Here is a 57,671-nt window from a genome sequence, read left to right as displayed (position 1 = left end):
CGACTTCATGTTTGGGTTTTCCACCCAGTCCGCCAACCGTGCCACCATTCAGCAGGTCAATAGCGGGAAGTCCTGCCCTTAGTCTGACGGTATCATTCAGACGCCAAACCTGTGTCAGGACGATATAGTACCGTCCTTTAGTGCCGCCATCATTATGTCTTTTATGGCCGGATGTTTCATGATCGTCTCCAAAAGGACGTGACAAGGAGAAGGTGGCATTCCATTCGGTACGCTTCTCACTTTCGACATTCACAGGACGCAGATCGACTGTTTCCAGAACATCGTTAGCGTTGCGCTGGTAGTTATCGGGAAAGGCATCCTGAATGGCTGCTGTCGGGCTTGGGAGCGAAAGAACGGGATGGTGTGTGTTGTCATGCACATAATTGAGATGCAGACGTGATCCTTCCAGAAACGGCGGAGAAATAATGGCGCCCAGACTGAGTTCATGGCGGTCTGCAGAGCGTAGGTTTCTGTTGCCGCCGGAAATGGTTGTGACCTGTACGGACTCACCGCGGACATAGTCATAGGTTGTGACGTTGGGGGTCTCGATCGTTGGTGCAACGAGAGAAGAGGCGGCTGGGGCTTCTGTCTGTTGCAGGACCGAGAAAGGAAGCTGGATCCATCCTGTGGGAGACCATGTGACACCACCGCCAAGTGTACCGAGTGTTCCGAAATGGGACACCTGACTGACCGCTCCGTTCACATTGGCATCAAGCTTGCCAAGAAATGACAGAACATGCTGCTTTTTATTGGCGATTGGCAGATCACCGTTAAGTCTCAGAGTACCGACATCCCGGCTGATTGATGAACGAGACGTTATTCCATTTGCAGAGGATGTTGCGTTCTGTTGGCTGACGGTTCCGGTCGCAGCAATGCTTGTTGAAGCATCCCCTGCGGGGAGAGAAAAGACCGGTCCTGATAGCAGGCCGCTGATCTGCCCCTGATTGCTGGTTGTCTGGCCATGATTGACAACCCGACTGTTCAGCCATGAGGGAGCAATGGTGGACCACGGGTCGAAAGACAGATCACCACTGTTCAACGCCGTCTGCGCTGCCATGAGGGAGAGGCCGGTCTGGCTTTCTGTGACTGTGCGTGCGTAGTCGTAGCTTCCTTTCCCATTCCATTTCCAGCCCCCGAGATCACCGTTGAAATTCAGGCCTGCATGGCCTGTCTCAGTGTGCCCGGTTTGCTGAAGAGGCCGGACGCTGCTGAAACTTCGATACAGCAGAATATCTTGCGAAAAGGGCGAATAGGCATTCCCCGACGGTATCGTGACGATCCCCCGCGCCGGGCCTTGAAGACTGATCTGATCCTGATGGTCGAAGCTCAGATTGAGGGAGGTGGTGATGTCTTTCGTTAGGTGACCAGCATAAACACCATTCAGGGAAAGCTCATGCTTGCGCGGTTGCAGGGTATAGGCAGACGCATTCGTGCTGCTGGTCAGTGAATTTGCGGACTGTAGAATGTCATTCAGTGTCGCGGTCTGTCCGTAAGGTAGGGAAGGACTGCCTGCTGTCGTAACGCTTTCCCCGGCAAGGTTGTCGAGTGCCGGGTCAAGGCTTTGACCATCGGGTGAAGTCAGGTTTCCCTGTGTGGAGTACAGGGAATTGGCTGCGGGCGGCACTACGCCACGCTGGCTGTCCCGCAGCCATGCACTGGCAGTGTAACGGGCGCTGAGGTTGATGCGTCGATCATCATGCAGTCTGGTGAAACTAAGTGAGAGCGCTCCGTTCTCGCCCCCACCATCAGTTGAGGTCTCTCCGTAGGCGCGGGCTCTCACGGCACGGAACTGCTTGACGGTGATGATATTCACGACGCGCTGATCTGCGGCATAGCCGTAACGCAGGGCTTCTTCTTCCGTAAAGATTTCGACGCGCGATATGGCCTCGAACGGGAGATCGTTGACTTCCTGAAGGCCCGAGATCCGTTTACCATTCAACAGGATAACGGGCGCATTTCCGGTAGCACCACGGCCAGACCGTGTTTCTGGAGAAATAGTCGTGAGCAGATCAGTAACAGTGTCGACGCCATAGGAGCGGATCTCATCCGCGCTGATCTGCATAAGTGGTTTGGGAGCGCCAATGACTGCCCCCTCAGGCTTGTGCCCTGTGACGATAATTCGCTCTGTGGTGGAGGGATTCTCTGTTTGCGTGGATCTTGTAGGCGCACTCTGTGAAAGAGACGTGTCTGTCTGTGCCAGGGTGGTTCCGCAGGACAGAGCGGCTCCAAGGCTATAACAGGAAAGCTTCCGTAAAGGGAAACGAGATGCAGCGGCGGCAGGTCGGCCATGAAAGCGGCTAGTCATTGTCGCTCTGCTGATCTCCGTGGGCTAGGACCTTAAATCTTTTGGTACGGTTATCGGGCGGAAGCCTTTGCCGTACCAACGGGAGGAGAGCTTTGTTGTGACGGATACAGTCCGTTTTGTCGAGCAACAGAACGATAGTGACGGGGTATCAGAGGAATGCTTTTTCTGACTTCCGCCGCGTTTCCCGATCAAGAACGTCTCTTATCGCCCGGGTCAGAGAGGAATGATCTGTGTAACGTCGACCATAGGTCAGATTGAAGCCATGATCGAAATCTGGGGGATTAACACCGTTATTGTGCTGCCAGATGGTCTCGATCTTGTCGAACGCTTTGGCCATGCGAGCTTCAGGGCTGGACGCGTTTTCATACTCATCCCAGAGTTGAAGAAACTCGGCCTGGAGTGTGTCAGGTAGCGGCGCCATGATGGTCAGGAGATCTTCGCGCTCCTGTTTGGATTTGTTAAGAGAGGCTTCGATGGAGATTGCCGGAACGTCTCCATGAATGGCCTCCCCAAGATCGTGCAAAATACAGATTTTCAACAGCTTCAGCAGATCGAGGCCTTCAAGATAATCTGCGAAGGTCATGACCAGAAGACACAGGCCCCATGTATGCTCTGCTGTGCTCTCTGGCTGGCCATCCTGTGTAAAGGAACGACGGAGGACGTCTTTCAGTTTTGAAGCTTCACGCAGGAACTCGAGACGTCTTTCGATCTCGGTTGTGGTCATTCATCAGTTCCGGTCAGTGGGTATCGTGCGCCCCTGAAGAGCAGGCGATCAATAAAATTCAGACTGTCGTTGCGAGCTCATGTGAGCAGCAGAGACAGCACGAGGTATCCGATGAGTACCAGGGCCGCCAGAATACCCAAAAGAACCGGAAAACCTACTCCGTCCTGAAGGGACTTAAAGGCTTTGACGAGGAATTGGGCCATGGCGCACTCCGGGCTGGGCGGTGCACGAAAGAGATCTCCCGGCACGTATTGGGACTATAAGCCAAATCATTGGAAAAGATAACGCTCCTTTCAGAAAAGACTTTCTGTCCCGGTTATTCATCCTCCAGATTTCGCCTGAATCAGGCCATATTGCCGAAATAGTTTTCCGTCAGTTCTGAAGGAGGACATGATTGATGAAGCGTCTTGCGACATTGTTTCTGGGCTTTGGTTTGATGCTCCCTTTGATGGCCTGTCATGGACCCCGCGATCATGACTGGCATCACCACCACCATCATCATGGTGGTCCATACATGGGTGGCGGAGGTGGGTACGGGTACCGCTAAAAAACACTTTCTGCCCATGTGAGCGATGTTGCTTTTGTAACCATCCGTACTCTGACCGGCTTTGCCTCTCAGGAGCGGGCGTGTAGTGAAGAGACAGGTGTTCCTTTCCGGAACCGTTTTCTGAAAGCGTATGGATACAGAGATGCCCGCATCCGGGGTTGAGACAGGCTGGTTTCCCATTTCCCTTCGCCTTGAGGGCGCACGTGTTCTGCTTGTTGGGGGAGGCGAAGTCGCTGTCAACAAAGGGAGGCTCCTGCTCGATCATGGAGCAGGGATCGAGATCGTTGCGGAGACACTGAACCCGATTGTTCAGAACTGGGTAGATGAAGGCTTGGCTCGGCATGTTGGTGGCCGGGTTGACGATGAGATGCTCAGGCAGGTTATGGCAGGATGCCGTCTTGTTTATGCCGCAACGGATGACAGAGCGGTTAATCGGAATGTGGCAGCGCTCGCTGAGAGCCTGAATATTCCTGTCTGCGCAGTGGATGATCCGGAGCCTTCGACGTTCATTACGCCCGCACAGGTCCGCCGGGGGGCGGTGCGGGTTGCTATTTCTACGGCAGGCGGCGCACCGGTTCTGGCTCGCCGGTTGCGGGAGCAGATTGAAAGCTGGATGCCGGAAGGAATAGGTCAGCTTGCAGCTTATATGCAGTCTCGCAGGGGGCATGTTTCTGCTCATTATCCTGCCGTTCAGGATCGCAAACGGATCTGGGAAGATTTTCTGGATGGCCCGGGCGCTGAAGCTGCACTTTCCGGTGAGGATGCTCGTGCTGATCGTGTGCTGGATCAGCTTCTGACAGAGCAGAAAAAGGCCGGAGAGGTCTGGCTCGTCGGTGGTGGCCCGGGCGACCCGGATCTTCTTACGCTTAAAGCGCTGCATCTTATGCAGAATGCTGATGTCGTCCTTTATGATAACCTTCTTCCAAAAGTTCTTCTGGAGCGTGTGCGTCGGGATGCTGAACTGATTTTTGTGGGCAAACAGCGTGACCGTCATGCCATGCCCCAATCGGCGATCAATGCAGAGATGGTTCGTTATGCGAGGGCAGGGCAACGCGTGCTGCGTCTCAAAGGGGGGGACCCGTTTATTTTCGGGCGAGGGGGAGAGGAAATTGAGTCTCTTATAGAGGCTGGTGTTTCATTCCGGGTCGTGCCGGGTATTACTGCCGCCAGCGGCTGTGCCTCCTATGCCGGTATTCCATTAACCCACCGGGATTGCGCGCAGGCCTGTCTTTTTGTCACGGGACATGCGCGTGCTGATGGCGTTCTGGATCTACCATGGGATGACATGGCAGATCGGCGTCAGACTGTGGTGATCTATATGGGAATATCTACGTTGCCAGCCCTGATGACGGGTCTGATCCAAAATGGTCTTCCCTCAGACTGGCCAGTCGCCATTGTTGAACGTGGCACTCAGCCTTCCCAGCGTGTTCTGACAGGAACGCTTTCGACAATTGCCGATCAGGCAGCGACTGCATCGGTATCTTCCCCAGCATTGGTCATTGTTGGTGAGGTCGTCCGGCATCGTGTGATTTCACCGTAAGCAATAAACGTTCCTGAGGCGTGACGACAGCGCCCAATCTGCTCTGGAGAAATATTCCATGACGTCACTGACCGATACGATTGCGGAAATCGCAGATGAAATGCGTGCTGAGACAGATCGGGGGCAGGTGGCGAACTATATTCCCCCTTTGGCGTCGGTCGATCTGGGGCGGTTTGGTATGGCCATTGTTGATGCAGAAGGTGCCAGTCATACTGTGGGCGATGCCGAAGAGGCTTTTTCCATTCAGAGTGTGTCCAAGGTTTTCGGTCTGACGCTGGCTTTGAATGCGGTAGACGCAGGCTTGTGGAGCCGCGTGCGTCAGGAACCCTCCGGTAGTGCATTTAACTCGATTGTTCAGTTGGAGAACGAAAACGGCATTCCAAGAAATCCATTCATCAATGCCGGAGCGATCGTTGTTTCTGATATCCTGGTTTCACATTATGGGCTGGAAGGTGCCCAGAGTGAGCTTCTGAACCTTCTTCGTCCGTTGAGTGTAGATCCTGATACCATTTTTATCGACCGTGATGTGGCCAGTCAGGAAGAAGAAACCGGGTTTCGTAACAAAGCTCTCGCCAATTACATGCGAACATTTGGAAATATTCACAATTCAGTTGATGAAACTCTGGCATTTTACTTTCATCAGTGTGCCCTCACCATGAGTTGCCGGCAGCTTGCTGAAATAGGAACTTACCTAATGACCGGCGGGCTTAATCCCCGTACGGGAGAGCGCGTCATTTCAACCCGTAATGCCCAGACTGTTTTGGCCCTCATGATGATGTGCGGCCATTATGATGGATCTGGTTCTTTCGCCATTCGTGTCGGTCTTCCTGGAAAATCGGGTGTGGGCGGCGGTATTCTTGCGGTTACACCAGGCGTTGCCTCTGTTGCCGTCTGGTCTCCAGGCCTGAACACGCAAGGAAATTCTCTGCTTGGAACGCGTGCGCTGGAACGTCTTGTTCAGCATACGGGGTGGAATGTTTTCCGTACTAGTCCCTGAGTTTGTTTTGATTTATTAACCATAAAGTATTGATTTTTATGGGTATCTTATTGGGTAAAGATGCCTGAGAAAATGTAGAAGCGATTTGACGCAATTCAAAACTCATCCTGCAATTGACACTTATTATCAATTGCAAATATGAGGCGGCATTTCCGATCGCACTTCGGTGGGCTGCACATGTCTTTTCCTTTCGCTAAACGTACTTTGATTCCTGCTCTTGTTTTTGCAGGGCTGACCTCAGTTGCCATAGCTGCGGAGAGGCCAGTCGTTGCAAGGGATGTGGATGGCGAAAAGCAGAAAACGCCTCAGAAGACTCAACAGAAAACGGCATCACACCCGGCATCGAAATCCAAAGAAGAGATCATCGTTGTGACTGCGACAGGCATGTCACACGCATCCTCTGCAACAAAGACACGAACGCCCATTATTGAGTCTCCCCAGTCAATTTCGATCGTCAGTCGCGAAGAAATCGAACTGCGAGCCTCGCCGACGATTGCCGATGCACTGGCTTACACAGCAGGCGTTCAGTCTGAGCCGTCAGGAATCGATAGCCGTGTGGATGAAGTGTCAGTCCGTGGGTTTGGTGCGGGTGGGTTCTCATCAAACAATAACTTCGTGGATGGTCTCCGTCTGCCCTCTGGTGGCCAGTGGACACGAACATCATTTGATCCCTTCGCTCTTCAGCAGATTGAAGTCTTGAAGGGGCCGTCCGGCGCTCTTTATGGGCAGACAGCACCAGGAGGCATGGTCAATCTTGTAACCAAACGCCCGACTGACAAAAGTGAAGGGGAGTTTTTCCTTCAAAGCAGTGGTTTTACCAACCTGTCGAACTGGCAAGGACAGGCTTCTGGTGACGTTTCTGGCCGCCTAAACAAGAGTGGTACCGTTACAGGACGTATTGTTGGACTGGCTCGCTATGGAAATACGCAGGTCAATGAGGTCCGGACAGGTCGTTATTATATTTCTCCCAGTTTGACCTGGAAAATTACACCGCGTACAACTTGGACCCTGCTCGCCCAGTATCAGAGAGATCAGGGAGGGTCGACGTTCCAGTTTCTTCCTGCGACGGGTACACTTTACTCATCCAAAGGCCGATATATTGCGAATGACGCCAATATCGGAGAGCCAAGCTGGGATACGTTTGATCGTAATCAGGCGCTGGCAGGGTCGTTCTTTGAACACAAGTTCAACCGTTATCTGACGGTACGAAACAATACGCGTTATACCTATCTCAATACACTTTATCGCGCCACTGTTCTATCGGGCGATACGATATCGAAATGTACGGCGGCGATTGCCGGATGTGTTGCGGGTGAAACGGTTAGCCGGCGTGCTGTAGAAGGACGTGGTCAGTCTCAGGGCGTAACGACCGATACACAGCTTGAGGGGCACCTTCAGACAGGTCCTGTGCGTCATCTTCTGTTGGTTGGGACAGATTATTTTTATACGAATTGGCGGCATAGTCGCGATCTTGTAAATTCGTCGCTTGTTTTCCCGGTTCTGAATATTTTTAATCCCCAGGCCAGAGGCAGCGCGGGGTATTCTTCTGGGCTGAATCCTCAGGTTTATTCAGCAACAGTGAGTGAACAGAACGGCATTTATTTTCAGGACCAGCTCAAGTTCGATCGTCTGCGCGTAACGATCGGTGGCCGTCAGGATTGGGCGCGTGATGACACACTGAATGTCCTGACGAAGTCTCGCTACATCACCAATTCAAACGCGTTCACATGGCGTGCAGGGGCCGTGTATCTGTTTGATAATGGGCTTGCTCCTTATTTCAGCTATGCGCAGTCTTTCCAGCCCCAGGTCTCTGATCCGTCAACATCTGTGGATGGCAAACCATTCAAGCCAACGACTGGCGATCAGTACGAAGGCGGTATTCGCTATCAGTACGGGAAAAGCATCTACGTCACGTTTGGGGGCTACCAGATTACCCAGAATAACATGACCACTTCCGATCCCGCTGGTCGTCTGTGTGGCACAGCCACATGCCTTGTACAGACAGGACAGGGGCGCGTCCGTGGACTGGAACTGGAGGGGAAGGCCAATCTGCCCTGGGATATGTCGGTCATCTTTACCGGCACTCGAAGTGACGCCAAAATTACCCGATCCAATACGGCTTCCCAGGTTGGTAATTATCTTGGTCAGGCACCAAAATGGATGGCATCCCTGTTTCTGGATCAGCGTATCCAGCATGGAACTCTGGCAGGTCTCGGATTGGGTGGCGGCGTTCGTTATACAGGTACGAGCTTCGGTGATACGGCCAATAAGCTTCGTATCCCGGATTACACGTTGTTCGATCTGTTTCTGCGGTATGATTTTGCTCTTGCTCACCCTCGATACAAAGGGCTGTCATTTTCGTTTAACGCACGAAACATTGCCAATAAGAGGTTCGTAGCGACCTGTACGGCTGTTTCCGCCTGCTATTATGGGCAGGGTCGCAATCTGACGGCACGTTTAGAGTATCGCTGGTAATATGATCGGCACCAGCATGATGATGACGCTGCTTGCAGTACTAATCGGTTTGGCTGGGGCAGTTTTTCTGTATCTTGCAGCGCCAGCGCAACAGCTATGGAAATGCCCGGTCCCGAAGCGGATATGTACCTTTGTGGGGAGTGGGCTACTTTGTCTGTCCTTCCTTTTTCACCTCATGATTTACGGAAGTGGAACAGCATTTTTCGTTCTGCTGACACTCTTAATGAGTGTCTGGAGCCTGTTGCCAATTGGGGTGGCTCTTTTGAAGCAGAGGCCTAAAACGCAATGACGTCCACACCGCTTTCCAGCAAGAACTGGTTTCCTAAAGCCAGTGCCGGTTTGGTACTTGGACTGGGGCTGTCGCTCGCACTCGTGGGTATCGTCGGATTGCTCTGCCACACGAATGGGGACCCACGTTCCCCGGCATCCCAGTATCTGATGTGGCTTGTTGCTCCAGTCTGGACGGCTGTTTTGGGGGGATGTTTCATGTTCCGAACAGGATGGAGGGCCTGGGGGGTGTTGGGGGCCATCAACATTCTGCTCTGGGGCGTTTATATGGGCCTTCGGAGTGTAATATCATGAAAATCCGTGCTGACGTCGTCCGGATGTATCGTGAAATCCATAGCTGGGTCGGGATTGTCTGTGGTCTGTTCCTGTTTGTGGCATTTTATGCAGGTGCCATAACGATGTTTGAACGCCCCTTGCAGGATTGGGCCTCTCCACCAGTCTCTTTGCCGCCTCCTGTTGCATTGGAGCGTGTGCCAGAACTGTTGGGAAAAATCTTTGCAGAGCATCCTGAAGCCAGAAATTCCTATACAGTTGTTCTTCATCCAACGCCTTCTCAGCCGGCTACTCTTGTATGGGGCGTGCCACAGAGAATGCACGGGCCTTCAGTAGCAAATTATTCCGCCCTGGCAGAAGACGGATCTCTGGTAACCGTAAAGCAATCTCCTTCCGAAGCCGCGCACTTCATCAATATGCTGCATCAGCAGGTGGGCTTGTGGATGCCTCATGAAGCTGGGCGGTTATTCATGGGGATAGTGGCGCTCTTATATGCAGTAGCACTGATTTCAGGCACGCTTGTTGTTTTGCCGGGCCTGATTAAGAATCTGTTTGCAATTCGACTTGGGCAGAATGCCAAACGCATGTGGCTTGATTTGCATAGCATGTTAGGGCTGTTCTCGTTGCCATTTCATATCATCATGGCCCTGACGTCCGTTGTATTTGCATTTCATGATGAAATTTATGTAGCTGAACACGCTCTTCTGGGCCGATCGGCCATGCATCAGCAAATGCATGGGCATTCCCTGATTGATCAAACTGAAGGGCATCAACAACAACGAATTTCCGGTGATCTTCGTGTTCCGCTGGAGCCTGCTCAAATTGTAGTCGCTATTGCCAAGCAGGCTCCCGGTTTTTCGCCGGAAACCTTGATCTACGATCGTTCTCATGGCGGGCATCTTGCGTTGCGTGTGACGGGCTCTGATCCGCGATATGGTGCCCGAGGAGCGAGTGGAGGTTTTGCCGGGGTCGATCCCTACAGCGGTAAATTGCTGTCAACGGATTATCTGCCAGGGCATCAAACCTTTCCGATGGCTGTTCTGACGTCTTTCTTCGTTCTGCATTTTGGCAGTTTTGGAGGGGAAGGCGTGCGTTGGGGATATGCTGTTCTGGGACTGGCTGGGGCATTCATGTTTTATGCCGGAAACCAGCTCTGGATTGTCTCTCGTAGACGAAGGGAACGAGGGAGTGGACGGGTGGAAGATACGCGTGCAACCCGTATTCTTTGTTCGCTGACAATCGGTTGCTCTCTCGGGTGTGTCGCGGGTGTTTCTGCTGTTCTGGCTGTGGCGCCATTACATCCTGTTGTAGGAAAAATGTTACCAATTCAAATTGTTTACTTTGCAACGTTTCTTTCCTGTGTGGTTGTCTGTTTCTGCTTTCGAGAACGGCTGGCAATTCGACTGCTGCTGGTCGCGTCGGCAGTCCTGACATTTCTGATGCCGGTCTCCGCCGCTTTTGTAACGCCTCTCTCTCATGCGACGGCATCAAGTCTCATTGTTGACGGGATTGCCCTGCTTTATGGCGCTTTTCTGATGATCTGGGCTGTCCGACCTCAAGTGGGACAGCCGCTCTTTCGAAAGGAGAGTGTTTCAGGCTTGAATCGAGCCTGAAGGTTTCAGAAATCCGAGACGAGTGAAAAATATGTGCCCCGGCGTTGGCCGTACTGCGCCTGGTAAATCCCGACGCCGCTGCCATCACGAAGCTGATAACGTTTGTCGAAAAGGTTCACGACGTCAGCACGGATTTTTAGATCCCGTCCAAGCGGAACGTGGGTGAGGGTGTACTGGTAACCAATATTGAAAATTGCGTACTGGGGTTGCTTGTCCAGATTGGCAAAACCACTACGAAGACCGTAACCGTATAGGAAATCGACATAAGCAAGATGATGCTTGCTGCTGTAGGATGTTCCGGCGCTGGCCGTATATTCCCCTTGATGATCCAACTGGATGGCATGTGAGCGGATATAGGCCAGTTCTTCGGGGGCAAACTGGTATTCGGCGGAATTGATGTCCCGCGCTGCGGTTTTTACATATGAGAAATTTCCGAAAACAGACCATGGCCCATGACGCCATGCACTGCCGAACTCTGCACCATAAACATGGCCTCGTCTGTAGCTGAAAGGAGCCAGAATAACGGCGCGTCCGAACTGCCCCAGATCCGTCAGATTATGAGCCCATTTGCTGTAGGCATCGATTGTGATCTGGAGGTCAGGGGTAATGTGTTGCAGAATACCTGCATCCACATAATTCGAAGTTTCGACTTTTGTTGCCGTATCGGTCAGGTTGGCTGCGGCATTTGTGGTTCCCGCAAAATGAGCGAGCGTGGACGGATAGACATATTGCGGGGAAGGCGGTGCGAAGTATCGTGAATATCCGATATGCAGAGTGGTGCTTCGGAACGGCTTCCACACCATGTTTGCGCGCGGACTCAGTTGTCCTTCATTGCCAAACGAGGATGCAAAGCGATCATAACGCAGACCGTAATTGAACGTTAGTTTTCGGTTGATGCGGTACTCGTCCTGAATATAGGCGCCTGCTTCCGCAGACCAGTTTCCTGTGTTGTCAATCAGGCGTAGCGGAGTAGTGGCAGTTTGATTTCCTTCTGAATCTATTGGAAATACGAGGGAATTCGTATCCAGACGTTCCGATGTGTATTGTCCGAGCAGGCCAGCACGGATCGTGTGATCCGGAGCTACATCGTAGGATAGGTCAAACTGTGCCCCGCCTGTCGTGAAGTCGTTGACTTCGTGTTCTGCCACACCCTGAAACACAAGATCGCGTACAGGATCAGGCGTGTAGTCAATCCGACCGTAACGGAAATAAGGAGAAAGCTGGAGGTTCAGTTTTTCGGCGCTGTGCTGGTAGGACACGACGGCGTAATAATTCTGTTCTGTTTGACTATCGTTCAAAAAGCGGGATTGAACGGATGGATCGTTCCAGCTTGTGCCTTCCAGTTGATAAGTCGGCTGTAAACCCGTGGTGTTTGGCAGTTCAAAATCAGCATAGGAAGCGCTGGTCAGAAGCGAAATTCGATTGTTGTCGTCCAGTCGCCATGAAAAATAACCAAAGCCTTTACCTTGTTGTGTCAGGTCATGTGTGGCTCGGAAGGATGCTGTTGGGTTCTCAATTCCAATGGTGTTTCTATTGAAGGAGAACGTGGTGAAATATTCAAATCGTCCTTTTGATCCACCAAGTTGCAGAGAGGGAGCGAATGTATTGTAACTCCCTCCATAAAGGGACAATTGATTGCTCTTGAGCGTTGACCCGGTTTTTGTGTGGACATCCACAATACCGGCGGTTCGAAAACCGAACTGTGCAGGGAGGGTGCCGGTAAGAAGGTCAACGGATTGGATAATCCGCGTATCGAGTTCCTGACCGAAGCCATTCAAGCCTTCTGGGAGAAGGACACCATTGACGCGGTAGGTCAGGCCACCATGTTCGCCTCGCACATGCACTTCGCCATAACTGTCCTGCACCACACCAGGCATTCGCAGCATAATCTGACTGAAGGACGCATTTTGGCCCTGAGGTGTGGCTTGGATCTGGCGCTGATCAATGCCGTAGGATACCGCCCCCAGTCGTGGAAAAATGCGACCACGCGCCTGATCCAGATGGCCTGTAACGGTAATCTGCTCTTGCTTGGCGGCTTTCTCTGCGTGTGCTTGTTTTTTCTTTGAGGCTCCGTCATCGCGATCCGTAGCGGGTATCGTTTCTGACGCCTGTGCAGTGGACAAGAAACCTGCAAGGAGGGCTGTGCAGAGTGCAAACTTCTTGAATGATCTGAGGGGAGAATTTTCAGAATGTATATGCTGATAAATATAGCAATTGCTATATAAAAAAGCGCGTCTTGAGGGCAGAGATCTATTGGTCATGAATGTAAGAAATCCGTGCGATGCGGCGGGATTTATCCAGCCAGTGTGTCGTAGAGAAGCTTGAAATTGAGAATGAGGATCAGCCCGGCGACGCTCCAGGACAAGACAGTCATAAAGGGAGAAATCGTGAACTCTCCCATTTTGCGTCGATTGGAGACAAACATCACCAGAGGAATGACGGCAAAGGGCAGTTGCAGCGAAAGGATGACCTGGCTGGCCAGCAAAAGTGTACCCACACCGTGTCCGCCATAAAGAACCGTCACCACGGCAACGGGAATAATGGCCAGGCCGCGCGTCAGGAGGCGTCGGGCCCAGTGTGGAATACGCAGGCGCAGGAAGCCTTCCATGATGATCTGTCCGGCAAGGGTGCCTGTGACAGTTGAATTTGTTCCTGCAGCAAGTAAGGCAAGGGCGAAGAGTGTGGAGGCAATTCCCAAGCCAAGGATGGGGGAAAGAAGCCGGTAGGCGTCTTCGATTTCGGCAACGCTTTGATGGCCAGTGTCATGAAATGCCGCGGCCGCCACGATCAGGATGGCAGCGTTGATGAACAGTGCCAGCATCAGGGCGATTGTACTGTCCCAGGTTGACCAGCGGATGGCCTCACGTCGTCCGGCAGGTGTGCGTTCATAGGCGCGGGTCTGGACAATGGATGAATGCAGATAAAGGTTGTGGGGCATTACGGTTGCGCCGATGATGCCAATAGCAATGTAGAGCATTCCGGGTGTGGTAATAACCTGCGACGTAGGAAGCAGACCTTTTAGGATGCTCGCAACGGGAGGGGCAGCAGCTACAAGCTGAACGGCAAAGCAGAGGGCGATAATAGTAAGAAGCCCAATGACAAAGGCTTCCAGATATCGAAATCCTCGCCCCATCAGCAGCAGCACGATGAACGCATCAAAGATGGAGAGGAGCGCTCCTCCGAGAAGGGGGAGGCCAAATAGCAACTGCAATGCAACAGCAGTGCCAATCACTTCAGCAAGATCGCAGGCAATGATGGCCAGTTCGCAGGCAAGCCAAAGGATAATATTGATAGCTGGGTGGTATTGGTCACGACATGCCTGACCCAGATCCCTGCCTGTTGCAATTCCTAATCGGGCTGAGAGAGCCTGAAGCAGAATAGCCATCAGATTGGAGAGCATGATGACGCACAACAGGGTGTATCCGTACTGAGCACCTCCCTGAAGGTCTGTGGCCCAGTTTCCGGGGTCCATATACCCTACGGAGACCATGTAGCCTGGTCCCACGAATGCCAGAAAGCGCTTGAGCCACGAAGTCTGCCCACCGGGAACATGAACGGTAGAAAACACTTCCGGAAGAGAGGGCCGCGTTCTGTCCTCATCGCGCGCAAAGCGCCAGGCTGAAGCCTTGCGAGGAAGATCAGTGAGGGCAATTTCAGGCGTGGAAGGATTTTCTGACATCAGAATACCATTCAAACGTGAATCTCAAAATTATGCAATATGCTATATTCATAAGATGAATCTCTATTCTCAAAACTGGAAATAATTTGTGGAATATTTTATTCCCTTTCGAATAATTGAGGATGGAGCAGGTTCGAGGCGTGGAACGGAAAAAGAGCAGGCAGAAAGCCCTTCTGGATATGGCGACGCATTCGGAAGGGTTTCGTGCCAATCGCGCTGCGCGGCAGAAGGTGCTGGTTGAGGATTACGTCGAATTGATCTCTGATCTCCTGTCTGAAGGTCAGGAAGCGCGTCAGGTCGATATTGCCGGAAGATTGGGTGTGTCTCAGCCCACGGTTGCGAAGATGCTGGCCAGACTTTCAGCCGAAGGGCTTGTCACGCAGAAGCCTTATAGAGGCGTGTTTCTGACGGATGCCGGGCAGGCGATGGCGAACAAAGCACGCCATCGGCATGGGATCGTCGAAGCGTTTCTTCTTGCGTTGGGAATTAGCGAGGAAAACGCTCGTATTGATGCTGAAGGCATCGAACATTACGTGGGAGAGGAAACGCTTACAGTGTTTGAAAAAGCTCTAAACAAAGGGCTCGCAAATTTTATGAAGACTTTGCCAGAAACATGAAGCCAGACGCTGCTAATTTTTGAGTTTTCGGGATGCTCTGCATGTCGCGGCAAAGCGGCAGACAGAACATACAACGGTGATGGACGGATCATCATTGAAAATGCAGTCCTCTGAACGCTCCATGGCATAACCTTTCGGGGCTGGATTGTTTCGAAAGGCGTCGACAATGTGACTCATCCACGCGGTCAGGCGTTCAGGGACATGTTCCTGATGGCGTAGCCACCATTCGATATCCTCCTGATGGCGTAGCCACCATTCGATATCCTCCTGATGGCGGTCAATCTGGGCCGCGAGCTCAGCTGGTGTCCAGCGTGTGACACTTAGGAAATCGTTTAACGTTATGCCAGACATTTCAGCATCTCCAGTGTCTCAGGGAAGCGGAAATACAGGGTTACGCTTTTTGCTGAACAATCGTCAATATATCGTTAATTTCATTGTGGACGTAAATGATACTAATTGAAACTTAAGTGCAAAATTTGGCCATATTTCAACGAAAATCAGTAAGTTTGTGTAGATACCCGCTACCCGTATCAGTATGTGAGTTTTCCAAGGAAAACTGATGGATAGTGCAAAAGGGAAGAAAGAAATAGTTCAATAAAACTATATATAATAGTTATATAAATAAATTTTTTGTGTAGTGGGCTGGGTGCGACACAAAAGCTCTTTCCTATGAAAGAATGGAAGAAAGAGTTCGTCTAAGTGACAATTTTTGGTTGTCAGGTGTATTGCTCGATACGAGGCAGAGTCGTGGATTTTTAGAAGTATGTTTCCGGAAAAATATTTTGGGAAATTCCGTGTAGGGAATTTCCCTGAGCGGGATTTATCCGCAAACTTCTATATTAATTCCATCTTGGATAAGGCTTTTCCGCAGTGATGGTTTGATTTGAGAGTCTGTCAGAACAAGATCGAACTCGTTCAATGACGCCAATCGATGTAGGCCGCCCTTACGGAATTTTGTACTGTCTACGAGCAGAACGGTTTGATCCGAGATCTGCATCAATGCCTGCTTGACCTTTACGACGTCCTGGTCATTTTGAAACGCGGTTTCATTATGAATAATTGACGTTGAAAGAAACATCGTATTGGCGCGGAGTGACTTTGCGGCCTGTTCACAAACAAGGCCAAAAAATGCATTGCGTGGCTGATTGTAATCTCCTCCCAGACAAATGATCTTGAGGTTCGGATAAGGGGCCAGCGCCTGAATCACACCGACGGCATTGGTAATGATTGTCAGAGGGGCGAGAGCGGGAAGAAGGGGCAGCATTGCTGCGACCGTTGTTGAGTCGTCCAGGACCAGAATCTGTTCTGGTGTGATCATCGAGATCGCACGATGGATGATGGATTCTTTAAGGTCTGGTGCGCGGGATTTTCGAAAATTGACTGTTTTCTGAGTCACAACCCGGTTTTTGAGAACAATACTGCCATGAAGCTTGTCGATCAGACCCTGGGCCGCGAGAGCGTGTGCGTCCCGGTGAATGGTCATGCGACTCACGCCGAAACGCTCTGAAAGGGTCTCGATCGTAGCGCTACCGGTTTCCAGAAGCACGTCAAGGATCTGCTGTTGTCTGGCACTGTTGTCCCGACGCTTGCTGAGAAGGACACCAGGAGAGGCAGTTGTCACGCCCGAACCGTCAGTCATCTGTCAAAAAGATCCTTGTCTCTCGGTAAGGCCGTTTTGCGGCAAAGAGGCTTCTACATACCAGTGCTGACGAAATTTGTAATGTTCGGATGTGCAGTTTGATGAGGTTTTGAGCGGAAATATCACACAGGCAGCTCCCCGAGTTCAAAAGTGATATTTATCACATTGACGCCGGTATATTAACACGTATATCACATGATAATAACATTTTCTGTGTTATCGGTCGCATTTTTCGTAGAGGCCGATAACAAGAAGGCGTCTGGAGGGCCAGTGATGCGCCAGGATTTCACAATCGGGATCGACTGCGGTTCCACGACGACAAAGGCTGTTGTCTTTTCGAGGGCGGGTGAAATCGTAGGATTAGGACGCCGACGTGTTCCGCAGCATATGGATGAGCCGAGGCACGTTGAGCGCGACATGCATGAAGCATGGCGTGCCGTGGTCGAAGCTGTCAGAGATGCGCTTGAAAGTTCCGGTGTTCCGCCGCAAGCGATAGCGGGTGTGGGTGTAACAGCTCACGGGGATGGGCTTTTTGTTCTTGATCGCTCAAGAAGCCCTCTGGGCCGTGGAATTATGTCGCTCGACAGCCGTGCGACGGAGCTACACGAAGAGTGGAAACGGGAGGGGCGCCTTGAGAAGGTTGTTCCGATTGCCGGGCAACGACCTTATTCTTATTCTGCCACCACACTTCTTGCTTGGATGAAGCGTCATCAGCCGGATCGATATGCTGAAATTGGCACTGTTTTCTTTGCCAAAGACTGGATACGACTCTGTCTGACGGGTGAGATTGCCACGGATCTGACTGAAGCCAGTACGTCGTTTACGGATCTGTATACGCAGGATTATAGCGACAGCATTCTTGATGTGCTGGAGATTTCGGAGATCCGGGGTGCGCTCCCGCGGATGCTGTTGTCCTGTGATCGAGGTGGAGTGATTACCCGTGATGCAGCCATGGCGACGGGGCTTCTGGAAGGAACGCCTGTTTCTGCGGGTCTGCATGATGTAACAGCTGCCGCCGTCGGGCTGGGCTATACGCAGCCGGGTGATCTCTCCATCACGGCAGGCACGTTTTCTATCAACGAAATCTTCCGGAGCCGTCCGGTCATCGGAGAGGGTTGGTCCTGTCGTGCGGGTTACCGTAAGGGGTTGTGGAACTGCATGGCGATTTCGCCAGCATCATCGAGCAATCTCGAATGGCTGGCACGCATGCTGCTGCCTGAAGAAAAGGAAGCAGCCCAGATTTTGACAGGTGAAGTCGAAGCCAGGCTTGGTCGCTCCCGGGCAGAGCGGCCAGTTCCTCTCTATCACCCCTTCCTGTTCGGCTCCCCTTATGAAGCTCCGGCGAGCGCGTCTCTGTTTGGCGTGCAATCCTGGCATGATCGGGCAGATCTGTTTCAGGCGATGATTGAAGGAACGATTTTCAATCATCGCGAGCATGTTGAAACTCTTCGACTGACGGGTGCTGTCCGTCGTCTTGGCGTGTCGGGAGGGGGCAGCGGTCAGGCTTCCATCGCTCAGATGTTCGCAGATATTCTGAACGTCCCAGTGGAAATTTCCAGTGTTCGGGAAGCTGGTGCGCTTGGGGCCGCTCTGACGGCCAGTGTGGCCGTTGGGTTGTATGACAGTCTCGAAGACGCGGTCGTGGCTCAGGATATTCCGATGACGGTTTATCAGCCTGAGCCGGGCCGGGTCCGAATTTATGAAGGCATTTATCAGCGCTACGTGGCGCTGACACAAGCCATGAAGCCATTCTGGTCAGGTCTGTACGAAGGAACAGCAGAGTCCTTCTCCCAGGATGAGGCAGAACAGGCCCCTGTATCGACTTTTCTTGTTGCGACTGAAATGACGCAGGAGATCAGGTTATGAAATCCGTTTCCGTTGTGTCGGATAATACTGAATTTGATGTCGTCATCATTGGCGCGGGAATTAACGGAGCAGGTCTGTTTCGTGAGTTGGCGTTGCAGGGCGTAAAGACGCTCATTCTTGATCGGAGCGATATCTGTACGGGTGCATCATGTGCGCCATCTCGCCTCATCCATGGTGGCATCAAGTATCTGGAAACAGGAGAGTTCAAGCTGGTGGCGCAATCCACTCTTGAGCGGAACCTTCTGCTTAGAAATGCCCCGCATGTGGTGCGCCCATTGCCGACTGTTCTGCCAATTCGCACATGGTTTGGGGGAATCGTTCCGTCTTTCCGTCGCTTTCTGAATCTGGGCGGTAAGATGACGGATCGAGGAGCACTGGTTCTGGAAGCCGGACTTCAGATCTATGATTTTCTGGGGCGGCGTGCTCGCGTCATGCCGAGACACTCCCTGTTTCTGGGAGGGCGGACGCGTCGCGAATGGCCACATATGGCCAAGGATGTTGTCGCGACGGCTCAATACTATGACGCTGCCATCACCCAGCCTGAACGGCTTGGTTATGAATGTGTGCAAGACGGGCTCGAAACCGCACCGAGTTGTGAAGCCCTGACATATACGGTGCCTGTTTCCTTTCAGGACGGACAACTTGTTCTGCGCGATGTGCAGACCGATGAAGTACGGACCGTGAAGGCGCGCGTTATCGTCAATGCGGGTGGAGCGTGGATTGATCAGATCAATGCAATTCTTGGCCTGCCCACAAAGTATATCGGCGGCACCAAGGGGTCTCATCTGCTTCTGAAGCATGATGACCTGCTTCGGGAGTTGAAAGGACGGATGGTCTATTTCGGGACACCGGATGGACGGATCTGTTTGGCTTATCCGTTTTTCGGCCATGTGCTTGTCGGGTCTACGGATCTGCGGATTGACGATCCGGACAAGGCCGTCTGCACCGATGAAGAGCAGGACTACATGCTTCGCATGTTGGCGGATCTGTTCCCCGGCTTTCATATCGCCAAGGAGCAGGTCATCTACCGTTATAGCGGCGTGCGGCCATTACCTGCCACAAATGCGGCGGATCCAGGCGCCATCAGTCGAGACCATATTACCCATGAGGACAATGTTGCAGGGATACCTCTTCTGTCTCTCGTGGGGGGGAAGTGGACGACGTTCCGAGGTTTGAGCGAAGAAGTGGCCGATCACATTCTGGCGTTACTCGGCCATCCCAGAAGCACGTCCACGAAGGAGCTGGCGATTGGTGGTGGTCGCAGTTTCCCTTCCGTTGAGCAGCATACGGCTTATCTCGACAGACTGGCGATTTCCTGCGGGATTCCTCGTCCGAGGGCAGCAGACCTTCTGGACCGATACGGAACGCTTGCTCGCAAAATTGCGGTCTTTTGCCAGGAAGACGCAGATGCGCCGTTGCGGACACTCCCGTCATACACGCGTCGTGAGTTGGCGTTTATTTCCAGAAATGAACTTGTGCGGCGGGTGTCAGATGTTTTGTACCGTCGCACACCTATCGCCTTGAGTGGCCGAATGACACCCGACGTGGTGCAGGAGGTGGCTCGCGTTGTTGGAGAAGAGCTGGGCTGGAGCGAGCGAGATATTGCTCGGGAAGCCCAGGCTGCCTGGAAGGAAGGGTGTGAGCGCCACAACCTTCAGGGTGACTTCCCTGTTTCGTCTGAACCCCAGAAAATTCTGAAGGCTTGAGCCATGAACCGTTACGAAGAAAAAATTGCACGCATGGTGGCCGGTAAGGACACGCGCTACGATTTCATCCTGGCAGACGCCAAGGACTCAGATATGGCGGCGGGTATCAGTGCCATGGGGCGTCGTCGCAATCCGCGTTCGGGGCAGTCTGTTTTTCGGAGCCGGCCAGAATATCTGTCTGAAATCCAGTCCATTATCCGTCAGGATATTGTAGATATCATGCTGACGTCTGCCTCCATTCTGGAAGACCTTCTGGAAAAGGACGCGTTCAATGGCACGAAAGTGCAGACGGCCATTCGTGCAAACGATACGACTGATCTGTGGCGGGGACGAGGAAGCGATTATCGCTCCCAGAAATCCGTCCCTTTTCGTTCCGCATCTCTTGAGCGCGCCCAGACGGGGCTTGGACTGTATTCCATGACGTTCAACGGAGACGTCGAACAGGATACGCTGGCTCTGGAAGAGTTTGCGCGCTTTCGTGAGGAAGCCCAGGTTCACCGGTTCTCGTATTTCCTGGAGGTGTTCAATCCCAACGAAAGCCGGATTGCATCCAAGGATTACGGGATTTTCCTGAACGACATGATTACTCGCTCCCTTGCGGGACTACGAAAAGAAGAAAAACCTGTTTTTCTTAAGGTTCCCTTTAATGGCGGAGAGGCATTGAGCGAGCTGTGCCATTATGATCCGGCTGTCATTGTCGGCATCATGGGAGGCGGCAGTGGTACAACGCGTGATTGCCTGGAGTTGGTGCATCAGGCGCAAAACAGTGGTGCACGCGCTGCGCTCTTTGGGCGCAAGATCGTGGATGCTGATGATCCGCTGCTTCTTATCGAAGCGATGCGTCGTGTGACTGACGGGGATCTTTCTCCGAATGAAGCGACACATTTTTATCACGACGGGCTGAGCAGAAAGGGCATCCCGACACTTCGCCCGGTTGAAACTGACAGTTTGGTGACGGAAAGCGTGTTGCTGGAACAGGCTGCCTGACTCTAACGGGCCCTTTATTTCATGCTCTCCGTGTCTGTCCGTGAGTGTCAGGCGCGGAGAGTTGAATGGAAAATATCATTCGTTTTGCACATTCCTTTGTTTGGAGTGTTAGAGTTTATCGCTAAAGCTATCTTATGTTGAGCGATAAAGAATCGGTGATCGCTCTTTTTCTGTGGAGATGAATGGTGGCACGCAAGACGGTCTGGATCGGCACGAACTGGAAAATGAACAAAGGGCCCTCAGAGGCGCTTGCGGCCGCAGAAGCTCTGAAAAGCTATCAACCTCCAGAGAGTGTAAAGCCTTTCATCATTGCACCTTTCACGTCCCTTCAGGTGGTTGCAGAGAAACTGAAGGATTCAGATGTTCTGGTAGGTGCACAGAACATGCACTGGGAAGAAAGCGGTTCATGGACCGGAGAAATCTCACCTGGCATGATCGAGGAATGTGGAGCCGATATCGTGCTCATTGGTCATTCCGAGCGCCGCCAGCATTTTGCTGAAACGGATTGGACGGTGAGTCGCAAAATGGCTGCTGCTTTGCGTCACGGTCTGAAGCCGCTTCTTTGTATTGGCGAAAGCCTTGATGAATATGATTATGGCGTCACGGATGAGACGCTGGCGCGGCAACTCAAGATCGCTTTGCATAATGTTGCGGTTGAGGATCTTCCGAATATCCTCATTGCTTATGAACCTGTCTGGGCCATCGGGGCAGGGGGGCGTGCCGCCGATACGGACTGTGTAGCGCGTGTCCATACCAGTCTGCGGCAGGTTCTGATTGAGATTGCGGGCGTGGAGATCGGGGGTCGTGTACCGCTGCTCTATGGTGGCAGCGTTACTCAGGATAACGCACGCAGTTATGTCGAACAGCCAAATGTCGATGGTGTGTTTGTCGGACGTGCAGGATGGAATGTTCCTGATTTTGAAAAACTGATCGATCGTGTCATCGAAGAAAGGGCACCGGCATGATCCCTGATTGTCTTCCCGGAAGTCGTGGAATTTCCGCACGCAGGCAGGCTGTGCTGGACTATGTGACGGAGCAGGGCTGTGTCCTCATTCAGGACATGCTCTCCCATTTCACCATGACGCGAGCAGCCATGAACCGCGACCTGCATGCACTGGCTGCGCAGGGCCTGATCCGTAAGGTTGGTGAGAGTGTGACGACTCTGTCCAATGCCGTTGCTGCCAGCAGTATCATGCACAGGACGCGACAGGCCGTTCAGGAAAAGCTTGGTATAACGGCCATCGCTGCGGATTTGATTGAAGAAGGCGATACGATCGCGCTTGATGATTCCGCCACGTCCCGTTTTCTGTCTGAACGGCTGAGTGCGATCGGGCAACTGACCGTTGTGACGAATAGCCTTGGGATCAGTACCAGAATAGGCCGGGCGAAAGATATCAACCTCATAGCCTTGGGCGGCCATTATAATCCGACTTTCGATGCATTTCTCGGTGTGCTGTGTGAGAGAAGTGTAACGTCCTTGCGGATTAACACGCTCTTTATGTCGACTTCCGCCATTCATGGACTTTCAGCGTATCATCAGGATGAAGACTTGATTAAGGCCAAGAGTGCATTGATGAATATGGCTGATCGGCGTGTCTTGATGGTCGACAGTCGTAAATTTGGCATCAGCGCACTGAACCATCTCGCCAATCTGTCAGATTTTGATACCGTCATAACGGACTCCGGGCTGTCTGAAGATGTGGCAGATCGTATGATCAGGGCTGGAATCAATCTTCGTGTGGCGGATATGCGCGGTACCGCATTACCAGAATTGGCAATGGCGTAATTCTCTTGGCTTTTTCGTGATTTCTCGCCTGCGTAAAGCTGAAAACTGCTGCTTCCATGGCTCGTTTTTCAAGAAGAAGGTTTTTGAAAAACGAGCTTGAGGATAGCGACCATGACAAGTATCCGCCGCAGTGACGGGCTTATTGCTGTCGATAAGAAAGCTGCTCAGGTTCTTTTCCTTGATCCCGATACGCTGGAAACGCTTTCTTATATTGGCGATATGCCAGTTCTTCCTCATGAACTGGCAATTGATCATAAGCGTGGACTGGCATTTATCCCTGCTTTCGGGGACGGTGTGCACGGTCATAATCCTAATCCCAATCATTTTGTTTCGGTCATTGATCTTGAGAGCAAAACGCGCATTTCTGATATCGATCTGACGCCGTTACAGGCTCCTCACACTCTGCGTTTTGGGCCAGACGGGTTATTATATGTCTGCTGCGAGAACAGTTCTGCGGTGGCTGTTATTGATCCGGAAACCAGAAGTGTAACGGGTGTTCTTTCCACGCACTCTAACAAGTGCCATCGATTGACTATTCTTCCTCGGCGTCAGTTGATCCTGACCGAGAATGAAGAAGATGCGACGCTTTCTGTAATTCGCATCGGAGAGGATGAGGCCTACCGAATGATCAGTCTTCCTGCGCCGGTTGCAGGAATTGAACATTTGCCGAATGAGAAATTTGTTGTCGTGACAAATGCTCTTCGACCTTCCTTGTTCCTGATGGATGTGGAGGCAGGGGAGTTGCGACAGGAGATACCGCTCAAGCATCATCGCAAGCCAGCTCAGATCGTGCGCCTTAGCCCTGACGGGCAATGGCTCCTTGTTGTGGGTGATTTCGAACCTGTCGTCACGTTGATCAGCCTGCCTCAATGGGACCAGTATCCTGTTGCTGTGGGTCAAAAACCGATGGATGCAGCCTTTCGACCAGACGGAACGACAGTGATTGTCGCGAACGAGGAAGATGGCACACTGACCGAGATCGATCTTGTGGGTCGAAAACCTCTCAGGACGGTTCAAGCCGGATCAGGTTGTGAGACACTCGGGTTTTTCTGAAGACGTTCACAATTTCATTTCTCCCCTTTGAAGCAGACCACCATCACAGGAAGAGATCATGTATATCGCAATGAACCGTTTCAAAGTCCGCCCTGATAGCGAAGAGGCTTTTCGTGCTCGCTGGCTGGAACGTGAGGTTCTGCTCAGGACGGTGCCAGGGTTCATCAGCTTCCAGTTTCTGCAGGGGCCAGAGCGGGAGGATCATATCCTTTATGCGTCTCACACTGTGTGGGAGTCTTACGAAGCCTTTATCGGCTGGACGCAGTCAGAACAGTTTCGTGCAGCGCACGCTGGTGCAGGGCAGGGCAAGGTTTTGACTGTCGGGCCGCCGGTGTTCGAGGGGTTTCTGGTGCTTCAGAACATTGAAGGGTGAGGGGGTAGGGCAGAAAGGAAAGTTCGTGATTGCGCGTTTTTGTTCGGGTTGTCACACTGACCTGAAAATCATGTCAGGTCAATTCCTATGAACACTCTTCCCGTTCGGATCAATCCTCGCCAGGATCAGATCATTCGCCTCGTCCGGAGCCAGGGATATGTCTCCAATGAGGATCTGGCGCAGCAGTTTGATGTCGCTGTTCAGACCATTCGGCGCGATATTGGCTTTTTGGCCGAACAGGGGCTTCTGACCCGACATCACGGGGGTGCCACGCCGAACTCCACAATTGAGAATATTGCCTATAACGAGCGGCAGATCCTGAATCTCAAAGCCAAGGACGCCATTGGGCGATGTGCGGCTGCCCTTATCCCGGATCGCTCGTCTCTCTTCATCAATATTGGCACAACAACGGAGGCTTTTGCCCGTTCTCTTGGGGGGCATCGTGACCTCAGGGTTGTGACCAATAACTTGCATGTTGCCTCTCTGATCTCCGGGCGACCCGATTTCCGGACTGTGATCTGTGCAGGGGAGCTGCGCCCGAAGGACGGAGCAATTCTTGGAGCTGCGGCCATTGAAACGCTGGATTCCTTTCGAACCGAATACGGCGTGATTGGAATCAGCGGCATTGCGGAAGACGGAACACTCCTGGATTTCGACCTGTCTGAAATCCAGTGCGCCCGCACGATTCTTCGAAATTCTCAGCGCGTTCTGCTGCTGGCTGACCATACGAAGTTCAGTCGCCTGCCTATGGGGCGTGTGGGCGGCCTTGCGGATATTGATGATCTGATTACTGACCGGCCTGTTTCAGAAGAGTTCAAAGTCCTTCTGGATGCGGCGAACGTCACACTTCATATCGCCAAAATATCACAGTAGAGCGCGAAAAAAAGAACACTAATCTGTTATAAAACGAATAAGGGTCTTTACTTTATCGTTCAATATGCGCGAAAACGAACATCAGATGCTCGTTTTGGAGCGTGGTGACAGGAGAGTGTTATGTCATCGATTCGTGAAGTTTCGCCTTTGAACCGTGAGAGCGCGCCTTATGACGTGCTTGTCGTCGGTGGAGGCATCAATGGCTGCGGCATCGCGCGTGATGCCGCAGGCCGTGGCGCTAGTGTTCTGCTCGTGGAGCAGGACGATCTGGCGAGTCATACCTCTTCTGCCAGCACGAAGCTGATCCATGGTGGGCTTCGGTATCTGGAATATTATGAGTTCCGGCTTGTTCGTGAGGCTCTGATCGAGCGTGAGCGATTGCTGAAGATCGCACCGCACATCATCTGGCCCATGCGCTTTGTTCTGCCGCACTCCAAAATATTGCGGCCAGCATGGCTGCTGCGTACGGGCCTGTTCCTTTACGATCATCTCTGCACGACCATGACGCTTCCCAAGACACGCGCAGTCGATCTGCGGACTGATGTGACGGGTCGTCCGCTCAAGAGCGACTATGTCCGTGGCTTCGAGTATTCCGATGGCTGGGTGCAGGATAGCCGTCTGGTTGTACTGAATGCGATGGACGCAGCGCGTCTTGGTGCTTCGATCAATACACGCACACAGTTGATCAACGCAGAACGTGGATCGCAACTCTGGGCGGCTACTCTTCTTGATCGTGTAAGCGGCGAGACGCGGACAGTTCAGGCGAAGGCAATCATCAACGCTGCTGGCCCATGGGTTGCGGAGCTGCTTCAGGCTCGCGTTGGCGTTGCCAGCAAGAACAAGGTGCGCCTGGTCAAAGGCAGCCACATCGTTGTGCCGCGCCTGTTCGAAAGTAAGCAGGCTTACATCCTTCAGAATCCAGACAAGCGCATCGTGTTTGCAATCCCGTATGAGCAGGACTTTACGCTGATCGGCACGACGGATGTTCCTTGGGAGCAGGATCCGGGCAAGGTCGAGATTTCGAAGGCCGAGATCCAGTATCTCTGCGAGAGCGTGAACCGCTATTTTCAGAAATCCGTTAGCCCGGATGATGTGGTCTGGACCTATGCTGGCGTTCGTCCTTTGTATGACGACAATTCCGGCAATGCGTCTGCCGTGACGCGCGACTATGTGCTGGATGTCGACGCATCTGGTGCGCCCATCCTGTCCGTCTTTGGTGGCAAGATCACAACGTTCCGTAAGCTGGCAGAGCATGCGCTTGAAAAGCTGGTAACGTATCTTCCCGTACTGGGTGGTCCGTCCTGGACGGCAGACACTCCGCTTCCGGGTGGTGATTTCGCTTCTGCGGAGTTTGATCGTCAGGTCGCGAAGCTTCAGGCTTACGCACCTCACCTGACACCGAAAACGGCATGGCGTCTGGTGCGGAACTACGGTCTGAGGGCTTTCGATATCGCAACGGCTGCCGAAACCGAGATGGGGCAGTGGTTCGGTGCGACGCTGAGTGCTCGTGAAGTCGATTATCTGATCGACAACGAATGGGCGCGCTCTGCTGAGGACATTCTGTGGCGTCGGTCCAAGCTTGGTCTGTTCATGACCGATGCTGAGAAAGCGGCCCTTCAGACTTATATGGAAGAACGTGTCGGGACGGATCGTCCGACAGGTTCCGAAGCATCCCAGACATGGCGGCAGGACGTCGCCTGATCTTCTTCTCTTCACTTTTCATGTCGGATATCCGGTCATGTCAGAGAATAAACGCTACCTTGGTGAACTCCTCGCTGAGTTCTTTGCCGTCGCCATCATCATCCTCTTCGGAGATGGCGTTGCTGCCATGTATTCGCTCTACGATCCCAGCCCGTACAAGACGGCATACTGGGGCGTCTGTATCGTCTGGGGGCTGGCTGTCACGGTTGCGATCTACGCGACCGGTGCGGTCAGCGGGACGCACGCCAATCCGGCCGTGACGTTGTCACTCGCGCTCTTCCGAGGGTTCTCCTGGAAGAAGGTCGTGCCCTATATCGGCGCGCAGGTGCTGGGTGGACTGGCTGGCGCAGCGCTGGTGTATTCAATGTATGTACCCGTCATTGATCACTACAATGCTGCTCATGGCCTGACGCGTGCGCTTGATGGTGGCTCTGCTGGTGTGTTCTTCACCCATCCAGGTGACTTCATCAGTGTATCGCATGCATTCTGGGATGAAGCCGTTCTGACAGGTATTCTTGTATTCGGTATCTTTGCCGTAACATGTCAGTATAATACGCAGGCTCCACAGGCGAATTCCGGTGCGCTGATTATTGGTCTTCTGGTCGCTATTATCGGTGCTTCTGCCGGTTATCTGGAGGCATGGGCCATCAACCCGGCTCGTGACTTTGGCCCGCGTCTGTTCTGCTTCTTCGCAGGTTGGGGGCAGGCCGCTATTCCGGCTCCGTCCAATTACTGGTGGGTTCCGATTGCTGCGCCTATGGTGGGTGGTCCGATCGGTGCTGCGATTTATCAGTACGGTCTGCGTCCCTTCATGCCACGGGTGTCTCTCGTAACAACTGCGTCCGTATCTGAAGCGCTAAACACGTCCGAACCTGTTCTTGTTGTCTCGAACCCTTCCGCGCCTGCTTCCACAGGCCCCGTCATCGACAAGGTCTCCTGATCTGTCCGTTTCCGGAGTAAGTACCATGACACAGAAAGACTGCATCCTGGCAATCGATCAGGGCACAACCTCAACCCGCAGCATTGTTTTTGATCGCAATGCCAAAGCTCTGTCGATATCCCGCAGCGAGTTTCCTCAGCACTACCCTGAACTGGGCTGGGTGGAACACGATGTGGAAGACATCTGGGAAGATGTTCTTGAAACGGCGCGTGAAGCCATTTCCACAGCAGGCGGCGTTGGCCGGATTGCAGCGATTGGGATTACGAACCAACGCGAGACGGTGGTGATCTGGGACCGCAAGACGGGCAAGCCCATTCATAACGCGCTTGTCTGGCAGGATCGCCGCACGGCCAGTGAATGTAACCGCCTGCGGGACCAGGGGGCCGAAGAGCTGGTGCGGGAGAAGACCGGTCTTCTGCTGGACCCGTATTTTTCTGCCAGCAAGATTGCCTGGACGCTGGATCATGTTCAGGGAGCGCGTCAGCGTGCCGAAGCTGGTGAGCTTGCTGCTGGCACAATAGACAGCTTCCTTCTGTGGCGCCTGACGGGTGGCAAGAAGCATGCAACTGACATCACAAATGCCTGCCGCACGTCCCTGTTCAATATTCATACCCTCCAGTGGGATGATGAACTGCTGAGCCTGTTTAACGTGCCGCGTGCGCTTCTCCCGGACGTGCAGGATAACAGTTGTGAATTCGGTCGGACCGATCCGGAACTGTTCGGTGAGTCCGTTGTCATCGGCGGTATGGCTGGCGACCAGCATGCAGCACTGATCGGACAGGCCTGTTTTGAGGAGGGTATGGCCAAGGCAACCTACGGAACGGGCTGCTTCATGCTGCTCAACACCGGAGAAAAGCCGATCCAGTCCAACAACCGTCTTCTGACGACGATTGGTTATCGGATTGGCGATAAGACGACTTATGCCCTTGAAGGCTCCATTTTCGTGGCTGGCGCCGGCATCAAATGGCTGCGCGATGGTCTGCAACTCATCACCCATGCCTCCCAGACCGATGACATGGCAACGCGTATTCCTGACAGTCACGGCGTGTACATGGTTCCGGCCTTCGTTGGGCTTGGGGCACCTCACTGGGACCCAGAAGCTCGCGGCATGATCTTCGGCCTGACTCTGGGCTCAACGCAGGCTCATATTGCCCGTGCGATGCTAGAATCCGTTGCTTACCAGACATATGACCTTCTTCATGCCATGCGTCAGGATGGGGCCATGCGGGCCAAGACGCTGCGGATCGACGGCGGTATGGCTGCCAATGACTGGTTCGCCCAGTTCCTGGCCAGCATGCTCAAGGCTGATGTCGAGCGTCCGGTCAATGTTGAAACCACGGCGATTGGTGCAGCCTTCCTGGCGGGATTGCATGTGGGGCTGTGGAAAGATCTTGATGAAGTCGCTGCGACCTGGGAGCAGGAGCGTCTGTTCTCTCCGAAGATGGATCCGGCACAGCGTCGCATCATGATCGACGGTTGGCACAATGCGGTTCAGCGTACACTGACACCACATGCGGCAAGCGCTGTAGCAGCACGTGCGTCAGCACCGAAGGTTAGTACAGTTCAGGCAGCCTGATCGCTCTCCAGGTCTGCCTGATATGGCCGGTTAGTTCGTCGGGGGACGATAACCGGCCTTTTTTTGTTAAAGTTGTCTTGAAGAAATCAGTTTTCGATCTGCAAGGTCTGAGCCGTCTCCCGACGAAGCTCACGGCAGAGTTTCGGGTTGGCCTTCAGATCCACGCCATAAGCCGGGAAGATTTCTCGAAGGCGCGGCAGCCACCCTGCTGCGGCCACGTTCTGTGGAAAGCATTTCTCCACGACCTGCAACGCTACTGATGCCGCGATGGACGCGCCCGGCGAGGCGCCAAGAACGGCAGCAAGAGATTGATCAGAACTGCGGACCAGCTCTGTGCCAAAGCGCAGGACACCGTGTAGTCCTCCGTTATCGGGCTTGATGATCTGAACGCGTTGTCCTGCCACGACTTTCGTCCACTGGTTTTCGTTGGCGCGAGGATAGAAGTTAAGCAGGGAACGAAAACGTTTGTGATCACTCTGCATCACTTCCCGAACCAGATAATTCATCAGAGACAGATTATCTTTGGCAGCCGTGACGGCAGGAATGAGGTTGCCGCCATTCAAGGATCTGAAATAATCCATCCATGAACCGCTCTTAAGGAATTTCGTAGAGAAACCAGCATAGGGCCCAAAGAGCAGGCAGGATTTTCCATCAATCACCCTTGTATCAAGGTGAGGGACGGACATGGGTGGGGACCCCACCGGCGCTTTTCCGTAAACCTTGGCATGATGGCGCTGGGTGATGGCCGGGTCGGTGCACTGGAGCCATAGTCCACTGACCGGGAAGCCCGCGTATCGGCGCGCTTCCGGGATACCGGATTTTTGAAGCAGAGGGAGAGCCGCTCCGCCGGCACCAACAAAAACAAAGCGCGTCAAAACGGAGCGCCTTGTACCCGTTTGTGTGTTAACCGCTGTCACACGCCAGCGACCATCCGTTGTTTTGACGAGATCCGTGACATGGTGACGATAAAAACTGTGGAAACCTGTTTCTTTTTCGAGGCTGGAAAACAGGTTGCGTGTGAGTGAGCCAAAATCGACATCCGTTCCGCTTCGAATTCGCGTGGCAGCGACCGGGACGGAGGGATCGCGCCCTTCCATCGCCAAAGGAGCCCAGTCCGCAATCACAGCAGGATCTTCGCTGTATTCCATTCCGTCAAAGCAATGATGACTGGCCATCGCATCATATCGAGCCTTCAGGAACGCGACATCTTTCTTGCCCCACACCAGACTGACATGCGGACAGGCATGGATGAAGGAGCCAGCGTCTGCGAGACGCCCGCTGCGAACCCAGTGAGACCAGAGCTGCCGGGAAATATCGAATTCCGTATTGACCGCCAGAGCCTTGGAGATATCTACGCTGCCATCCGGACGCTGTGGCGTATAATTCAGCTCACAGTTACCCGCATGGCCTGTCCCGGCATTGTTCCAGGCTTTGGAGCTTTCCAGCCCACAATGCTCCAGTGTTTCGAACATCGTGATGGACAGTTCTGGAGACAGGTCTTTCAGCAGTGCGGCAAACGTCGCACTCATGACACCGCCCCCAATCAGGACGACATCAGGAAACGTAGCGGAGGCTGAAGGCATTGCAGGCAGGGTCCGTAAAAGCAGAACAGAAGAGGTGGTCTTATCCTCTATAAACGGGTCCGTTGGGAAGCAATTTGCCTGGATTGAGAATGTGATGAGGGTCCATTGTGCTCTTGAGGGCCCTCATCACGCTGAGGGCACCTTCTCCGTGTTCAGTCGCCAGAAACTCCAGTTTTCCCATGCCGACGCCATGTTCACCGCTGCATGAGCCATCAAGAGCAAGAGCACGTCCAACGATTTTCCGGTCCAACTCGAGTGCTCTTTCATAGCCTTCCGGAGAGTGTTCCGTGATGATGAGCGTGTGAAAATTCCCGTCTCCGACGTGGCCAAGAAGCGGAGCCTTCAGACCGGACGCCGCAATATCCTGCGATACGCCTTCGATCAGTTCACCGAGGCGCGAAATTGGAACAATACAGTCCGTTGAAATAACGCGGGCAGTTGGCTCAATCGCTTTGGCAGCCCAGAAGGCGTCATGGCGTGCTTTCCAGAGCCGCGCGCGGTCTTCAGCACTTTCAGCCCAGGCAAATCCCAGCCCATTGTTGGCAAGGGCCAGTTCTTCCGTAGCGGTGACCTGTTCCTGTACGGCAGCAGGGGCCCCTGCAAACTCAAAGAACAAAGTTGTAAGAGGGCGGAGCCCTTCGAGCTTTGAAAAACGGATGGAAGCTTCCATCTGCATACTGTCCATCAGTTCAACGCGATTGATGGGGATACCGCACTGAATGATTTCCATGGCCGTCTGGATGGCGTCATGCAGATTTTCAAACTGGCAGATCGCAGCAGACAGAGTATCGGGGCGGCCATGCAGGCGAAGCTGAACTTCTGTAATGATGCCCAGCGTGCCTTCCGAGCCGATGAAAAGGGATGTCAGGTCATAGCCGGTTGAGGATTTGCGGACGCGCCCACCTGTGCGGATGATCTCGCCCGTTGCCAGTACGACTGTCAGTCCCAGCACATTCTCCTTCATCGTTCCATAGCGGACAGCCGCTGTACCGGAGGCCCGTGTGGCGCACATGCCGCCAAGAGTGGCTTCCCCGCCGGGGTCAACCGGGAAGAACAGGCCGGTATCCCGGATCTGGGTATTGAGAGACTGGCGCGTCAGGCCAGCCTGAACGCGGCAATCCAGATCCTCGGCATTCAATTCCACAATGGTTGTCATGCGGGACAGGTCGAGGCTGATGGCGTGCTCCGGCGGTGTAACATGCCCTTCAACGGAGGTTCCTGCACCAAATGCAACGACGGGAACGCGGGCGATATGACATTCTTTCAACACGGCCGAGACGTCCTCGGTGCTCTCGGCAAAAATGACAGCCGCCGGAAGGCGAGCGGCATCCATGGCCTCGCCGTGACTGTGCTCCTCCAGAACGGAAGTTGCCGTGCTGATCTGGTTTTCCAGCCGAGGGCGAAGGCGGGACAGAACAGTCTGGAGGCGTTCTTCAGCAGAAGGGGAGAGAACCGTCATGGAATATCCAGAATTAAAAATGAGTGATTTTGTAAAATTATTATAAATTCAAAGCTTGGAAAGACAATCTCTCCTTGTTGGCTCTATGTCAGACCAAAAAAAACGCCCCATTGTGGGGCGTTTTTAGGGAGTCTGGAACTACCCGTTCCTGCGGCGGTCCAGAAACAGGAGCAGCAGATAGGGTAGAAAGAAATAAAGGATCATCACGACCATTAGTGGCTTGAGAAGCCACCCCATATCGGCGTGAAGAACGGACCGACTGAACATGTTGGCGAGCCCGAGAAGACACGTCACGCAGAAGAGCCCGAAGAAGTTTGCGAAGAAACCACGCTCACCATTGATTTGCCGAAGCTGGGTCAAAAGCCCGTCGATTTGTTGGGATGCCATGAGAGTGGGTCTCCGTTGGATCAGACTGTGAAGTATTTGGCGCGCGGGTTCAGAATGACCAGAGCGGACGTCGATTGCTCCGGGTGAAGCTGGAAGCCGTCAGACAGGGAAATGCCGATCCGTTCTGCATCCAGAAGGCGCAGGATTGGTTCCTGATCTTCAAGGCGCGGGCAGGCGGGATAACCGAAGGAGTATCGTGATCCACGATAGGACTGGGAGAGCATTTTCTCCATGTCGCGGTCATCTTCTGCAGCAAAGCCGAGTTCGGCACGGATGCGCTTGTGCGTGTACTCGGCCATGGCTTCCGCCATTTCGACTGACAGGCCATGCAGGTACAGATAGTCCTGATAACGGTTGGCCTCGAACCATTCACGCGCCAGATCGGATGCTTTCTGCCCGACTGTCACGACCTGAAGGCCAACGACATCGCGCTGTTCATCATTGATATCCCGCACGAAGTCCGCAATGCACTCGCCATCGTCCTTGGGCTGGCGAGGCAGTGTGAAGCGGGCGGCTTCTGTTTTTCCGTCTTCTTCGAACAGGATCAGATCATTCCCGTCACCGGCAGCTTTCCAGTAGCCATAAATGGCCTGTGGGCGGAGAATATTTTGTTCCGCATTCAAAGCCAGCATCCGCTTCAGGACTGGACGCAGTTCCGTCTTGGCGTAGTCCATGAATTCTTCAAGGGTACGGCCCTGTTTCCGGAAGCCCCACTGGAACTGATAGAGCGAGCGCTCATTCAGGAACGGCAGGACGGCACTGGGCGTAGCTTCCACCAGACGGGCTCCCCAGAACGGCGGCTCAAGCGGAGGAAGCTCGCCAGCAACACGGTTTCGGCGCTCGCGGGCTGCCGCAGGGTCTACGGCAGTGAAGCCTCGTGTTTCTGCGGCTTCCGGTGCTCGGACGTTCTTGCGGCTGGCTTTGCCTGCACGGCGCGTCTGGATGGCACTCAGATAGCCGTCAAATTCCCTCTGGGAAATCTTGTCCATGAGAGAAAGGCCGTCGAACGCATCACGGGCGTAGGCTACGCGGCCAGGCTCTTCACCGCCATATGACAGCGCGCATTCTTCCTCGACGTAGTTGCGTGTCAGGGCCGCACCACCCAGAATGACGGGAACATCAAAGCCCTGACGTCTCATCTCTTCCAGGTTTTCGCGCATGATAACCGTGGATTTGACCAGCAGACCGGACATGCCAATGGCATCCGCTTTATGCTCTTTAGCCGCTGTGATCATGTCTGCCAGCGGAACCTTGATGCCGAGATTAATGACCTGATATCCGTTATTGGTTAGGATAATATCCACGAGGTTCTTGCCGATGTCGTGGACGTCGCCCTTCACGGTCGCCAGAACCATCGTGCCACGATGCTGGCCCTCGACACGCTCCATATGCGGCTCAAGCCATGCAACAGCGGTCTTCATGGTCTCGGCGGATTGCAGTACGAACGGAAGCTGCATCTTGCCCGAACCGAACAACTCACCAACAACCTTCATGCCGTCCAGAAGCACGTTGTTGATGATATCCAGCGCAGGCATTTCCTGCATGGCGGCTTCGAGGTCTTCCTCAATGCCCTTGCGGTCACCGTCGACGATCCGGTCCTTGAGGCGCTCGGCAGGCGTTTCGGCACGACGCTTTTTGACGGCATCGGCAGCCTTGCGCCCTGCGAACAGTTCAAGGAGCTTCTGGAGCGGATCATAATCCTCGGTTCGACGATCAAAGATCAGGTCTTCCGCAACCTTGACCTCTTCCGGCGCAATGAGATGCAGCGGACGGATCTTGGAAACATGGACAATAGCGCCTGTCATGCCTGCCTTGACGGCGTGGTCAAGAAAGACAGAGTTCAGGACAGCACGCGCGGCCGGGTTCAGACCGAAGGAAATGTTGGAAAGACCAAGGATGATCTGAATGTCCGGGAATTTGTCCCGGATCATGCGGATACCCTCAAGCGTCCACTGACCCAGCTTCCGATCGTCTTCCACGCCGGTGGCAATCGTGAAGGTGAGGGGGTCGATCATCAGGTCAGACTGCGGCAGCCCATACTGATTGCAGGCGAAATCGACGAGGCGTTCGGCGATGCGCAGCTTGTCCTGCGGCTCCTTCGCCATGCCAACTTCATCAATGGTCAGACCGATCATGGCGGCGCCAAACTTGCGGGCCAGCTTCATGCGGTCATGCGCGTGTTCTTCACCATCTTCGAAGTTGATGGAGTTGATGATCGGCTTGCCACCATGCAGCTTCAAGGCTGCTTCGATAACAGGCGTTTCCGTTGAATCGATCACCAGCGGTGCATTCACGGAGGACGTGAAGCGCGTGATGATTTCGCTCATTTCGGCAGTTTCGTTACGGCCTACGAAAGCCGTGCAGATGTCGAGTGCGTTGGACCCCTCGGCAGCCTGTTCACGGCCCACCGCAACGCAGCCGTCCCAGTCGCCACTTTCTTGCAATTCGCGCCACTTCTTTGAACCGTTGGCATTGCAACGTTCGCCAATCGAGAAATAGCTGTTTTCCTGCCGTAGCGGGGTCTGGGTATAGAGGCTGGAAACGGACGGCATCCAGATCGTGTTCCGTTTGACCGGCGCAGGACGATATTTCTCACCACCCACACGACGGAGCATGCCATCGAGGGCCTGAATATGTGGTGTGGATGTGCCACAGCAGCCGCCGATCAGGTTCAGCCCGTCTTCACGGACGAAACGTTCCATCCAGACAGCCATTTCCGCCGGGCTGAGCGGATAGACCGTCTTGCCATCAACCAGTTCCGGTAGACCGGCATTGGGCTGCATAGAGATCAGGCCTGGCCAGTTCTCGGACAGCCAGCGGACGTGCTCGGCCATCTCCTGCGGACCGGTTGCACAGTTCAGACCGAGGGAGGGAACATCAAGTGCGTTCACGGTCGTCGCAGCGGCAGCAATATCCGGACCCACGAGAAGTGTGCCAGTCGTCTCAACTGTCACCTGCACAAAGATTGGTGCGTCTGACCCAAGCTCGATCCGGGCGATTTTTGCGGCGTTAACCGCAGCCTTGATCTGGAGCGTGTCCTGACAGGTTTCGATCAGGAAGCCATCTACCCCGCCGTCAATCAGGCCGCGGCACTGTTCAAGCAGACCTGCTTCAAGCGTGTCGTAGTCGATGTTGCCAAGCGTTGGGAGCTTCGTGCCCGGTCCGATAGACCCCATGACGTAACGGTGGCGATCGTCCGAAAATGTGTCTGCGGCTTCCCTCGCCAAAGTGGCGGCGACGCGATTGATCTCACGCGCGCGATCCTGAAGACCGAACTCGGCCAGAGTGACGATGGACCCGCCGAATGTGTTGGTCTCCACCATATCCGCGCCAGCTTCGAAATAGCCGCGATGAATTTCACGGACCAGTTCCGGGCGGGAAAGGTTCAGGATTTCCGTACAGTTTTCCTGTCCCCAGTAGTCTTTTTCAACTTCCAGATCGAGCATCTGCACACGCGATCCCATACCACCATCACAGAGCAGAACCTGGTCTGACAGGGCATCAAGAAGATGGGGACGTGAGGACATTGAGGCGCTCTTCAGGAAGGAAACGGAACAGGACAGACCATGACGCGGGCATAGTCTGCGTCGGAGGTTCGCCTGTATAACGGTTCCCGGAAGCTGCTGGCAAACCGGATCTCTCTTGTCCTTCTTTCAGGCGTCCTGTCATAATGAGGGTGACTTCCCCGATGGGGTTCATATTTGCTACGGCATGGTAATGACAAATTCAGTTGGTCGCTTCCTTTCCCTGTTTGTAGCTGTCGCCATTCTGTCGTGGGCCAGTGCCTACCCGGTTGTGCGGATCGCGCTGCATGACTTCGCTCCTATCCCTCTGGCTGCGTTGCGCTACGCGATTGCGGCGGTCATGGCGGCAGGATGGCTTCTCTGGAAACGACCCGCTCTTCTGCGCCTCTCTGACGTTCCTCAGGTTCTGGCCTGTGGGGTGGTTGGGATCACGCTGTACAATATCTTCTTCAACTGTGGAGAAATGACGGTTTCTGCCGGGGCCGCAAGCCTTCTCATCAGTGCGGCTCCCCTGATGGCCGGTCTGATGGCCATGGCCTTTCTCGGAGAGCGGATGTCTCTTTGGGGGTGGGCGGGGTCCATCCTGAGTTTCACAGGCGTTGTTCTGATTGCCGAAGGGCAATCCGGTGGCCTGTCCTTCGGCTCAGGGGCAACTCTCGTTTTTGGGGCGGCCGTTTGCGGGGCGCTTTACACCAATTTGCAAAAGAGCCTCATTCATCGTTACGGCGCCCTGACAACCATTGCTTATGTTCTGATCAGTGGCGCTCTGTTCCTCAGCCCGTGGCTGGCTGCTGGTATCAGCAGCTTCGTCCACGGATCTTTTGCCAGTCAGGTTTCTGTTCTTGAGCTTGGCATCTTTCCTGCAGCCATCGGATACGCGGCATGGGCCTTCGTCATCGGTCATCTGGGGGCAACACGCGGAGCTGCCCTGCTTTATCTCCTGCCCCCCGTGACAATGCTTCTGGCTTATATTCTGACCAATGAAATTCCGACGGCCCGAACCCTTCTGGGAGGAGCCATCGTCATGGCGGGCGTGGTTCTGACCAACACATGGGGCAGGCGCCCTGTCATTGCCAAAGCCGGACGGACTGCAGGGTAACAAATGCAGCTTTCTGTTTGTGTTGTGACAGATCTCGTGGAGTGGCCAGTGGCACGAAGGTCTGAGGCTGTGCTGATTTCAGATCAGGAAGATGAGGGCTGGGCAAGGCAGGTTTCGCTCCCCCCTCCATCCCCGTTTCGTAAAACTCATGGGGCAGGGTGTTCCTGCTGTTCCCGTGAGGGGCTTTCCGTCATCATGGCTCAACTGTTCCAGGATCATGTTCTGGGTGTTGGTCAGTCGTTCAGTCAGGTTGTTGTTCTCGTAAAGACCAACGAGCGTCCAGAGGTACTTTCAATGCTGGAGCAGGACGTCCTCGTGCGCGCCCGTTATCGCTTTCAGGCCTGAGGAAAAGTCTGCTCCCAAGGTGGAACTGGCGCATAGTGTTCTGCCAGAAAGTCGATCATGGCTCTGACTTTCGGGGGAACATGCGTCGAGGGGACATAGACGGCATGTAGGTCCGGTCCATCCAGAACAGGCATATCAAGGGTAAGGGGGCGTAGACGGCCGGAACGGAGCTCATCCGCCACGATAAATGTGGGCTGATACAGTATACCTTGACCTGCAAGTGCCGCCGTTCTCAGGACGTCCCCGTTATTAGCGCGCAGAGTACTGTGAATAGGGATGGTGCGCTCGCCATTCGGGCCGAAACTCCATCGTGTCGAGCCTACGGCATCACTTAATGTATAGCCCAGACAATTGTGCTGCTGGAGGTCACGGACGGTTTTCGGGGTGCCATGCTGCTCCAGATAAGATGGAGCCGCGCAAAGTGTGAAACTGATGCGGGCCAAGCGCCGGGCCTTGAGGCTGCTGGGAGGGAGATGACCAATGCGCAAGGTCAGATCCCATCCCTCCGTAATGGGGTCAACCCGACGGTCATCCACACCAAGCTCAACCGTTACAAGCGGGTATCTCCGGCTGAACTCCGGCAAAAGCGGAGCCACATGACGGATGGCAAAGGAAACCGGTGTATTCAGCCGTAGTAGACCTCGAGGCTCCAGCGCTTCGGCTGATACTTCCTGCTCCATGTCTTCGAGGTTTGAGAGCAGTATCTGGCATCGATCCAGATAGAGGCGTCCCGGTTCCGTCAGGGACAGACGTCGGGTACTGCGATGAAACAGCGCAATGCCAAGATGATTTTCCAGAGCAGAGACATGTTTGGTGACCATCGTCTGTGACAGATTCAGAGAGCGGGCCGCCGCTGCAAAACTGCCTTGTCCGACCACCCGAACGAAAACCTGCATACTGGTAAGTCGATCCAGCATCTCATACTCCGGGTGTTAGATGACTTTCCTGAAGTCAGGATTATCGTCCTGTAAGTTTGATGACAACCTCCCCATCAGCCTACGAGAAGGGGGAGACGTTGCATGGTCGACATTTCAGAGCAGACAGTCGAGGTGAAGCGCCAACCTGTGCTTTTCATACCTCATGGCGGCGGACCATGCTTTTTTATGGATTGGCCTCACGTCTGGGACCGCATGGGCGCGCACCTTCGCGGCATCGGTAAGACACTCCCACGACGTCCCTCAGCAATTGTTGTCGTGTCCGGACATTGGGAGACTGACCGTCCGACCGTCACAACGGGCAAAGCGCCACGAGTGATCTACGACTACTACGGCTTCCCGGAGCATACTTACGCTCTGCAATATCCTGCTCCTGGATCACCAGAAGTGGCGCATCGTGTGAGGCGTCTTCTGGAAGACGCTGGAATTGCGAGCGATGAGGACGATCAACGTGGCTTTGACCACGGGGTATTCATTCCTTTTCTGCTTGCCTTTCCTGAAGCCGAAATTCCAGTTGTGGAACTGTCTCTGCCACGTCACGCATCAGCCGTTGATGTCATGGCAATCGGCGAGGCGCTTGCACCTCTGCGGGATGAGAATATCCTGCTGGTTGGAACAGGTATGTCGTATCACAATCTGCGTCGTTTTCTCCGTCCCGATAAGGAAGCGGATGAACACTCCAGACAGTTTAACGCCTGGCTGCATCAGGCTGTTACTTCTTTCCCGTCACAGAGGGCTTCTGCGCTGGCTTCGTGGAAAGACGCCCCTTTTGCGAAAGACTGTCACCCTGAGGCAGAGCATCTCTTGCCGTTAATGTTTGTCGCAGGTGCCGCCCGAACGGAGCCCGCTCATCGCGATTACAATGATACCGTTATGGGAAAGGCATTGTCCGGCTTCCGTTTCGGCTGACATTTTTCTTCTTCATACTCTCAGAAAGGAACCTGTCATGAAGACAGTATTCTCCGGCGTAATCGCCGCACTTTCGATCACTCTTGCTGCCAGCAGCGCTCTTGCGGCTCCGCCGGCGGATATCAAATCCGGCACATACAAGGTCGAAGCGGGCCACACGCAGGTCAATTTCTCTGTCCTGCACTTTGGTTTCACCTATTATTCGGGGCAGTTTTCAAACGTGAGCGGCACCCTGAAACTTGACGCCGCTCATCCTTCATCCTCCAAACTCTCCGTGACTATTCCTGTTGCCAGCGTTGCAACATCGAGCAGCGTTCTGACGGATGAACTGAAAAATCCGGAATGGTTCGATGCCGCGAAGTATCCTGATGCGACGTTTGTTTCGACGCAGGTCTCACCGGTAGGCGCTGAAGACGCTGTTGTCAGCGGAAACCTTACACTTCACGGCATCACCAAGCCGGTCGTGCTGCATGTTCACTTTGTCGGTTCTGGCGTGAACCCGATGGATAAGGCCTATACAGTTGGCTTCCAGGCGACAGGCACAATCCACCGGAGTGATTTTGGGGTGAAGAAGTACGTTCCCTATGTCGGCGATGACGTGAACCTGACAATTGCCGGTGCATTCGAAAAGCAACCGTAAGCGTTGGAGGAAGAAATGACGTGAGGCTACGGCCTCCCGTCTTTGGCTTTTTTAATGGGCACGATCCATCGCATGGCTCGTGTATGAGGAGAACACCATGAAGCTTTATTACAAGCCAGGAGCCTGTTCACTGGCTGCCCATATCATTCTGAATGAAATCGGAAAGCCTTACAGTCTTGAAAAAGTGGATACAGCCACCAAAAAGACGGAAACCGGTGCTGATTACCTGCTGATCAATCCTCGTGGTGCAGTTCCCGCAATCGAGATCGAACCTGGCGTTGTGCTGACACAGAACTCAGCCATTCTTCAGTATATTGGAGACCACTCCGATATCGCGGCATTCAAGCCTGTGTCCGGGTCTCTGGAGCGCGCCAGACTTCAGGAAGCATTGGGCTTCTGCGGAGACCTTCACACCGCTTTTGGTGGGTTGTTTGCGCCGGGCCTGACACAGGATGCTGAAAAATCGGTCCACGAACAGATTCATCGCCGGATGACACAGTTTGAAGATATGCTGTCAGATGGGAAAGGGTATTGGCTGGGTGATGATTTCACGCAGGCTGATGCCTATGCGGCTGTGATCATGACATGGGCGGTTTTCAAGAAACTTGATATTTCCCATCATCGTAAAGCCTGGGCCCTGAGAGAGAAAGTGATGGCACGTCCATCCGCCAAACGTGCGTTTCAGGAAGAAGGCCTGGCCTGAGCGAAAACGCTATAAATCACGTCACAGAAAGCTGGGGTGCAAAATCCCTGGCTTTCTGGATGAAGAAGCCTCTTTCTATCGAACGCTATCGACGTGATAGCCATTGGCCATACGATAGGTAATCAGAAAATGCTTTCTGGTCTTATGGCTCTCATACCATTCTGCGGAAAAATAATTGCTTAAGGGGTGGCCATGAAGATCATAGGTTACTTTGTAGGAGACTGGATCATCACTGTCTCCGGTGATTTTTTCTATGCTGATAACTTTTGCAATGGCGACATGCGTGATCGAATCATCACCTGAGACTTTTCCCCAACCCAGAAAACCAAATACGCTTAAAGCCACGACAAGGGTGAGGGCCGAGCAGAGGCCGAGCCAGTCCTTGGCGTTAGGGGAAAGAGGCATAGAAGAACCTTCCTGAAAATATCAGATGCACATATCCAGATCACTCTTCAGGTGCATCTAAAATATTCTTTTATCAGGGCAATGGTTCGATCCGTGCAAAGGCCCGGGAGATTTTCCCCGAGCCTTTCTGTCTGTCAGTAAGGTCCAGGAGGTGGGGGCGGTGGTTGATATCCTGGAGGTGGCGGTGGCGGATGAGCGACTGCACCTCCCACGACACCGGCAATCAGGCCAGTTGCAATGGCGGTCAAAAGGTACTGGTTTCCGTACTGCATCCAGTAATAACCGCGTGGAGGCTGCCATAAGCCTTGGCGACCGCGCCAGTCGTTAATGATCCCTCCATTATTTCTTGGGCCTGTATAGCGTTCTCCTTTGCGCCATACGTGGTTTCGATCAAATGAATCCTGCCTGTCGTAACGGCCGCCATCATTGCGAAAGCCACTCGATCTGCCCGGATCTCCGCCACCACGGTACGGATCAGCCGACGCTACATTGACCGAAATGGCCAGCATCCCGCTCATGAGAACGCCAGCGATAATCTTTTTACGCATAGAACTGCCTTTCTCAACATGGTTCGGGGCGACAGAGCCGTTTTCCGAACATGCCTATGAAGAAGATATCGCGTGGGTAGCGTGGCAGTAATATGGCGTATGCCTTTATCAATGATTTCCGATTGTAACCAAGGTTCGTGTCAGACTGTGCCAGATTTGAAACACCCTGCACAAAAAACGGCCATCTCGTAAAAATTGGGATTTATATAAATTGTGGCACTCAGTGCCAAAATGTAGAAGGTCCAGAGACTCTAAGAGACAGCGTACAGGATAATGGCATGAAAATCTCGCGATTTGCGATGTGTCTTCTCGCAGGTTCGGTCATGAGCAGCGTTTCGGCTCGCGCTGCGGAGACCCAGACGAACGTACCGGAAAACTCGTCTGCTAAAAAAGCCGTGGACTCATCCAAATCTGAACAGATTACCGTCCACCGTCGGAGCGGCACTGGAACGGTCGCAGATTATCGTACGAAGGAAGCGTCTCTTGGGCCGCTGGGCACCCGGTCTATCCTGGATACTCCACTGTCTGTGATGGTGGTTCCACATGATGTTCTTGTGAATCAGCAGTCCAGAAATATCAATGACCTCATTGCGTTCGTACCTTCCGCGCAGCTTGAGATGCGTGGCGATCCGAACACCAGCCGTCCGCAGTCCCGTGGGTTCGAGGGAGATGTGATTTCCAACTCCCGGATGGATGGCCTCAATATGGTCATCACGACACCTTATGCGGCTGAACAGTTTGAAAGCCTGCAGGTTCTGAATGGCCTTGCCGGGGCCGTCTATGGTCCACAAAATCCTGCCGGGACTTTTGATTTTACCCTGAAACGGCCAACTGACCGGAAAACCGAGCGTTTCGTTGTCGGGGTGGATTCAAACGGCGCTCCGATGGAGAGCGTCGATCTCTCAGGACGTGTGGGACATAACAAGTGGTTTGGATATCGCCTTAACCTGCTGAATCAGAACGGGGAAGGATACGTCGCGGATTCCCATATGCGCCGAAATCTGGTGAGTGGGGACTTTGATATTCATATCTCCCCTCAAACCGTTATTCAGATTGACGCCAGCCAGTACACTTATGCGCAACGTGGCTATCCGGGTGGTTTTTCCTATAGCACAGCCATTCAGCTTCCAACTGCTCCTGATCTGAGCCAGAAGGGCTACGGCCAGAAGCAGGCGGGTTATAATATGGAAACCGACACCGCCCTGATGAAGATTATTCATCACTTCAACGATAACTGGAGCCTGAAACTGGGCGGCATGTGGGAAAATGCAGCTCGAAACGTCTTCAGCGTTAGCAATCAGCTGCTCAATTCATCCGGTCGTTACAACCAGACGATTTCCGCAGCAACAACAGCCAATGATTTCGTCGCAGGCAGCAACATGGCCTACCTGAACGGCCTGTTCCACACGGGGCCGTTAAAGCACCAGATCGAAGTCGGAACAAACGGTTACGTCATGGGGAATTATAACCCGACGTCGTCCACAGGAAATATTACGCTGGGGCAGGCGACCATTGGCAACCCGCGGACTATTTCCAGTGTGCAGCCTTATTATTCCGGTCGTTACAAGTCTGCCGATACCATGACGCAGTCTTTGCTGGCAGGGGATACAATTTCCCTTGGTAAGCACTGGTCTATCATGGGGACGCTTGCCTGGAGCTGGCTGAGCACGAATAACTATTCGAAAGCAGCTGTAAAGACTTCAACATACAGCAAATCTGCCGCTTTCAGTCCGATGACAAGCCTGATTTACAAGCCGGCATCCAATCAAACCGTTTATTTCACATGGGGTCGTTCCCTACAGGCAGGGACGACGGCTCCGGTCGGTGCGGTGAACGTCAATGAAGTGACGGCGCCGCTGCGTTCTGAGGAATATGAGGTCGGATACAAAATCCTTGTCGCCAAACGGCTTCAGTTGAATGTTGCCGGGTTCCGGATGTCACGGCCGTTTGGCTACACAGACCCTGTGACGTATGTGTATTCCAACTACGGTATCCAGCGGAACTATGGTGTCGAGTTTCAGGCATCCGGAAATATTACGGAAAACCTGAGTGTTCTCGGCGGTATGACGTGGCTTGATGCACAGCTTCTCAATACGGGCGTTGCCAAGACGTCTTACAAGCAGGTTGTTGGTGTGCCGCCTCTCATGGCGAATGTTCTGCTGGATTATCGCCTGCCGTTCCTGAAGGGCGGTGCGGTGAATGCAAATGTTCATTACATGGGCCGTCGTGCTGCAAATGTTTACAATACAACCTTTGCACCGTCTTACGTGACGCTTGATCTTGGTGCCCGCTACGCAACACATGTTTATCAGCAACCGCTGGTTTTCCGCTTCGGGGTAAATAACGTGACGAACCAGACTTACTGGGCGTCCGTTTATCCTTCCAGCATCAATGGGGGTGGAACGGCGACTAATTCTGCCGTTGCAGGCCTGCCAAGAACTTACCACTTCTCCATCGAACTGGACCTTTAAGCCGTAAAAGTCCTCTCAGCCCAAACTGAGAGGACTGTCCTCCATCCAAAGAAGTGGATGAAAAGTAAAAGCGCGGCGAAGCAGATCTTCAAGATCAGCTTCGCCTTCCGTCTTCATCCATTCATCAACAGCAGTGCGATATGTCGCAATGGCTGTGCGAGCAATTAATCGTGCGGCGAGAGAGGGCATATAGGTGGGGGGAAGGCGGGCCATCAGGGCCTTAGCCAGTGCTTCTTCCCACTCTTCGTATTTCTGCAAACTGACGCTGCGCAACGCTGGTTCATGTTCCAGAAGCTGAACCAGAGCATAAGCATATTCCCTGTTTGCCGTAATGCGATGGACAACAGGGAGAAGCGCCAACAGAACCATATCCTGCAAAGAAGCATCCGGGCTGGCGGATGCGATTGCATTCTTGAGCGCCTCTGTCATCTCGCTGGTCCAGGCAAGGATAATGTCCCCTTTGCCCGAGAAATAACGGAACAGGGTTCGACGCGAGACATTGGCCGCTTCTGCAATCTGCTCTACCGATGTCTCCTCGTAGCCCTGCTTCGAGAACAGTCGCAGAGCTTCCCATGCCAAGGCTGTGGCCGTCCGATCTTTTTTACTTTGTCGGCGCGTAAGGTCTTTTTTATCGTCCTTCTGACCATCCATCATGGCGTCGGAGAACTTTGCTCTGATTGGGAGAGCCACTGTCGGGCAGAGGCCAGAGCGGTATGAAGTTCCTCAAACAGGTTCTCAACGCCAATCACACCAATGAGGCGATGACGGTTCATGTCTGCTTTTAGCTCAGGACTGACGCGTCCAAAAAACATCCTCACTCCCCGCAGGTTCAGATTTTCAAGGAGAGATCGCAAATCCTCCGCAGCCGAATAATCAATATCCGTAACCGGGCTACACTCTACCACAATACATCGCACAGGATGAGGGGCATCGTTCACAAGGGTTAGAATGTCTCGGCTGAACCGGGCCGAGTTCGCATAGAACAGGTCTGCACAGAAGCGGAAGACGATCAGGCCAGGCTGAGTTTCAAGGCCGCCTTTGGCAGGAACGGACTCAAGCGTACCGTTCGTTCCAAAAGGCTGAAGCACGGCCGTATGAGGCGCATAGCTGTGCCGGACGTGCCGAAAAAGCGACAGGGCAATCGCCAGAAGAATACCCTGCTCAACGCCTGAAACCAGAACAACGATTGCAGTTGTCAAAGCGAGCCAGAATTCACCGGGGCTTTCACGACGGATGGCGAACAGCGTGCGGATTTCGACCATCCCGATTGCCACTATGAACACAATAGCGGCCAGAACGCATTGAGGGAGATACTGCAAGGGACCCGTAAAGAACAGGAGAACAAGCAGGGTAAGAGCCGAAAAGGTGAGTTGGGCTATCTGGCTATGTGCACCGGATCGTACGGCCATAGCCGTTTGTGTTGGACTGCCATTAACGGTGAATGTCCCGCATAATGCTGCGGCCGTATTGGCAATCCATAACCCTTTTAAATCCTTGTTCTCATCAAGGGGTTCGTTGAACCGGGTCGCAAAAGATCGGGAGGTTGCGGCACTCTGTGTGATGATCACGAAGACGCAGGACGCTGCGATCGGAAGAAGCGATACAAACTCGCTCCAGGCAATAAGCGGCACTCCAAAATGAGGAAGGCCGCCACTGACGGGCCCGAGCGTCGAAACGCCAAGATCTGAAAGCCTGGCATATTTGCTAAGCACTATGCTTCCGACGACCACACATAATGCAGCTGGAAAGCGCGGTGAAAAACGGTTGAGAAGGAAAATGACGCCAATTGTCGCAGCAGCCAGACAGATTGAAAGACCATTGGCCTGATGCAGATTGCCAAAGATCTGGACAAGTTGACGAAGGGGCGTGCGCGCATCGCTCTGAACACCCATCAGTTCATGCAGCATGGCGATCATGATTTGAGCTCCCACGCCCGTCATGAAGCCCACCAGAACAGTGCGGGAAAGAAAGTCAGCCAGAAAACCAAGCCGAAACAGGCGTGCGACAAGAAGCAGTCCCGCTACAGTAAGGGCTGTCGCACTCACAAGTGTGATGTAGTGGGCACTTCCGATCGGCGCTAAAGCGCTCAGGGAGCCGGAAAGAATGGCCGCTGTAGCAGAATCTGCAGCCACGACGAGGTGCCGGGAGGACCCGAAGAGCGCAAACCCTGCCAAAGGAAGCAGCACGGTATAGAGCCCTGTAACGGCAGGCATGGCCGCTATCCGGGCATACCCCAGAACCTGCGGAATATTGGTGAAAGTAAGGGACATTCCGGCGAGAATGTCGCTCCGCCACGTGGCGGGGATTACGATGCGCCGGAATGGCCCCATAATATTCTGCCTTTCGGATGGCTTGGCTGGACACTTATCAAGGATCCGACCAGAGGCATCAGTCAGCCCTGCACAATACGGATCAGAACGTCCACGATTTCCGGATCGGCGAGTGTCGAAAGATCGCCCAACCCGTCTGTTTCCCCACAGGCGATCTTACGCATCAGGCGTCGTACGTTCTTTCCAGAACGCGTTTTCGGTAGATCCGGGACGATGTAGACTTTCTCCGGCACCGCATAGCGCCCGACCTTGGCTGTAATGGCGCGAACCGCAAGCATTTCTAGTTCCGGATGAGACGGATCGCGTGCAACAGCATAGACGATGATCCCTTGACCCTTCAGGTCATGCGGAATGCCAATGGCAGCGCTTTCGACAATAGCATGCTCGGCAGCCAGTGCGTCTTCAATTTCGGCCGATCCGATACGATGACCGGAGACATTGATGACATCATCAACCCGCCCCGTGATCCAGTAATATCCGTCTTCATCACGGCGCGCACCATCACCCGTGAAGTAATGGCCGGGATAGGGGCGCAGGTAAGTCGTCTGAAAGAGTGCGTCGTCGTTCCAGATGGTCAAGGCTCGACCCGGCCAGGACCCATCCAGACACAAAACCCCTTCGGTCGCCCCGTCCAGAACCTGTCCTTTGTCATCTAGCAGTACAGGATGAACGCCCGGAAGAGGGAGAGTGGCAGAAGCCGGCTTTTCTTTGACTGCACCTGGCACAGGCGAAATCATGATGCCGCCACTCTCGGTCTGCCACCATGTATCAACGAATGCGCACCGGCCACCGCCAATCACGTCATCAAACCAAGACCACGCTTCCTGACTGATCGGCTCTCCAACAGTTCCCAGAACGCGCAGGGAGGTCAGGTCATATTGACGTGGCAGGTCGTTGCCTTCCCGCATCAGGGCACGAATGGCCGTTGGGGAGGTGTAGAATGTTGTAACCTTGTGGGACTGAATAACCTCCCACCAGCGACCGGGGGTCGGATGAGAGGGCATACCTTCAAACAGAAGGATGGTTCCACCGTTCGAAAGTGGACCATAAACGACGTAGCTGTGGCCTGTAATCCAGCCAATATCTGCGGTGCACCAGAAAACATCGCCCTTCTGATGATCAAAGACCAGTTCATGCGTGTAGGAGGCCCATGTCAGGTAACCACCAGTTCCGTGCACAATTCCTTTGGGCTTTCCGGTGCTGCCTGACGTATAAAGCAGGAACAGTGGGTCCGTAGAGGCCATCGTTTCGGCCGGGCAGGAGGTCTCGGCTTTTTCCAGAAGCGGGGTCAGCAGTTCATCGCGACCGGCCTGCATCGGAACGGGCTCATCCGTCACGCTAACAACGAGAACACTCCGAACGGACAGCGTCTCAGGCCGGAGGCTCAGGGCAGAGTCCATGGTGGTTTTGAAAGGGATGCGTTTTGCCCCACGTCGCCCGACATTTGCCGTGATAACCAGTGTTGCACCGCTATCGGCCAGTCGATCCGCAATGGCTTCCGGCGAAAAACCGCCAAAAAGCACAACATGAATGGCCCCCAGTCGGGCACAGGCCAACATGCCAACCACACCTTCGATAACAGTCGGAAGGTGAATCGCAACCCTGTCGCCACGAGAGATCCCGTGGTCGCGCAGGACATTGGCCATCTGGCAAACACGCGCATGCAGATCACGGTAAGTCAGGCGAACAACATGATCGGCTTCTTCCGCCTGCCAGATCAGGCCAATCTGTTCTCCTCTGCTCTCAAGATGACGGTCCAGACAATTCACACTGGCATTCAGCGTTCCGTCTGCAAACCAACCATTTCCGGTATCCTGCGCGGAGGAGGGGGATCTGATCCAGTCCAGTCGTGTGCTCTGGTTTTGCCAGTAAACTTCCGGGTTCTGCTGTGCTGCGTCTGTAAGAGCACTGTAATCGGAAGGCGAGAGGCGGAATGCACCAGAGCGAAACGGGGTGGACATAAAGGAAGCGTGCTCACAGACCAGAAGCTGAAAACGGGAGCAAAGCTGTATCGTAAACTGAGGCACAAAGCCAAAAGCAAAAAAACCAAAGCAGCTTACAATATTGTAATATTATTATCCGCGTTTCGCCGCATGGTCAGCCTGAGAACTCACTCTTTTTGAGAGTGCAGTTGGCCACTCAGATAAGAAACAGCCTCGTGCCAGTTATTGACGCGGGGAGACCACGCTACGTTCTGGTTATGAAGGGCGGAGAAAAGAACGCCCTGACCCTGAAAATTACGGAAATGCCGCACATTGTCGTCGATCAGATAGTCTGCAGCGAGAATGTTTTTATGGCCGCAAAAAACGATATTGAGTGGGGAAATAAAAGGAAAATTCTTCTGAAGCCACCGAAATTTGGGCGCACAGGATGCAGGATATTCCATCGCAGCAGTCGTAATGAAAATATCGAAATCCTGACTGAGCTGTTTCAATGCGTCTTTGGCACCAGGCATGACCGTCAGATCAGCGAAGAACTCTCCGGCATGGAGGAGTTTCTGCATGTCCTCAGCATGTTCCGGAGCGGCCAGATCTCCCAGATGTCGACCTTTTAATTCGTCATCAGTCCAAGTGTATCCATGGGTAACCTGATACCAGAGACGTTGCGCAGCAAAAGCATCCGCGATCACTTCGTCCATGTCGATGGCAATACGTAAGCGGCGGTTTCCCATGGTTCCACACTCCTGAACGGGCTTCATAAAAGAAGTTTCTCCCGTTCAGGGTCTCAGATCAATGTGGCTTTGCTCTGTTTGCAGGACAAAAGGCTGTCAGGCCAAGGCTTTGCTCCAGAACTAGCGCAGACGTCTGCCTTCCTTGATGCCATAGAAAATGAAGTGCAGGAAAAGGTCCCCTTCATATTCTGCAAGATCGGGATTGGCTGCGCGATAATCGTGCGGGCTGAAAAAACGGTTTGGCTGCCGACCCTCGCGATATCCAGATTCTCTATAATGTGTTGCGGCATCAAATCCAGCGGCTGCAACATCAGGGTATTCGCGGACATACCAGGCGCTGTCAAAAGCACAGACCATGTCGGTAAGGAAAGGGTTTACGACGGGTACTGAAACGACTTCCGTCTCTATTACTTCAACTTTTACTTCCGGCTCCTGCGCAGCTTCAACAACCGGCTCGGTTTTTTTTGTACGGGCGGAGGTTGCGGGTTTTTTTGTCGTGGAACGGGAGGTGGTCTGGCGGCTGGTAGAAGACATAACGGACAGAACCTTTTGAGCTATATCTGTTTCGAGCAGGACGCACAGCAGGTCCGTCCAGACCTCAGTGCAAAACAAGTGAATGTGTGAAGGATAGCTTAACAATGAGGGCATTAAAATGAAAATAATACTCTTCTGATAGAAAATAATATTCGAAGAGAAATGGGGAAATTTAGAAGTTTTTGAGGGGCGGATGAGATGAAATGCGTCACCCGTGGAAATGGCATGAGCAGCACTGTTTTCGGATGTTTTTTATAATGGCTGTTTGCAGATCAAAGGTGTGATGCAGGCGTTTCCTGATCACATTACCCCCGAATGATGCACGTCATGCTGACGGAAAGTCATGTGAAGTGTTAAAGAGGGGCTTCTTTTTATTGAGATGAAGCCATGTCCGACAACACACCTCTGATCCTGTCTTTTGGAAGCATTAATATTGACGTTACGGCTCGGGCCGCCCGTCTGCCGCGGCCAGGAGAGACAGTTCATGGGGAAAGCTACGCCGTCATGCTCGGTGGCAAAGGCAGTAATCAGGCTGCGGCGGCGGGGCGGCTTGCGGCCGGAGCCGGAGTGCAGGTTGCTCTCGCAGGTCGGATTGGTCAGGACGGCTTTGGTATACAGGCGCGTCAGGAACTGGAGCGCTTTGGTGTGGACCTTTCTCCTCTGCGTGAGGATGCGGCCAATCCAACCGGTATTGCCTTGATTGGAATTGATGAAAGCAGCGAAAACTGCATCACTGTTGTTGGTGGCGCAAATATGGCTGTTGATGAAACGGATGTCTCTTCCGCCGACGAGTGGTTAAGGCGCGCCAAAGTTCTTCTGCTGCAATTGGAAATTCCGCAGCTTGCGGTTCTTGCCGCGGCGCGACGTGCGCGGAGTGCTGGAGCTATTGTAGTACTTGATCCAGCTCCCGCACCGGAACACGGACTTCTGGAAGATCTTTGGCAGGAAATCGATATTCTGACGCCCAATGAGAGTGAAACATTTCAATTGACGGGTATCCGCCCTGACACTGTTGAGGATGCGGCACGCGCAGCCGAGGCTCTGCTCACCAAAGGAGTAAAAGCAGCTCTTGTGAAAATGGGGAGTCGCGGCGTGTTCTGGCATGATGGTACGCAGAGCGGATATAGCGCGCCGTTTCGGATTCAACCTGTCGATACGGTTGCGGCAGGAGACTGCTTCAATGCCGGGTTGGCGTTTGCCTTGGCGCAGGGACATACCCTCGAACACGCGGTACGTATCGCTTCAGCATGCGGAGCTCTTGCGACAACCCGGCATGGCGCGGCGGATGCAGCGCCAGAATGGAACGATGTTGTGACTTTGATGGCTGCTCAACCCGCGGAGTGAGCAGGGGCATATCGCAGAGTAGTTCGTGATCCCTGCGATATATTGTTAGAGCTGTGGAGTTGAGGCTCCGATTGCCGCGGAAAGTTGCTCAACCAAATCGCGTGTCAAAGCAACGTTCCCTGCATCCGTGACAATCGAGCCGCGGGCTGTGAAACTTGCCCGATGATGCAGGGCAGGTTTCTTCTCGTTTGTGGGAATGAAAGACCAGTCCGCTTCCAGTGTGCCCAGACCGTCTGTTGCAATATCCAGTCGTGTGACCGTGATGTTCAGTCGCGTCCCAGGCGTTGATGCTGAACTCTGCGACGTTACGAAAACGGATGGCCAAATCTGCGAGAGCCTGGCGGTGACGAGATCCGTCACTCCGCGTGACAGGCGGCTTGCCCATCGGCCATGCGGGCTACGGTCCAGAACGTCTCCGTGTCTGACAAGCATATCCTGACTATCCAGATAATCAGGCACTTGCACCGGATCGACAGTAACAACCGGCGTGGTAGGGCCAAGCGCGGTAGTTGTGCTCGCAATGGCAGGGGCGCCCAGAGTGTAGAACTGGATAGGTGCGGAGGCGCATCCGCTCAGTAGCAGTCCTGTAACGGCTAAAGAAGCAAAAGAGAGTTTCATGGGCGGCGTCCCGTCAGCAGAAGTTGCGGATTGCGTTCGACATCATTGGCAAAGCCGCGAAGTGCAGAAGCAGCAGAGGCCAGGTCCCGCAGACTTGCCTCCAGATTGGCTCTCTCAGAAGAGCGGGGGGAGGTCATGCTCTGAATATTGCTCAGGCTTTGATCCGCTCTCTGGATCATGACATTGCTGTTTTCCAGAAGTTGATGGAGATCCTTGCCGCGCGCGTTAAGTTGCTCTGATCCGGCATCGGCCAGCCTGTTCAGGCTTTTAAGTGTCTGTTCAAGTTGCGGCTGAAGATGAGTGATCAGATCTCGGCTGGCATCAACCATGTCCCGACTATGATCGGACGTGGAACGAATACTTTCGATCAATACAGGAAGATCGCGGTCCAGCCTGTCAGAAAGTTCCCGCACTGCCGCAAGGGACGCATTGGCATTATCCCCCAGTTCTTTGAGGGGAAGATTTTGCAGGGTTTGGGACATAGCCTGAATGGAAGACTGTTTGGTAGGAATTTCCGTCATCGTTGCAATTGCAGGATGCAGAACAGCGGGAACTTCCGGAGCGAAATCCAGATCAATCTCGGACGAACCTGTGACAAAGCTTTTGAGGTTCATTTCCCCCCGTAGACCTTGGGAGACGAGGTCCCTGATCGTTGGAAGGTGGTGCGCTGAATTGCTTGTCAGGGTAATATTATCGGGACGCATGGTCACATACACGGGAATGTAAGCGTCTTTTGTCTCCGGGTTGTATTCGATGACAACCTTGTCCACCGCGCCAACCTGTACACCACGAAACGTGACGGGAGCCCCGACGGAAAGCCCAGAAGACGCGCCGTGAAAAATCAGGACAGCCTTTTCCATACGGGTGAAGGGATGAAAGTTGCCGAAAAGCACAAACGCCCCAACGGCCAGCCCGATACCGCCTACGACAAAGGCACCGACAAGAGCTTGCCTGTTCATCAATTGCGTCCTTCTTCGTCACGTTCCCGATGCATGAAAGCATGGACCTGAGGTTCATCACAGTGATCGCGCAGGTCTCGTGGAGAGCCATGAGCGATGGGTATTTTGGTTTTGGCATCCAGGAAGATGCCATCGTCAGCGATATGGAAAAGGCTGGAGAGCTCATGGCTGACGATCACAATCGTCGCCCCCAGCCCATCCCGGAGATTAAGGATCAGATCATCCAGACGGGCTGATGTAATAGGGTCCAGACCGGCAGACGGCTCGTCGAAAAACAGAACGTCCGGATCAAGCGCGATGGCGCGGGCCAGACCTGCACGTTTGCGCATACCGCCACTGATTTCGGAAGGCTGAAGGTCTATGGCTTGTAACATCCCAACAAAACCAAGCTTCAGTTCAACCAGTCTTCGGATGACATCGGGCTTCAGATCCGTAAACATCTGAAGAGGAAGGGCGACATTTTCCCCGATTGTCATGGAACTCCAGAGCGCACCACTCTGGAACAGAACACCGAACCGATGATTAAGCTCGGTTCTTTCTGCTTCAGATCCATCCCAATATGGAACACCATCGACAAGATATTCCCCGGTAGTCGGACGCAGCAAGCCAATCATGCTTTTCAGAAGCGTGCTTTTACCGCACCCTGATCCACCCATAACCGCAAAAATACTGCCCTTTTTGACGTCCAGAGTAATGTTCTTCTGAATGACCTTGGGGCCGAAAGCGAGTGTGACGTCTTTCATGGAAAGAACGGTTGGTCTGGTATCGCTCATGGATCAGATCCCTACCACGTCGGCGATAACGGCAAAGATGGCGTCGATGGCGATGACGCCCACAATTCCAACAACCACGGCGCGTGTTGCGGCAATACCGACGTCTGCGGCTGATCGTCCTGCCTTTAGTCCAATGCGGCAACTGGTTAGGCCGATGAATGCCCCAAAGACAATGCTTTTCACGAATGCGAAGATGAACTGGCCAATCCCAAAGGACGTCACGGTCTGATGGAAATATCCGGCAGCCGTAATATCGAGCATTGAAATAGCCACGACGAAGCCGCCGAGCATCCCGACCAGGCAACCATAGAGATACAGAAACGGCATGGTGATGACGAGCGACAAAACGGCAGGCAAAATCAGATAAGTAGATGTCGGGATACCGAAAACATTCAGCGCGTCGATTTCTTCATTGCCCTGCATGGTTGAGATGCGGGCAGCGTAAGACCCGCCTGTTCTGCCAGCCATAATGATGGCCGTCATGACAGCCGCCATTTCACGCACCATCGCAATCCCAACCAAGCTCGCAACATAGATCCCGGCTGCAAATTTCTGGAGTTCCACAGCACCAACGAAAGCGAGAATGGCCCCAACGAGAAAATTGACGATGCCAACAATCAGCAAAGCGTAAGGGCCGGCATTCGTCGTATCGGTCAGAAGATCGACAAACCGCATTCGGCTGCGACCGCTTAACGCCAGAAAGCCGCCCTTCACCGTCATGGCGCCAAGGCTGGCAACGGTTCCGATTTCCGTCAGGCCACTCAGCGTGCGTCCGCCGAGGGCTTCCAGGAAGGGAAGACGTTTCGGACGGGGAGCAGGTTTGACCGCCGGAACATCTGGCAGAAGATCAAGTAATTGCCGCATCGGTGCCGGAAGACTCTGTGTCTCCAGAGTGATGTGCCTGTCATGACCTATGCGTTTGACGTCCCACAGGAAAGCAATAAGCCCTGTGTCCCAGCGCGCTGTTTCACGTGTATCAAATGCAAGCACACTTCCGGCCGGAGCATCGTCGAGACCATTCTTCGGAAAAGAGGGAATGCTGCCGCTGCGGGCTGTCCAGGAACCTTGCAAAGACAGAACCGGACCGTTCTCTCCCGTTGACAGCTTCCAGCTTGGAGCAGAGGCACCTTTTGTTTGTGGGTCCGACTGTTGCAAGTGTACCTCGATGTTTGGGTCAGCTTGTTCTTGTTCCTGTGTAAGGGCAGACGCGTTTTCTGAAAAGGTGTTACTGAACCGTTCGGTCATTTTAGGGTGGATAAAAAACAGCCCTCTTAGCACCGGCAACCCTGCCGGTTTTTCTTGTGAGCATTCCGCAAGAATGAGAGAAAGAAATCAGCTTTCATCTTTGATTTGAGATTTTCTCTATGCGCTCATGGATATTCCCTGCTGCTTTAGCTTGCGTTTCCGTAATTCTCAGTACTCCGCAGGCTCACGCATGGGGACCATATGGCCATGCGATTGTTGCTGACATTGCTCAGGACCGTCTGACACCGGAAGCTGCAAAGGCCGTGCAGGCTCTTCTTGCTTTGGAGGGGCATCAAACATTAGATCAGGTTGCATCCTGGCCCGATACGATCGGACATGTTCCCAAAAAGAAGGGCGGTCTCCCCCAAACATTAGTGTGGCATTATGTCGACACAGATGTTGCCAATCCGGCCTACGAACGTGAGCGTGATTGTGCGGACGGCAATTGCGTTGTTGAAAAACTTCCAGAGCTTGAAAAGCAACTGGCAGATCGTTCAGCCACACCGCAGCAGAGGCTGGATGCTCTCAAATGGGTTGTGCATCTTGTAGGTGATTTGCATCAACCCTTGCACGCGGCTGAACGCGATCATGACAAAGGCGGAAATGCCATTCGTCTTTCCTATTATGGAGAAACAGAGAACGGGCATATAAATCTTCATGCTCTTTGGGATGAGGGCGTGCTGGATCGTCAGGCTTCGCTGGTTGTGGGGCCACATTACACGATTGATTTTACCAAAGCCCGCGCAGAGGCCAATCAATTGGCTTCCACCATTACAGCAGACGAAACGACATATTGGGTTGCTGATCTTTCTGGAGGTGATCTGTATCACGCGGTAGTTGATTGGACCGACGAAAGCCATTCTCTCGCCCGTTCTATTGCTTACGGAGCTCTTCCCGAGACCAAGGCTGCAGATATACGCGATGCGTACACGTCGATCGCATGGCCAGTCATTCAGTTGCGACTACAACAAGCTGGTGTGAGGCTGGCTGCGGTTCTGAATACAGCGCTTGGTAAGGAATAAATCCAAGCGTGGCTTTCAATATCCTTCATTCTGGATGTTAATAACGTGGCAGGCTGTCCAAGTTGGGCGTTGCAATGACTGTGCAGTTCCTGCCACGTGCCTTCGCATAATACAGGGCGCGATCCGCATCCTCGATGAGATGCGTATAATCGGGGTGCCCTTCAAAGTGGGCAACTCCGATTGAAGCAGTGACAGAGGACGTGCTCCCGGTTGGCTGTGTGGAGATTTGAGTAATGTTTTCGCGAATATTCTCAGCAACCTGGAACGCACGCTGTGCATCAGTTTCTACCAAAGCAACAAGAAATTCTTCGCCGCCATAACGGAAGATGAAATCGCTCGTTCGACAGGATGCAACCAGTTTTTCCGCCACTTGACGCAAAACCGCATCGCCACCGGTGTGACCGTAACGATCATTAATTGCTTTGAAGTGGTCGATATCGATCATCAGAATACTGAAAGGAACTTGCCTCCGGATAGATTGGGCAACTTCTCTTGCCATGATGGTTGGTAAGAAGCGTCTGTTCAAAGTGCAGGTGAGGGGATCGCGGCCACTTTCAAGAGCTTCGCTTTCTTTGAAGAGATCATCCATCAAAAAACGAATTTCTTCGATTTGTGCTTGCAGTTCATGAATGCGTGTCGCTGCTGGCGGTGTTTCCAGAGCGAGTGAAGGAACCAGAACATGATCAATCCTGCGGATAGCAGTCCTGATATGTTCGATACCGCTAGTGTTGGGGAAAAGCAGACTACCCTTGTGATTAAGCCATAACCCGAAGCCGGAAGATTCTAGGAGGGGGAGGGGAGGGGGAGCGTTACAGCAAATGGACAGAAGAATTTTGTGGCCCCAGTCCAGTAGGGCGGCACGTTGCACCTCCCTTTCGAGGGTGACATCCTGTCCTAAAGTTATCAATCGATAGGCTTCATCTGTCTCGATTTCTTTTTGAAGATCTCGAACAAACTCCCGACTCATCGTCTCTATGGCGAGATCCATCATGTTCTCGACGTAGTTAATTGCTGTCGACAAGTCTTTCGAGGAGAGCGCACTGTCAAAAAGAGACTGCCTCAAAGTGCTTTTAAGAAGGCGCGCTCCATGCATGACGACGTGGAGTGGAACCCGGATCCGTGCATGGACGAGACCAATCCTGCGTTGCGTCGCAATAAGCGACGAAAGGTCAGGAGCGAGAGCTGAAAAAAGTGACAGACACCATTTTAGAAGAGCAGAGTGCAAATGATCGTTGACGATCTGGTTAGACAGAAAAGGAGAGGCTTCTGGATGATTTAAAAGCGTGGTGTAGAAAAACTCCACACCTTCTGGAGCACGTTCTTCGACGGTTTTCGCAACAATCAGACGAATTCTAGGGTCCACGGCGTCTATAATGAGCTGCCATTCCCTCTCATCAGGTGAGAGAGAAGACGTAATGGAGGGTAGTGTATCGACCGTCATCGGAGACTCCTGGAGCGAAAAACGGCTTACGAGAAAAGGGATGCGTACGATACACGCTTTGTAAGGGTGCGCTCTCAATCTCGTCTGGGGATACCGTAGAAAGCTTTTCATAGCGTTAACAGAGTGTCCTTTATCCGATCAATGAAGTGGGCGGCAAAAGGGAAAATG

Annotated in this window: 50 protein-coding genes (1 of these 50 running past the window's edge); 26 read left to right on the top strand and 24 right to left on the bottom strand. The window is 53.4% G+C overall.

What is annotated here, in order from left to right:
• The 3 genes from GJA01_RS10065 to GJA01_RS15550 form a co-directional block, all read right to left on the bottom strand.
• Positions 1-2,305 carry the 5' portion of a TonB-dependent receptor gene (locus GJA01_RS10065; RefSeq protein WP_062502887.1) on the bottom strand. 338 nt of this gene lie to the left of the window's left edge, so 2,305 of the gene's 2,643 nt are visible here — the first part of the coding sequence; it begins with the start codon at positions 2,303-2,305; the stop codon falls past the left edge of the window.
• 148 nt (positions 2,306-2,453) lie between these two features.
• Positions 2,454-3,029, bottom strand: coding sequence for an HD domain-containing protein (locus GJA01_RS10060; RefSeq protein WP_062502889.1), 576 nt, complete (start codon positions 3,027-3,029; stop codon positions 2,454-2,456).
• A 77-nt stretch (positions 3,030-3,106) separates the two neighbouring features.
• Positions 3,107-3,232 carry a hypothetical protein gene (locus tag GJA01_RS15550; RefSeq protein ID WP_023945527.1) on the bottom strand — a complete coding sequence of 42 codons (126 nt, stop codon included), beginning with the start codon at positions 3,230-3,232 and terminating at the stop codon, positions 3,107-3,109.
• 194 nt (positions 3,233-3,426) lie between these two features.
• Between GJA01_RS15550 and GJA01_RS15260 the strand changes: the two genes are divergently transcribed.
• From GJA01_RS15260 to GJA01_RS10030, 6 genes are all read left to right on the top strand, one after another.
• Positions 3,427-3,576 carry a hypothetical protein gene (locus tag GJA01_RS15260; RefSeq protein WP_169925636.1) on the top strand — a complete coding sequence of 50 codons (150 nt, stop codon included), beginning with the start codon at positions 3,427-3,429 and terminating at the stop codon, positions 3,574-3,576.
• Positions 3,577-3,718: 142 nt separating this feature from the next.
• Complete coding sequence (gene cysG / locus GJA01_RS10055; protein WP_373317489.1) at positions 3,719-5,116, top strand: siroheme synthase CysG; 1,398 nt, start codon at positions 3,719-3,721, stop codon at positions 5,114-5,116.
• Between the two features lie 58 nt (positions 5,117-5,174).
• A complete protein-coding gene (locus tag GJA01_RS10050; RefSeq protein ID WP_062503245.1) occupies positions 5,175-6,113 on the top strand; it encodes a glutaminase in 939 nt (312 codons plus the stop codon).
• A gap of 177 nt (positions 6,114-6,290) precedes the next feature.
• Complete coding sequence (locus GJA01_RS10045) at positions 6,291-8,588, top strand: TonB-dependent siderophore receptor (protein WP_062503246.1); 2,298 nt, start codon at positions 6,291-6,293, stop codon at positions 8,586-8,588.
• 285 nt (positions 8,589-8,873) lie between these two features.
• Positions 8,874-9,170 carry a hypothetical protein gene (locus GJA01_RS10035; protein WP_062503250.1) on the top strand — a complete coding sequence of 99 codons (297 nt, stop codon included), beginning with the start codon at positions 8,874-8,876 and terminating at the stop codon, positions 9,168-9,170.
• The gene (locus GJA01_RS10030; RefSeq protein ID WP_062503252.1) at positions 9,167-10,762 is read left to right on the top strand and encodes a PepSY-associated TM helix domain-containing protein; all 1,596 of its coding nucleotides are present in this window, start codon (positions 9,167-9,169) and stop codon (positions 10,760-10,762) included. Before GJA01_RS10035 ends, GJA01_RS10030 begins: the two co-directional genes overlap by 4 nt.
• A gap of 5 nt (positions 10,763-10,767) precedes the next feature.
• On the opposite strand, the gene GJA01_RS10025 is transcribed toward GJA01_RS10030, so the two are convergent.
• Together GJA01_RS10025 and GJA01_RS10020 are read right to left on the bottom strand one after the other, a co-directional pair.
• Positions 10,768-13,023, bottom strand: coding sequence for a TonB-dependent receptor (locus GJA01_RS10025; RefSeq protein WP_062503254.1), 2,256 nt, complete (start codon positions 13,021-13,023; stop codon positions 10,768-10,770).
• A 32-nt stretch (positions 13,024-13,055) separates the two neighbouring features.
• Positions 13,056-14,441: an Nramp family divalent metal transporter gene (locus tag GJA01_RS10020; protein WP_172794456.1), complete on the bottom strand. Its 1,386-nt coding sequence runs from the start codon at positions 14,439-14,441 to the stop codon at positions 13,056-13,058.
• Positions 14,442-14,563: 122 nt separating this feature from the next.
• Between GJA01_RS10020 and mntR the strand changes: the two genes are divergently transcribed.
• Positions 14,564-15,058: a manganese-binding transcriptional regulator MntR gene (gene mntR / locus GJA01_RS10015; protein WP_172794457.1), complete on the top strand. Its 495-nt coding sequence runs from the start codon at positions 14,564-14,566 to the stop codon at positions 15,056-15,058.
• A 12-nt stretch (positions 15,059-15,070) separates the two neighbouring features.
• Here the strand turns inward: mntR and GJA01_RS10010 are convergent, their stop codons facing one another.
• Both GJA01_RS10010 and GJA01_RS10005 read right to left on the bottom strand, forming a co-directional pair.
• The gene (locus GJA01_RS10010; RefSeq protein WP_062503258.1) at positions 15,071-15,409 is read right to left on the bottom strand and encodes a hypothetical protein; all 339 of its coding nucleotides are present in this window, start codon (positions 15,407-15,409) and stop codon (positions 15,071-15,073) included.
• Between the two features lie 469 nt (positions 15,410-15,878).
• A complete protein-coding gene (locus GJA01_RS10005; RefSeq protein ID WP_010502567.1) occupies positions 15,879-16,697 on the bottom strand; it encodes a DeoR/GlpR family DNA-binding transcription regulator in 819 nt (272 codons plus the stop codon).
• A gap of 273 nt (positions 16,698-16,970) precedes the next feature.
• Between GJA01_RS10005 and GJA01_RS10000 the strand changes: the two genes are divergently transcribed.
• The 11 genes from GJA01_RS10000 to glpK all read left to right on the top strand — a co-directional run bounded on the left by GJA01_RS10000 (position 16,971) and on the right by glpK (position 29,558).
• Positions 16,971-18,563, top strand: coding sequence for an FGGY-family carbohydrate kinase (locus tag GJA01_RS10000; RefSeq protein ID WP_062503260.1), 1,593 nt, complete (start codon positions 16,971-16,973; stop codon positions 18,561-18,563).
• Entirely contained in the window at positions 18,560-20,269 is a 1,710-nt protein-coding gene (locus GJA01_RS09995) for a glycerol-3-phosphate dehydrogenase/oxidase (protein ID WP_062503263.1), read from the top strand. The genes GJA01_RS10000 and GJA01_RS09995 overlap by 4 nt, the downstream gene beginning before the upstream one ends.
• A gap of 3 nt (positions 20,270-20,272) precedes the next feature.
• On the top strand, positions 20,273-21,256 hold the full coding sequence (locus tag GJA01_RS09990) for a beta/alpha barrel domain-containing protein (protein ID WP_062503265.1): 984 nt from the start codon (positions 20,273-20,275) through the stop codon (positions 21,254-21,256).
• Positions 21,257-21,438: 182 nt separating this feature from the next.
• A complete protein-coding gene (locus GJA01_RS09985; RefSeq protein WP_062503267.1) occupies positions 21,439-22,221 on the top strand; it encodes a triose-phosphate isomerase in 783 nt (260 codons plus the stop codon).
• On the top strand, positions 22,218-23,042 hold the full coding sequence (locus GJA01_RS09980; RefSeq protein ID WP_062503269.1) for a DeoR/GlpR family DNA-binding transcription regulator: 825 nt from the start codon (positions 22,218-22,220) through the stop codon (positions 23,040-23,042). Before GJA01_RS09985 ends, GJA01_RS09980 begins: the two co-directional genes overlap by 4 nt.
• A 111-nt stretch (positions 23,043-23,153) precedes the next feature.
• Positions 23,154-24,095 carry a beta-propeller fold lactonase family protein gene (locus tag GJA01_RS09975; RefSeq protein ID WP_062503271.1) on the top strand — a complete coding sequence of 314 codons (942 nt, stop codon included), beginning with the start codon at positions 23,154-23,156 and terminating at the stop codon, positions 24,093-24,095.
• A gap of 58 nt (positions 24,096-24,153) precedes the next feature.
• Positions 24,154-24,468: an antibiotic biosynthesis monooxygenase family protein gene (locus tag GJA01_RS09970; protein WP_062503273.1), complete on the top strand. Its 315-nt coding sequence runs from the start codon at positions 24,154-24,156 to the stop codon at positions 24,466-24,468.
• A gap of 87 nt (positions 24,469-24,555) precedes the next feature.
• Positions 24,556-25,341 carry a DeoR/GlpR family DNA-binding transcription regulator gene (locus tag GJA01_RS09965; RefSeq protein WP_062503274.1) on the top strand — a complete coding sequence of 262 codons (786 nt, stop codon included), beginning with the start codon at positions 24,556-24,558 and terminating at the stop codon, positions 25,339-25,341.
• Between the two features lie 120 nt (positions 25,342-25,461).
• A complete protein-coding gene (glpD, locus tag GJA01_RS09960; RefSeq protein ID WP_062503275.1) occupies positions 25,462-27,042 on the top strand; it encodes a glycerol-3-phosphate dehydrogenase in 1,581 nt (526 codons plus the stop codon).
• Positions 27,043-27,079: 37 nt separating this feature from the next.
• The gene (locus GJA01_RS09955; protein ID WP_023945558.1) at positions 27,080-27,982 is read left to right on the top strand and encodes an MIP/aquaporin family protein; all 903 of its coding nucleotides are present in this window, start codon (positions 27,080-27,082) and stop codon (positions 27,980-27,982) included.
• A 25-nt stretch (positions 27,983-28,007) separates the two neighbouring features.
• On the top strand, positions 28,008-29,558 hold the full coding sequence (glpK, locus tag GJA01_RS09950; protein WP_062503277.1) for a glycerol kinase GlpK: 1,551 nt from the start codon (positions 28,008-28,010) through the stop codon (positions 29,556-29,558).
• Between the two features lie 86 nt (positions 29,559-29,644).
• Here glpK and mqo read toward each other — a convergent pair whose 3' ends face one another.
• The 4 genes from mqo to metH form a co-directional block, all read right to left on the bottom strand.
• Positions 29,645-31,141: a malate dehydrogenase (quinone) gene (gene mqo / locus GJA01_RS09945; protein ID WP_062503278.1), complete on the bottom strand. Its 1,497-nt coding sequence runs from the start codon at positions 31,139-31,141 to the stop codon at positions 29,645-29,647.
• Between the two features lie 40 nt (positions 31,142-31,181).
• Positions 31,182-32,600, bottom strand: a complete 1,419-nt coding sequence (locus GJA01_RS09940; RefSeq protein WP_062503280.1) for an FAD-binding oxidoreductase — start codon at positions 32,598-32,600, stop codon at positions 31,182-31,184.
• A 138-nt stretch (positions 32,601-32,738) separates the two neighbouring features.
• Positions 32,739-32,987 (bottom strand): hypothetical protein, encoded by a 249-nt coding sequence (locus GJA01_RS09935; RefSeq protein WP_010502590.1) that lies wholly within the window; start codon positions 32,985-32,987, stop codon positions 32,739-32,741.
• Positions 32,988-33,007: 20 nt separating this feature from the next.
• Positions 33,008-36,514: a methionine synthase gene (metH, locus tag GJA01_RS09930; protein ID WP_062503283.1), complete on the bottom strand. Its 3,507-nt coding sequence runs from the start codon at positions 36,512-36,514 to the stop codon at positions 33,008-33,010.
• Between the two features lie 190 nt (positions 36,515-36,704).
• Between metH and GJA01_RS09925 the strand changes: the two genes are divergently transcribed.
• A complete protein-coding gene (locus GJA01_RS09925) occupies positions 36,705-37,610 on the top strand; it encodes a DMT family transporter (protein ID WP_062503305.1) in 906 nt (301 codons plus the stop codon).
• 3 nt (positions 37,611-37,613) lie between these two features.
• A complete protein-coding gene (locus GJA01_RS09920; RefSeq protein WP_062503284.1) occupies positions 37,614-37,955 on the top strand; it encodes a hypothetical protein in 342 nt (113 codons plus the stop codon).
• Here GJA01_RS09920 and GJA01_RS09915 read toward each other — a convergent pair.
• Positions 37,946-38,872, bottom strand: a complete 927-nt coding sequence (locus tag GJA01_RS09915; protein WP_062503285.1) for a LysR family transcriptional regulator — start codon at positions 38,870-38,872, stop codon at positions 37,946-37,948. The genes GJA01_RS09920 and GJA01_RS09915 overlap by 10 nt on opposite strands.
• 102 nt (positions 38,873-38,974) lie before the next feature.
• Here GJA01_RS09915 and GJA01_RS09910 point away from each other — a divergent pair, with 102 nt between their 5' ends.
• The 3 genes from GJA01_RS09910 to GJA01_RS09900 all read left to right on the top strand — a co-directional run bounded on the left by GJA01_RS09910 (position 38,975) and on the right by GJA01_RS09900 (position 41,142).
• Positions 38,975-39,799, top strand: a complete 825-nt coding sequence (locus GJA01_RS09910; RefSeq protein WP_062503286.1) for a DODA-type extradiol aromatic ring-opening family dioxygenase — start codon at positions 38,975-38,977, stop codon at positions 39,797-39,799.
• A gap of 37 nt (positions 39,800-39,836) precedes the next feature.
• On the top strand, positions 39,837-40,439 hold the full coding sequence (locus tag GJA01_RS09905; RefSeq protein ID WP_062503287.1) for a YceI family protein: 603 nt from the start codon (positions 39,837-39,839) through the stop codon (positions 40,437-40,439).
• 97 nt (positions 40,440-40,536) lie between these two features.
• Positions 40,537-41,142, top strand: a complete 606-nt coding sequence (locus GJA01_RS09900) for a glutathione binding-like protein (protein WP_062503288.1) — start codon at positions 40,537-40,539, stop codon at positions 41,140-41,142.
• Between the two features lie 75 nt (positions 41,143-41,217).
• On the opposite strand, the gene GJA01_RS09895 is transcribed toward GJA01_RS09900, so the two are convergent.
• Complete coding sequence (locus GJA01_RS09895) at positions 41,218-41,547, bottom strand: hypothetical protein (protein ID WP_062016674.1); 330 nt, start codon at positions 41,545-41,547, stop codon at positions 41,218-41,220.
• A gap of 134 nt (positions 41,548-41,681) precedes the next feature.
• On the bottom strand, positions 41,682-42,095 hold the full coding sequence (locus GJA01_RS09890; RefSeq protein WP_062503289.1) for an RcnB family protein: 414 nt from the start codon (positions 42,093-42,095) through the stop codon (positions 41,682-41,684).
• A 278-nt stretch (positions 42,096-42,373) separates the two neighbouring features.
• Between GJA01_RS09890 and GJA01_RS09885 the strand changes: the two genes are divergently transcribed.
• On the top strand, positions 42,374-44,566 hold the full coding sequence (locus tag GJA01_RS09885) for a TonB-dependent receptor (protein ID WP_172794458.1): 2,193 nt from the start codon (positions 42,374-42,376) through the stop codon (positions 44,564-44,566).
• A 15-nt stretch (positions 44,567-44,581) separates the two neighbouring features.
• On the opposite strand, the gene GJA01_RS09880 is transcribed toward GJA01_RS09885, so the two are convergent.
• The 5 genes from GJA01_RS09880 to GJA01_RS09860 form a co-directional block, all read right to left on the bottom strand.
• Positions 44,582-45,145 carry a TetR family transcriptional regulator gene (locus tag GJA01_RS09880; RefSeq protein WP_255312270.1) on the bottom strand — a complete coding sequence of 188 codons (564 nt, stop codon included), beginning with the start codon at positions 45,143-45,145 and terminating at the stop codon, positions 44,582-44,584.
• A 71-nt stretch (positions 45,146-45,216) separates the two neighbouring features.
• Entirely contained in the window at positions 45,217-46,896 is a 1,680-nt protein-coding gene (locus GJA01_RS09875) for a SulP family inorganic anion transporter (protein ID WP_062503292.1), read from the bottom strand.
• 62 nt (positions 46,897-46,958) lie between these two features.
• On the bottom strand, positions 46,959-48,857 hold the full coding sequence (gene acs, locus GJA01_RS09870; protein ID WP_062503293.1) for an acetate--CoA ligase: 1,899 nt from the start codon (positions 48,855-48,857) through the stop codon (positions 46,959-46,961).
• A 149-nt stretch (positions 48,858-49,006) separates the two neighbouring features.
• Positions 49,007-49,567, bottom strand: a complete 561-nt coding sequence (locus tag GJA01_RS09865; protein ID WP_062503294.1) for a 5' nucleotidase, NT5C type — start codon at positions 49,565-49,567, stop codon at positions 49,007-49,009.
• A gap of 120 nt (positions 49,568-49,687) precedes the next feature.
• A complete protein-coding gene (locus GJA01_RS09860) occupies positions 49,688-50,101 on the bottom strand; it encodes a hypothetical protein (protein ID WP_062503309.1) in 414 nt (137 codons plus the stop codon).
• Positions 50,102-50,488: 387 nt separating this feature from the next.
• On the opposite strand from GJA01_RS09860, the gene GJA01_RS09855 reads away from it, so the two are divergent.
• Positions 50,489-51,445: a ribokinase gene (locus GJA01_RS09855; protein WP_062503296.1), complete on the top strand. Its 957-nt coding sequence runs from the start codon at positions 50,489-50,491 to the stop codon at positions 51,443-51,445.
• Between the two features lie 45 nt (positions 51,446-51,490).
• Here the strand turns inward: GJA01_RS09855 and GJA01_RS09850 are convergent, their stop codons facing one another.
• Genes GJA01_RS09850 through GJA01_RS09835 form a run of 4 tightly spaced genes read right to left on the bottom strand, consistent with a single transcriptional unit; the run spans position 51,491 to position 54,950 of the window.
• Positions 51,491-52,063 carry a PqiC family protein gene (locus GJA01_RS09850; RefSeq protein ID WP_062503298.1) on the bottom strand — a complete coding sequence of 191 codons (573 nt, stop codon included), beginning with the start codon at positions 52,061-52,063 and terminating at the stop codon, positions 51,491-51,493.
• Positions 52,060-53,022 (bottom strand): MlaD family protein, encoded by a 963-nt coding sequence (locus GJA01_RS09845; protein ID WP_062503300.1) that lies wholly within the window; start codon positions 53,020-53,022, stop codon positions 52,060-52,062. Before GJA01_RS09845 ends, GJA01_RS09850 begins: the two co-directional genes overlap by 4 nt.
• On the bottom strand, positions 53,022-53,795 hold the full coding sequence (locus GJA01_RS09840; protein WP_010502619.1) for an ABC transporter ATP-binding protein: 774 nt from the start codon (positions 53,793-53,795) through the stop codon (positions 53,022-53,024). The genes GJA01_RS09845 and GJA01_RS09840 overlap by 1 nt, the downstream gene beginning before the upstream one ends.
• Before the next feature lie 3 nt (positions 53,796-53,798).
• On the bottom strand, positions 53,799-54,950 hold the full coding sequence (locus tag GJA01_RS09835) for an MlaE family ABC transporter permease (RefSeq protein ID WP_062503311.1): 1,152 nt from the start codon (positions 54,948-54,950) through the stop codon (positions 53,799-53,801).
• A gap of 209 nt (positions 54,951-55,159) precedes the next feature.
• Here GJA01_RS09835 and GJA01_RS09830 point away from each other — a divergent pair, with 209 nt between their 5' ends.
• Positions 55,160-56,062, top strand: a complete 903-nt coding sequence (locus GJA01_RS09830) for a S1/P1 nuclease (RefSeq protein ID WP_062503302.1) — start codon at positions 55,160-55,162, stop codon at positions 56,060-56,062.
• A gap of 37 nt (positions 56,063-56,099) precedes the next feature.
• Here the strand turns inward: GJA01_RS09830 and GJA01_RS09825 are convergent, their stop codons facing one another.
• Complete coding sequence (locus tag GJA01_RS09825) at positions 56,100-57,503, bottom strand: diguanylate cyclase (protein WP_061929420.1); 1,404 nt, start codon at positions 57,501-57,503, stop codon at positions 56,100-56,102.
• Positions 57,504-57,671 lie beyond the last annotated feature (168 nt).

The organism is Gluconobacter japonicus, from assembly GCF_002723975.1.
Classification (GTDB): domain Bacteria; phylum Pseudomonadota; class Alphaproteobacteria; order Acetobacterales; family Acetobacteraceae; genus Gluconobacter; species Gluconobacter japonicus.
Note: the sequence above shows the minus strand (reverse complement) of the source record. Positions and strands in the feature narration are given on the sequence as shown.

What these genes read in the sequence shown, in the direction of transcription:
- GJA01_RS09885 (WP_172794458.1), top strand. Translation starts at nt 42,374, where the DNA reads ATGAAAATCTCGCGATTTGCGATGTGTCTTCTCGCAGGTTCGGTCATG.
- GJA01_RS09915 (WP_062503285.1), bottom strand. Translation starts at nt 38,872, where the DNA reads ATGCTGGATCGACTTACCAGTATGCAGGTTTTCGTTCGGGTGGTCGGA.
- GJA01_RS09955 (WP_023945558.1), top strand. Translation starts at nt 27,080, where the DNA reads ATGTCAGAGAATAAACGCTACCTTGGTGAACTCCTCGCTGAGTTCTTT.
- GJA01_RS10010 (WP_062503258.1), bottom strand. Translation starts at nt 15,409, where the DNA reads ATGTCTGGCATAACGTTAAACGATTTCCTAAGTGTCACACGCTGGACA.
- GJA01_RS09850 (WP_062503298.1), bottom strand. Translation starts at nt 52,063, where the DNA reads ATGAAACTCTCTTTTGCTTCTTTAGCCGTTACAGGACTGCTACTGAGC.
- GJA01_RS09840 (WP_010502619.1), bottom strand. Translation starts at nt 53,795, where the DNA reads ATGAGCGATACCAGACCAACCGTTCTTTCCATGAAAGACGTCACACTC.
- cysG (WP_373317489.1), top strand. Translation starts at nt 3,719, where the DNA reads ATGCCCGCATCCGGGGTTGAGACAGGCTGGTTTCCCATTTCCCTTCGC.
- acs (WP_062503293.1), bottom strand. Translation starts at nt 48,857, where the DNA reads ATGTCCACCCCGTTTCGCTCTGGTGCATTCCGCCTCTCGCCTTCCGAT.
- GJA01_RS10060 (WP_062502889.1), bottom strand. Translation starts at nt 3,029, where the DNA reads ATGACCACAACCGAGATCGAAAGACGTCTCGAGTTCCTGCGTGAAGCT.
- GJA01_RS10025 (WP_062503254.1), bottom strand. Translation starts at nt 13,023, where the DNA reads ATGACCAATAGATCTCTGCCCTCAAGACGCGCTTTTTTATATAGCAAT.
- GJA01_RS09940 (WP_062503280.1), bottom strand. Translation starts at nt 32,600, where the DNA reads ATGACGGTTCTCTCCCCTTCTGCTGAAGAACGCCTCCAGACTGTTCTG.
- GJA01_RS09855 (WP_062503296.1), top strand. Translation starts at nt 50,489, where the DNA reads ATGTCCGACAACACACCTCTGATCCTGTCTTTTGGAAGCATTAATATT.
- GJA01_RS09920 (WP_062503284.1), top strand. Translation starts at nt 37,614, where the DNA reads ATGCAGCTTTCTGTTTGTGTTGTGACAGATCTCGTGGAGTGGCCAGTG.
- GJA01_RS10050 (WP_062503245.1), top strand. Translation starts at nt 5,175, where the DNA reads ATGACGTCACTGACCGATACGATTGCGGAAATCGCAGATGAAATGCGT.
- GJA01_RS09825 (WP_061929420.1), bottom strand. Translation starts at nt 57,503, where the DNA reads ATGACGGTCGATACACTACCCTCCATTACGTCTTCTCTCTCACCTGAT.
- GJA01_RS09980 (WP_062503269.1), top strand. Translation starts at nt 22,218, where the DNA reads ATGATCCCTGATTGTCTTCCCGGAAGTCGTGGAATTTCCGCACGCAGG.
- GJA01_RS09935 (WP_010502590.1), bottom strand. Translation starts at nt 32,987, where the DNA reads ATGGCATCCCAACAAATCGACGGGCTTTTGACCCAGCTTCGGCAAATC.
- GJA01_RS09985 (WP_062503267.1), top strand. Translation starts at nt 21,439, where the DNA reads ATGGTGGCACGCAAGACGGTCTGGATCGGCACGAACTGGAAAATGAAC.
- GJA01_RS09995 (WP_062503263.1), top strand. Translation starts at nt 18,560, where the DNA reads ATGAAATCCGTTTCCGTTGTGTCGGATAATACTGAATTTGATGTCGTC.
- GJA01_RS09860 (WP_062503309.1), bottom strand. Translation starts at nt 50,101, where the DNA reads ATGTCTTCTACCAGCCGCCAGACCACCTCCCGTTCCACGACAAAAAAA.
- GJA01_RS10020 (WP_172794456.1), bottom strand. Translation starts at nt 14,441, where the DNA reads ATGTCAGAAAATCCTTCCACGCCTGAAATTGCCCTCACTGATCTTCCT.
- GJA01_RS09875 (WP_062503292.1), bottom strand. Translation starts at nt 46,896, where the DNA reads ATGGGGCCATTCCGGCGCATCGTAATCCCCGCCACGTGGCGGAGCGAC.
- GJA01_RS09965 (WP_062503274.1), top strand. Translation starts at nt 24,556, where the DNA reads ATGAACACTCTTCCCGTTCGGATCAATCCTCGCCAGGATCAGATCATT.
- GJA01_RS09925 (WP_062503305.1), top strand. Translation starts at nt 36,705, where the DNA reads ATGACAAATTCAGTTGGTCGCTTCCTTTCCCTGTTTGTAGCTGTCGCC.
- glpD (WP_062503275.1), top strand. Translation starts at nt 25,462, where the DNA reads ATGTCATCGATTCGTGAAGTTTCGCCTTTGAACCGTGAGAGCGCGCCT.
- GJA01_RS09830 (WP_062503302.1), top strand. Translation starts at nt 55,160, where the DNA reads ATGCGCTCATGGATATTCCCTGCTGCTTTAGCTTGCGTTTCCGTAATT.
- GJA01_RS15260 (WP_169925636.1), top strand. Translation starts at nt 3,427, where the DNA reads ATGAAGCGTCTTGCGACATTGTTTCTGGGCTTTGGTTTGATGCTCCCT.
- GJA01_RS10030 (WP_062503252.1), top strand. Translation starts at nt 9,167, where the DNA reads ATGAAAATCCGTGCTGACGTCGTCCGGATGTATCGTGAAATCCATAGC.
- GJA01_RS09975 (WP_062503271.1), top strand. Translation starts at nt 23,154, where the DNA reads ATGACAAGTATCCGCCGCAGTGACGGGCTTATTGCTGTCGATAAGAAA.
- GJA01_RS09890 (WP_062503289.1), bottom strand. Translation starts at nt 42,095, where the DNA reads ATGCGTAAAAAGATTATCGCTGGCGTTCTCATGAGCGGGATGCTGGCC.
- GJA01_RS09865 (WP_062503294.1), bottom strand. Translation starts at nt 49,567, where the DNA reads ATGGGAAACCGCCGCTTACGTATTGCCATCGACATGGACGAAGTGATC.
- GJA01_RS09845 (WP_062503300.1), bottom strand. Translation starts at nt 53,022, where the DNA reads ATGAACAGGCAAGCTCTTGTCGGTGCCTTTGTCGTAGGCGGTATCGGG.
- mntR (WP_172794457.1), top strand. Translation starts at nt 14,564, where the DNA reads ATGGAGCAGGTTCGAGGCGTGGAACGGAAAAAGAGCAGGCAGAAAGCC.
- GJA01_RS09990 (WP_062503265.1), top strand. Translation starts at nt 20,273, where the DNA reads ATGAACCGTTACGAAGAAAAAATTGCACGCATGGTGGCCGGTAAGGAC.
- GJA01_RS09895 (WP_062016674.1), bottom strand. Translation starts at nt 41,547, where the DNA reads ATGCCTCTTTCCCCTAACGCCAAGGACTGGCTCGGCCTCTGCTCGGCC.
- GJA01_RS09905 (WP_062503287.1), top strand. Translation starts at nt 39,837, where the DNA reads ATGAAGACAGTATTCTCCGGCGTAATCGCCGCACTTTCGATCACTCTT.
- GJA01_RS10045 (WP_062503246.1), top strand. Translation starts at nt 6,291, where the DNA reads ATGTCTTTTCCTTTCGCTAAACGTACTTTGATTCCTGCTCTTGTTTTT.
- GJA01_RS09910 (WP_062503286.1), top strand. Translation starts at nt 38,975, where the DNA reads ATGGTCGACATTTCAGAGCAGACAGTCGAGGTGAAGCGCCAACCTGTG.
- GJA01_RS10035 (WP_062503250.1), top strand. Translation starts at nt 8,874, where the DNA reads ATGACGTCCACACCGCTTTCCAGCAAGAACTGGTTTCCTAAAGCCAGT.
- metH (WP_062503283.1), bottom strand. Translation starts at nt 36,514, where the DNA reads ATGTCCTCACGTCCCCATCTTCTTGATGCCCTGTCAGACCAGGTTCTG.
- glpK (WP_062503277.1), top strand. Translation starts at nt 28,008, where the DNA reads ATGACACAGAAAGACTGCATCCTGGCAATCGATCAGGGCACAACCTCA.
- GJA01_RS15550 (WP_023945527.1), bottom strand. Translation starts at nt 3,232, where the DNA reads ATGGCCCAATTCCTCGTCAAAGCCTTTAAGTCCCTTCAGGACGGAGTA.
- GJA01_RS10000 (WP_062503260.1), top strand. Translation starts at nt 16,971, where the DNA reads ATGCGCCAGGATTTCACAATCGGGATCGACTGCGGTTCCACGACGACA.
- GJA01_RS10005 (WP_010502567.1), bottom strand. Translation starts at nt 16,697, where the DNA reads ATGACTGACGGTTCGGGCGTGACAACTGCCTCTCCTGGTGTCCTTCTC.
- mqo (WP_062503278.1), bottom strand. Translation starts at nt 31,141, where the DNA reads ATGCCTTCAGCCTCCGCTACGTTTCCTGATGTCGTCCTGATTGGGGGC.
- GJA01_RS09970 (WP_062503273.1), top strand. Translation starts at nt 24,154, where the DNA reads ATGTATATCGCAATGAACCGTTTCAAAGTCCGCCCTGATAGCGAAGAG.
- GJA01_RS09900 (WP_062503288.1), top strand. Translation starts at nt 40,537, where the DNA reads ATGAAGCTTTATTACAAGCCAGGAGCCTGTTCACTGGCTGCCCATATC.